The organism is Arthrobacter monumenti (assembly GCF_054511255.1).
The window spans coordinates 1-57,671 of record NZ_JBTNCY010000010.1 but is presented as its reverse complement, the minus strand read 5'-3'; the positions used below and the strand labels follow the sequence as shown (position 1 = coordinate 57,671).

Below are 57,671 nucleotides of genomic sequence, written 5' to 3'. Positions count from 1 at the left end.
ATTGATACTCTCCAGTGACGCTTCCACCTTCATTTGGGTTGCACGCCAGTCGACGATCAATCCCTGGAACGTCGTGGAGGCGGCACCGGTCCAGCTGCCCTGAAGTTCCTGCAGTCCGCGCTGCATCGTTTCCACTTCTGTCCGGATACGCTCCACCGATCCCCGGACCGCGGAACTCTTGAGCTGTAGTACTTCGCTGTCAACATTGAACTGTGCCACTTGGCTGCCTCCTGTTTGTGTTCGCCTGTGATTCAAGGCTAATTTCACAAAGGACGCGCCGCCAGGGGCAATGCTTCAACTGTGGATAACTATCAGCAGGCCGGTCAGCGACCGAAATCGACCGAGCGGGAGGTGGGCTCAATGACCTCGACAGAATCGGAGTCGGGGCCGGTACGTGCATCTGCTCCGCCGGTGTGGGACGCAGGGTGCACATAAGGCAGCCGGATCGACATCGTCGCTCCGCCACCTTCTGTTTCCTCCAGCCGGACGGTGCCGTCGTGCTGGGCGACGATCGCGGCAACAATGGCCAGTCCTAGACCGGTACCGCCGGTTTCGCGGGTTCGCGAGGTATCTGCACGGTAGAAACGTTCGAAGACCCGGGCCGCCTCCGCATCGGAAATGCCGTGACCGTGGTCGCGGACTTCGATGATCGAGTCTTTGCTGTCATCTATGACGCGTTGTACGCCCACGGCAATTTCGATCGGGGTGCCGGGAGGGGTGTAGCGGAGCGCATTCGTCACCAGGTTCGCCAGAACCTGGCGAAGACGGGCCTCGTCGCCGGCGGTTGGCGCACTGGCGGGCCTGCCGCCGTCGAGCGATATCACCCGGATGTTGCGGTCCTGGTCACTTGCCATGGCGTCCGTGGCGGAGTCATGGGCAAGATCGAGCAAATCCACCGGCTGCATTTCGAGGGGCCGCTGCTCATCGATGCGGGCGAGCATCAGCAGGTCCTCCACCATTTGGCCCATCCGCTTGGCTTCGTTCTCGATCCGGCCCATCGCCGTCGTAATGTCTTCATCGCTCTGAAGTGCACCATGCCGGTACAGCTCGGAGTAGCCACGGATTGTCACCAGCGGGGTGCGCAGTTCATGGGAAGCATCCGCCACAAAACGGCGCATCTTCTTCTCGGACGCGGTGCGGGAGGAAAACGCGGCCTCAATATGGGCCAGCATCGCATTGACGGATTTGCTGAGCCGGCCCACCTCAGTGGACGGGTTCTCCACCCGTACACGCTGCGAGAGGTCCCCTGCGGCAATGGCGGAGGCAGTTCTCTCCATTCTGGCGAGCGGCCGGAAGGAACGCGCAACGGCCATATACGCGATAGCGGCCGCGGCCGCCGTCGCGAGGAGGCCACCGGTCAGGATGCGCCGGGTGGCACCTGCGATAACGGCTTTGGTGTCATCGAGCGGCAGGGCAATTGCCACGCTGCCTTCCCCGCTCTCCAAGGGATACATCCGGACGCGCCAGCCGTCGCTGTCTTCGGCTGTGCCAGTGACACTGAAAGCATCTGTGCCGCGGGCTCTGACTTGTTCCAAGGATGGCGTGCCGATCTTGGGCTCATCTGCGCTCTCAAAGGCAATCAAATGTTCGCCGCTGGGGCTGAGCAGGATGCCATGGTAATTCGTCAGCGTCACCTGCGATGAGTCCGTCATGCCAAAGAGCCGGTCGGAGACGCCCTGCCGGTTGGCTTCCAGATCCTCGTCCAGCTGGTCGGTCAGAAAGTCCTGCAGGAACGTAATGGTCAAGATGCAGGTCACGCCTACGACGATCACCATCAAGGCGGACATGATGGTGATCAGCTGCGCTCGCAGCGACGAAGATCTCCAGAGCTTAACCAAGGCTTAGCGCTTCTCGGCCGTCCGCAACAGGTAACCCACCCCGCGTTTGGTCTGGATCAAAGCCGGCGCATCAGGATGGGCGTCGATTTTCCGCCGAAGGTAGGAAATATACGATTCGACAATGGATGCGTCTCCGTTGAAGTCGTACTCCCAAACGTGGTCGAGGATCTGCGCTTTCGAGAGCACCCGGTTGGGGTTCAGCATCAGGTAGCGGAGCAATTTGAACTCGGTGGGGGAGAGGTCGATGTTCTCGCCGGCACGGCGCACTTCGTGGGCATCGTCGTCGAGTTCAAGGTCATCGACGCGGATGATGGCGTCGTCTTCCTCCAGCGGTGCGGTCCGCCGCAGGACCGCTCGGATGCGGGCCACGACCTCGTCGAGGCTGAACGGTTTGGTTACGTAGTCGTCACCACCAACCGTCAGTCCGGTGACCTTGTCTTCGGTGTCATCCTTGGCTGTCAGGAACAGGACCGGGAAATGCCGGCCTGCTGCGCGGAGTTTGCGGGTGACGGTAAAGCCATCCATATCCGGAAGCATCACATCCATGACGGCGAGATCCGGGTTATGCTCCTCGACAGCGGTGAGGGCGTCGCGGCCATTGGCGGCAGCAACGACGTCGAAACCGGCGAAACGCAGCGAGGTGGCAAGCAGTTCACGAATGTTGGGCTCATCATCTACAACCAGCAGTTTTGCTTCAGTGTCAGTTCTCTTCACAATTCCATCCTGCACGGCGAGTCTGTGTGTTTGCTGGGAACACATTGGGAGCGGATGTGGTGGCTCGCCCCGATAATGCCAGGCGTTCCGGTGGCGATACAGTGAGGGAAAGCCTGCACGGCCCCCGTGCTTCCGGCCCGCTCTTGGAAAGGATGGCAGCGACATGCCCTTGCTTCCGGTCGATTCCCTACCGGTGCTCCGCCGCCGGCACAGCGCCAAATGGAGTACGTTCGACGACGACGTCCTGCCGCTGCCGGTGGCCGAGATGGACTTCGCGCTCGCCGAGCCGGTGGCGGCTGCACTGACCGCGGCTGTGCAACGGTCCGACACCGGATATGTTCCGCCTAATCCGGAGCTGCCGCTGGCACTGAGCGGGTTTGCCGACCGGCGCTGGGGCTGGCGGATCGACCCCGGACAGGTGGCGGTGGCACCCGACGTGGGCGTCGGCGTCGTCGAAGTGCTGCGTCTAATCGTCCGGCCCGGTGATCAGGTCGGTATCAGCTCGCCGGTCTATGCGCCGTTCTACGACTGGTTGAACGAAGTCGGCTCGCGAACGGTCGATGTACCGCTATCGAAGGACAACGGCGGTTGGCGGCTCGATTTTGAGGGTCTGGAAGCGGCATTTGCGGCCGGACTCAAGACCTACATACTGTGCAATCCACAGAATCCCGTCGGCCTGCAGCATGGACGGGAGGATCTGGAGTTGCTGGCTGAGCTGGCGCACCGCTACGGCGTCTACATCCTCAGTGACGAAATCCACGCGCCGTTGGTGCTGCCGGGAAGCAGTTTCGTGCCGTTCCTGACCGTGTCGGAGACGGCCCGGGAGCAAGGCTTTTCCTTTATCTCCGCGAGCAAGGGCTGGAATCTCGCGGGTCTCAAATGTGCCGCCGTCGTCACCGCCAACGCTTCCAACGCCGACGTCGTCCGCCGGCTTCCGGAAGCCATCCAGTACCGGACGGGCTTGTTTGGGATCCTGGCCAGCACCGCCGCTTTCGAACACGGCGGCCCGTGGCTGGACGACCTGATCTTCACACTTGATGCGAACCGCTCGCTCCTGCAACGCCTGATCAAGGAGCAATTGCCCGACGTCGGCTACGAACCTCCGCAGGCCAGTTACCTGGCGTGGCTGGACTTCCGACGGCTTGACTGGGGCCATGATCCGGCGGTGCACATCCTGGAAAACGCCCGGGTCGCCCTCGGTCCGGGGCCACGGTACGGTCCTGCGGGGGCAGGGCATGCGCGCTTGAACTTCGGGACCTCGCCGGAGATTCTCACGGAGGCCGTCGGGCGGATCGCAGCCGCAGCGGGCAGATAATTCAGTACGGTGCTGGGGGAAAATTTGGTGCGGTACAGCAGGGCCTGACGGCCGGACGTGCGAGTAGCATAAGAACGGGCGTCAGAGGTGTCTTTTGGTATCGAATCAGAGAATCCGTTTTGCCACCACCCCGGACGGCGCGCGGATTGCATACGCCGTTCACGGACATGGGCCTGCCTTGGTCAAGGTGGGGCACTGGCTGACGCACCTTGAGTATGAGTGGGACAGCCCCGTCTGGCACCACTGGCTGGAGGATCTGGGTCGATCGCACCGGATGATCCGCTATGACAGCAGGGAAACCGGGCTCTCTTCAGCGGGAAAGAACGATGTGTCCCTCGACGTCTGGGTCAATGATCTGGAAACGGTAATCAACGCGGCCGGGCTGGACCGCTTTCCACTGCTGGGGATATTGAACGCAGGCCCGGTCGCGATTGAATATACGCTTCGCCACCCAGAGAAGGTCACCGCTCTCGTGTTGTATGGGACGTTCCTCCTGGGACGAGCCCGCCGCGCGGATACTGTCAAGAGCCGGCAGGAGACGGAAGCCTTGCAGACCCTGATGGAAATATCCTGGGGCGAGGACAATCCGGCCATCCGGCAGCTCTGGACGGCGCGGTTCATGCCGGATGCGTCGCTGGAGCAGTACCAGTGGTTTAATGACCTGCAGCGCCATTCCGCCACGGCCGCGGCAGCAGTACGGTCGATGCGTGTAGGACACGATATCGACGTCACCGGCCAGGCTCAATGCCTTGATGTTCCAACGCTCGTGCTGCACAGCCGGTATGACGCCGTGGTGCCGATGGAGAATGGATACCAGGTGGCGGCACTGATCCCCGGTGCTTCGTTTGTGTCGCTGGACAGCCGGAACCATGTGCTGCTCTCCCACGAACCGGCATGGCCGCAGTTCCTGGCGGCGGTGGGCGACTTCCTTGGCACCGAGCCATCACACGTTCCGAGGGCGCTGGCCATGCTGACCACCCGGGAACGTCAGTTGCTGGAACTGGTGGCGGCCGGACTGGACAATGCGGACATCGCCCGCAAGCTGGTGATCAGTCCCAAAACGGTGCGGAACCACATCACGCATATCTTCGAAAAACTCGCAGTGACCAACCGGGCCCAGGCCGTCATCCTTGCCCGTGACGCCGGTCTGGGCGGGCGCTGAACAGCGACGGGACTCAAGTCCCATGGCTCGATCGGAGTGGGGCTGCTTCCGCTGAAAAATAGGGCACCGGTCTCATGATCACGCCAATGGTAAAGCCCCACAGTTGGTAGTGAATCCGTTTGCCATTTATGTCCCAGGAGGGCTGAATCATGGAGGACAACCAGTCTCCCGTCGTCGGGCTGAGCCAGCCCATTCCGGTGTCCGCCCCAGTGGAGACTCCGATCATTGACGTCCAGGACGTGATCGAAGCAGCAGACCAGGCACACCACAAAATCCGGCGGGCCATTCACGGCATTACCGGACGGTCCCATCGGCTGGTGGCGTTCGTCGCGCAGCATCAGGGATCGCCGGATATCGCCCGGTTGGAACGTGAGCGGGACCAGATTCAGCTGCAGATGTACCGGAACAGCGGCATGCGCTGACCAGCGCAGGACCGGCAACATTCCGCCTTGGCCGCCAGCTGGTCCTGCGCCCTCAGCTCCGCCCCCGCTTCACCTCAATCGCCTCGGGTGATGGCGGTTGTCAGCCGAGGCGCCTAAGCCGCGGCGATGTCTTTCGCGTCCATAATCGTGTACGCGTAGCCCTGCTCTGCGAGGAAACGCTGGCGCCGGGCGGCATACTCCTGATCCAGAGTGTCCCGGGCGACGACGGTGTAGAACCGGGCGGACCGGCCGTCGGCCTTGGGCCGAAGCAACCGGCCGAGACGCTGGGCCTCCTCCTGGCGTGAGCCGAAGGACCCCGAGACCTGGATCGCCACAGAGGCTTCGGGCAGGTCGATGGAGAAGTTCGCCACTTTCGAGACCACTAAAGTCTGGATTTCGCCGGCCCGGAAGGCGCTGAACAGCCGCTGGCGTTCCTTCACCGGAGTCTCGCCCTTGATCACCGGTGCGTCCAGTTTTTCGCCGATCTCGTCGAGCTGGTCGATGTATTGTCCGATCACGAGCAGCTGGTCCCCGGTGTGCGAGGCCACCAGCTGTTCCACTACGGAAGTCTTGGTTTCCGACGTCGAACATAATCTGTATTTGTCCGCGTCCTCCGCCATCGCGTAGGCGACCCGCTCATCCCGCGGCAGATCCACGCGCACCTCCACGCAGTCCGCCGGAGCAATGTAACCCTGCGCCTCGATGTCCTTCCATGGGGCGTCGTAGCGCTTGGGCCCGATCAGCGAGAACACCTCTCCTTCGCGGCCGTCTTCGCGCACCAGCGTGGCGGTCAGCCCGAGCCGCCGCCGCGCCTGCAGGTCCGCTGTCATCCGGAAAATCGGTGCCGGCAGCAGGTGGACCTCGTCATAAATGATCAGGCCCCAGTCGTTCGCGTCCAGCAGCTCGAGGTGCGGATAGAGCCCGCCGCGCTTCTTGGTCATCACCTGGTACGTGGCGATCGTCACCGGGCGGACTTCCTTCACCGTGCCGGAATATTCGCCGATCTCATCCTCGGTCAGGCTGGTGCGCTTGAGCAGCTCGTCTTTCCACTGCCGTGCCGAAACGGTGTTGGTGACCAGGATCAGCGTCGTCGTACCGCTGGTTGCCATGGCTCCCGCACCCACCAAGGTTTTGCCCGCGCCACAGGGGAGGACGACGACGCCGGAACCGCCGGCCCAGAAGTTCTCCACCGCGAGGTTCTGGTACGGGCGGAGCTGCCAGTCAGTCAGGTCCAGCTCGATCGGATGCGGCTGCCCGTCGACGTAGCCGGCGAAGTCCTCGGCTGGCCAGCCGACCTTGAGCAGCAGCTGCTTGAGTTGGCCGCGTTCGGAATTATGCACGACGACGGTGTTCGCGTCGATCCGCGGGCCCAGCAGCGGCTCGATCTTCTTGGCATGCATGACCTCTTCGAGGACGGGGTAGTCATTGGTGCGCATCACCAGACCGTGCTGTTCGTCCTTCTCCAGCCAGAGCCGCCCGTAGCGGGACATCGTTTCCTCAATGTCCAGCAGCAGCGAGTGCGGCACCGGGAAACGCGAGTACTTCAGCAGGGTGTCCAGCACCTGTTCGGCGTCGAGCCCCGCGGCCCGGGCGTTCCAGAGTCCGAGCGGAGTGAGCCGGTAACTGTGCATGTGCTCGGGCGCGCGTTCCAGCTCCGCGAAGGCGGCGATCGCGTGGCGGGCTTCGGTGGCCTGCTCGTGGTCGACCTCCAGCAGGATGGTCTTGTCGCTTTGGACGATCAGTGGTCCGTCGCTCATCGGGTCTCCGGTTCGGTTGCTAGTTCAACGTCCATGACGCGGTGAATGGAGATGACGCGCTCCATCTCGTGGGCCGGGTCGTATACCCGCACGCGGCCGCCCCCTGCCGAGAGTGGAACAAGCCGCTCCCGCTGGTGATTCCCTTGGCCGTCCACGATACCCATCGAGACTTCGCTCTTGAGCCGGATGGCCTTGTTCAGCGTTTCCATACTGATCAGCGGGCCGCTTTCCCCCGTCGAGGCCGACCGGCCGGGATCCGCCGTCCGCAGTCTGGTGATTTGCGCGTCCGCTTCTGCATTGCCCGCCTCACCGCTGGCCCCGCCCGCCGAGAACGGTCCTGACCCGCCAAAACGGTGGTGCTCAGCACCGGTCTGGCGGCCGGGCACCGTTCTCGGCGAGGCATCGTCGATGGCACCATGCGATTGGCGGCCGGGCCCAGTTCTCGCTGAGGTAGTCCCGCCGCTCACGCCACCAGCGGACCCAGTCCCTCGCCCACCCGAGGTCCGCCGCCCAGCAGGGGCGCCGCCGTCGTCGTGCTCTATCAAGGGGGCCAGCCCGAGCTCCTCCAGCACCACGGCAACTTCCCGGGCACTGGCACGGCTGACGACGACGGTGGGCGCGATCTGCCGCAACCCGAGCATGGCAGCGTGGTTGCTGGAGAGCAGCACAGCCAAGGTGTCTTCGTCCTCGCTGCGCAGGTAGCTTCCGGCCGCGCCGACCCGAAGCGTGCCGTGCCGGGAGGCCGTGTCCGTTACCAGGTAGACCAGCGGCTGCGGGACTTCCGTGGCTGAGTGCTTTTCCAGGAAGCGCAGGATGGCGGCACCGTCGCGGCCGGCGTCGAGGGCGCGGCGGATGGAGGCGGCGGAGAAGCGGTAGGTGGTGGCCGGACCCTGGCCCTCCGCGTCGGACAGCAGGGTCAGCTCGCGGGCGAGTGTGGGCTCCAGATAGCCGGGCGCGACGGCGGTGAGGTCGGCCTGGAGGAGGACGTAGTCCAGCGGTTTGGGCAGCGACGCGTCGAGCTGTTCGGCGGCTGCCCGGAGGTCGCCGCGGGCGGTGGCAAGGCCGACGTCGGTAAGCGCACCCGAGCCGGTCAGCCCCAGCAGCTCCGCCTCGCGCAGAATGCCGGGCACCAGGCGGCGGAACCGGCGCTGCAGCCTCGGTTGATGCCAGATCAGGCGGGTGAAGACGGCCGCCTCGTCGAGGACCGGGGGACTTCCACCGCTATCGGCTTCAGCCGTCAGTTCAGACAGTACCTCCAGCGTGCGACGGCGGACGATCGGCGCCTCGGCTCGGGCGGCTTCGGCGGCCAGTGGGTTGATCACGGCGCCGGTCGGCAGCGGCTCGCCGACTAATGATGGCGCCCGTCCGGCCACCAGCCAGCCGGTGAGCAGTTGCGTCCACTGTTCGGCCCGGGGGAGGCCCATCCACTCGGCCGCATGAGTGCCTGCCATCCACTGTGAGGTATCAGGATCCAGATCGATCAGTGCCGCCATCGAGGCCAGTTCCAGCGTCATGGCGGCCTCGCGCTCCTCGATCCGGAGCCGCTCGCTGAGCCGCCGGATCTCGCGGACGCCGATCCCGCCCGAACGGAGGGTTGCCAGCGGGTGGTCCTCCAGCTGCCCGAGCAGTTCCGCCACGACCCGAAGCACCTCGGCCGCTGACGCGAAGGCGGCGTTGTCCCGGCGGGCGGCGCTCACGGTGGACAGCTCGGCGGGGCGGGGTTGAAGCTGCAGATTATCCACCAGGACGTGTCCCCTCGCGGCTTGGCCGACCGGGCGGGGAAGTTCCACATGTTCGGCATCGAGAGGAACCAGCAGTCCACGGGCCAGCAACCATTGGAGGGGGCCGGCGTCGTCGGGCTGGGCCAGGACCGAAACCCGGCGCGATGCATCGGGGACGGCTCCGACGGCGGCGCGGCGGAACTTGGCGAGCAGGTCGGCCGTCTGCTCGGGAGCTTCGGCCATCAGAGAGTCCCAATGCGCCGGATTGCACACCCAATCCTGCAGGGCATCGGCAGCTTCGTTCGAGGTTGCCGCCGGCCCGACCGGGTAACCATATTGGCGCAGTTCGCCCGCGAGTTCGACGATGTGCTGGCCGAAGGATGGTTGGCTCGAGGCGAGGCCCTGAAAGCTGCGGCCCAGCCCGAGCGGATACGGGCCGACGACGTCCTTGAGACTGGAAACCGGCAGGTAGAAACGCTTGCGCGACTTGCCGTCTGGTTCGGCCCGGTGGATCAGGGCGAGGTCGTGAAGCTCACCGAGGATGCTTTCGAGGACCTTTTGGTTGGAACCGGCCATCACCGGCTTGAGCCCTGCCGCCGAGGTCGTGACACCGGTGTCCTCGTCGGTGACCAGATGGACGGCTTCCAGCACGCGGGTCTGGGGGAGTGTGAGATTCTCCAGAGCCCGCTGCACACTGACGCGGGTGGAGGCCCGGGCGGCCAAGGCGGCGAAATCCGGCACCGGCGGGGAGATCAGATCCGGCCGGGCGGCGAAAAGCGTCCGCAGCGAATCATCACTGCGGCCCGTCAAATCTGCGGCCAACGCACGGATAGAGGACATCAGATTAACGTTACCCCGATACGGGCGGCCCGTTCTGCCCGCTTGTGCAGAAGCTGCGGTGGATCAGCCCTGGCGGCGGTTCCGGACGGCGGAAATGATGAGAGCCAGCATCAGGATGAAGGCGATGGGCAGGCCGATCATCGGGATCCAGGAGAAAACCGCCCAGGCCGTACCACCGCTGAGATTGATAGCCACCACGATCGCAAGGCAAAGGACAGACACGGCGGCAAGGGCGACGGCGGTGAGCAGCGCGGGAGAGGAGCCGCCGGCGTTGTCTCCGGGCAGGTTCGGACTGGAAGCGGGCATCATGGTTAAAAAGTATCAAGACGGAACGTGGGAATGCGGCGCGGTCTTCGCTGTATGTGAAACAACACAGCCGATTGGACACGCCGGGATAACCTATAGGTACACAAACTTATGAGTAGCGAAGAGGTTTCAAGTGCCCATCGGCAAGGTTAAGTGGTACGACACGGAGAAAGGCTTCGGGTTCCTGCAGGCAGAAGACGGTGAAGAGGTCTTCCTTCACGCTTCGGCCCTGCCGGCAGGCGTGTCCGAGGTCAAAGCAGGCACCCGGATGGAGTTCGGTGTAGCCGCCGGCCGCAAGGGAGCCCAGGCGTTGTCGGCGCGGATTCTTGATACGCCGCCGTCGGTGGTGCGGGCTCACCGCAAGCCTGCCGACGACATGGCGCTCATTACCGAGGACTTGATCAAGTTGCTGGATGGCGTGTCCAACGGCCTCCGCAAGGGACGGTATCCGGAAAAGAAGGTGGCCAATAAGGTCGCCTCACTGCTGCGTGCTGTAGCGGATGATCTGGACGCTTAAGAAACTCGTGGCGAGAAGGTCAGCGAGGAAAGCAGCGGCGGAGGAAACCGGGCAGCCGGAATTGGCAGCGGTGGAGTTGGACACACCGGCCGATCCGGAAGCTGCCGAACGCGCCCGCGCCGTGCAGACTGCAGAAGACGCCGCGGCTGCTGAAGAGGCTGCCGCGGAAGAGAGTGCGGAAGCCGGCGTACCTGCAACGGGCGACGACGGTGCTGAAGGTGATGGCGTCGGTGGCACTGAAGCCCAAGACGGAACGGCAACAGCCAAGGAAGGCTCTGAGCAGCATTCGGATGCAGAAGCCGAAGCTGCCAAGCCGGCCAAACGCCGTCGTGCGCCAAAACTTGACGCGCTGCTGGCCGCCGACATCGACGTCGCACGTAAAGCATTGCTGGAAGTCGCGCCGGAAGACCAGATTGGTGAACACGCCGGGGTCAAGGCCGAAGACGATCGCGTCGTGACCCACCTGTTCGAGTCGTACCTGCCCGGTTATAACGGCTGGCAGTGGTTCGCCGTCTTGACCCGGGTGCCACGTGGCAAGGTCGCCACCGTTTCCGAAGTGGGCCTGCTGCCATCGGAACGTTCAGTGCTGGCGCCGGAATGGGTTCCGTGGGCCAAGCGGATCCGGCCCGAGGAAAAACAACAGGCAGAGGCGGACCAGGCCCAAGAGGACGCCAACAATAAACAAGAGAGCCAATCTGCAGATAAATAACTGACGCAGCACGCCGGTCCTTGAGGGCGGCACTGCCCCCGCCGGGGCGCTGCGGCTGACGGAAGAGGAGGGTACGGACAGCCATGTTCCGCTCCCTCCACATCCTCAATTACCGCATCTGGTTCATCGGCGCCCTGGTGTCGAACATCGGCACCTGGATGCAGCGCACAGCCCAGGACTGGCTGGTGTACGACATACTGACCGACCAGAACGCGTCGGCACTGGGAATCGTGATGGCACTACAGCTCGGCCCGCAGCTGTTGCTGGTTCCCTGGTCGGGCTTGATCGCCGACACGTTCAGCCGCAAGAAACTCGTCCTGATAACACAGTCCTCGATGGCCTTCCTGGCGCTGGCCCTCGGGCTGTTGGTAATCACCGGCGCCGCCGAACTGTGGCACGTCTACGGGTTTGCGCTGGCGCTCGGACTCGTTGCGGCGATCGATGCACCTGCCCGCACGACTTTCGTCTCTGAGTTGGTCCGCGACGACTACCTGTCCAACGCCGTCGCCCTGAACAGCGCCTCCTTTAACGGGGCGCGGATGTTCGGCCCGGCGATCGCAGGTCTGCTGACGGCGGCGGTTGGACCAGGCTGGGTGTTCATCATCAATGTGTTCACCTTCCTGGCCATGATTACGGCCCTGTTGAAGATCCGCTCGGCGTCCCTGCGGAAGCTGCCGAAGTCACCCAAAGGCAAAGGCCGCATCCGGGAGGGGTTCCGCTACATCCGCTACCGGCCCGACCTGATCGTGGTGCTGACCGCGATCTTCATCGTCGGCACGTTCGGCCTCAATTTCGCCCTGTTCATCGCCGCGATGGCGCGGACCGAATTCGGCGAAGGGGCGGACGCTTTCGGCCTGCTCTCCTCGGTCATGGCCGTCGGATCGGTCGTCGGTTCGCTGATGGCGGCACGGCGGGACAGGCCCCGGCTGCGGTTCATTTTCGGCGCTGCGGGAGCCTTCGGTCTGGCCTGCGGACTCGCGGCACTGGCCCCGAACTATTGGGTCTTTGCCATCGCCCTGATCCCCGTCGGCCTCTTCGCGCTGACCCTGATGACAAGCGCCAACGCCTACGTTCAGACGACGACGGATCCGGTCATGCGCGGCCGCGTGATGGCGGTGTACATGGCCATCTTCATGGGCGGCACACCGATCGGCGCTCCTATTGTTGGCGTCGTCGCCGATGTCCTCGGACCGAGATGGGCGCTCGGCGTTGCTGCGGCATCAGGACTGGTGGCAGCCGCCGTCGGGCTGGTCTGGATCACCCGCACCAAACACCTGCGGATCCATTTCGACCGCTCGGCATCCCGGAAACTGCATATTTCCTACGACGGCAGTTAGGTTCCTGCCGGTTTTCTGGGGCCGTTAGCGCAGGTTCTCGATCACATAGTCGATGCAGTTGATCAGCGCGGAGACGTCGTCGGGCTCGATCGCCACGAACGTGGCCACGCGCAGTTGGTTCCGCCCCAGCTTCCGGTACGGTTCAACATCGACGACGCCGTTGGCCCGAAGCACCTTGGCGACGGCGCCAGCGTCAACCGTGTCGTCGAAATCAATCGTGACGATCACATTGGACCGGTCGGCAGGGTCGGCCACGAATGGGCTGGCTGACGGTGAATTCTCCGCCCAGTTGTACAACCGCGCCGCCGAATCGGCCGTGCGCTCGGATGCGAAAGCCAGACCGCCATTGCCGTTCAGCCATTCCAGTTGCGCATCAAGCGTCACCAGCGTGCCAATCGAGGGCGTGTTGTAGGTCTGGTTCTTCAGTGAATTGTCGATGGCGGTGGACAGGTTCAGGAAGTCCGGAACCCATCGTCCATCCGCGGTAATTTTCGCAGCCCGGTCCAGCGCGGCGGGCGAGAACAGTCCGAGCCACAGGCCGCCGTCGGAGGCGAAATTCTTCTGCGGTGCGAAGTAATACACATCGGACTGGCTGACATCGACATCCAGCCCGCCGGCGGCGGACGTCGCGTCGATCAGCACCAGCGAGCCGTTGTCGGCGCCGTCGACGCGGTGCACCGGAGCGGCGACACCCGTCGAGGTTTCATTCTGCGGCCAGGCGTAGACGTCTACGCCGGCCCCGGCCTGCGGAACCGGACGGGTTCCCGGGGCGGACTCGATGATCGAGGAAGGATCGAGGAACGGGGCCTTGTCCGTCGCGGCGGCAAACTTGGACCCGAACTCGCCGAAGGACAGGTGCTGCGCCTTTTTCTCCACTAAACCGAAGCTGGCGGCATCCCAAAAAGCAGTTGAACCGCCGACGCCGAGAATCACCTCGTAGCCGTCCGGCGCCTGAAACAGTTGGCTGATGCCTTCGCGGACGCTGCCGACCAGATTCTTTACCGGAGCCTGCCGGTGCGAGGTTCCCAGCAGTGTGCTTCCGGCCTCTGACAGGGCCTGGATCTGCTCCGTGCGGACCTTCGACGGTCCCGCACCGAAGCGGCCGTCCTTAGGCAGCAAATCACGCGGGATGTTCAAGTTCGTGGTCTCGTTCACGTCGAAGACTCCAGGATGTTGGGGCACGGCGCAGACCTGCGCCTGGCGGTGATGTTGTCTGATTATTCTGCCCCACGGCGGCAACGGCGGCTAAACCGTGACAGTGTTATTGCGGCCGCCCCCGCCGCATCCACACTGTTCGCGCAATTATCTGTACTCTGTCCAAATAAGCTAATGTAGGGGGCAAGTCTTTTTTCTGGCAGCGTCCAAGGAGCCCTCTGTGACCGATCTGATCGATACTACCGAAATGTATCTGCGGACCATCCTTGAGCTGGAGGAAGAGGGCATCATCGCCTTGCGTGCCCGCATCGCCGAACGCCTCCGCCATTCCGGCCCCACTGTCTCCCAAACGATCGGCCGGATGGAACGCGACGGCCTGGTGGTCGTGACCGGCGACCGCCACCTTGAGCTAACCGAACAGGGCCGCGGCCGCGCCGTCGGCGTCATGCGCAAACACCGGCTCGCCGAACGACTTCTCTTTGACGTGATCGGTCTGGACTGGGCCTATGTCCACGATGAGGCCTGTCGCTGGGAGCACGTCATGAGTGAGCGGGTTGAACGGCGGCTCTACGACTTACTCGAGCGGCCCACCGAGTCTCCGTACGGCAATCCCATTCCGGGTCTCGAGGCCCTCGGCGGGCAAACGGCCGGCGCGTTTTCGGATGGTGTCATCACCCTGTTGGACGCCATGCCGCGCTATACGCCGGAGTCCAAGGTGGTCATCTGCCGGCTCTCCGAGCCCATCCAGGTGGAGCCGGAACTCTTGGGGCAACTCGACGACGGCGGCCTGCACCCGGGTGCCGAAATCACCCTGCAGCGGGCCGGCGACTACATCTCCGTGCGCGTGCCGGGAATCGAGGGTGCACTGGAACTCCCTCCTGAAGTCGCCGCGCACATTTTCGTCTCCATGTCCTGACGGATTGTTATCCACAACACTCAATAACGGAAGTGTCTCTTTCGGATTTGAAGCCCTATAGTTGATCACTGGCGCTGATCCGTAAAGCGTCAGCTGATCTGTATGCCGAACCCTGCCGGCGGATCAGCTTCCAATCATTACGGCAGGGGCGGGGGACCCACCAATCGGTGCAGAACTGCGGATTCCAGCTGGAATCAGCAGGTGCATCTTGGGGTGAAGCCCGGCAGAACGCGCATCCTGAACCGCAAGGCGGTACTGGGCTGTGCGTTTAGCGCGGGCCGAGTCGCTCTCAGACTCGAATCCGACAGCTAACTCCGCAGGCCGGTACGAGAGGAACAGCTTTGTCGAGGCATAAGCTACACGGGCGCCGCCGCGCGTCCGCTTCCGTTGTGGAGTCGCGCCCTAGGGATGCCCATCGCGCTGCACGGCGCAACCGGAACCAGCTGGGACAAATCTCTTTGGCGGCCACCCAGGCCATGGGTGGCGTGGGGCAGAAGGCGGCCATCGTCGTCGCCGCTTCCGGGCTGGCAATGGCAGTGGCGGTTCCGACGGCGACAGTGACCGCCGCCGGTGAGCCGGCAGAAGCGCAGAGAGCACAGAAGACACTGACGGCATCCGCTGCCGCAACCACATCGCCGGATTCGAATGGAGTATCCACGGTAAAGGCTTCCGACAACGCCACCGTTTCCTTCGTCCGTTCCGATGTCACCAGCAGTTTTGATCCCGAGAAAAAACTGGCCAGCGTGATGACCGCGGCCGCAGGCGAAGCCGAACCGGCCGCTTCCGAGGGAAGCCTCGACATGCCCGTACCAGCTTCGAATATGACCTCCAGTTTTGGTTACCGGACAAGTCCAATCACCGGTTTTGCCGGGGAAATGCATACCGGCCAGGACTTCGGCATTGCCTGCGGTACTGAGGTTGCCGCGGCAGCCGAGGGCGTCGTCAAGGAAGCGGGTTGGCACCCCTTCGGCGGCGGTAACCGCATCGTCGTCGACCACGGCGGTGGACTCGAAACCACCTATAACCATCTCTCCTCTATTGCTGTCTCCGCTGGCCAGTCCGTTTCCCGCGGGCAGACCGTCGGAGTGAGCGGTACCACCGGAGCGTCCACCGGGTGTCACCTGCATTTTGAAGTCGTGGTCAACGGGCAGACTGTCGACCCACTTGGATGGCTGTAACCGGGCGGAGCGCATAGCACCGCGGTGGGGCGAAACGCCGCGAATCGGCGTGTCGTGACCGAAGTGTGACAAGTTACCGTTCCGTGATGTAGGCTGATCCGCGTGCCGGCTTCCAGTAGCGTCGGCGCCCTTGGACAGATTGCCTAACCCTGTCACTGTCGCAAGGTCCGTTCGCAACAGCATCTGACAGGGGCGGGGGAACCAAATAGCGGGCTTCGTCAGAAGTCCTTGGGGTTAAGACGCATAGGTAGCGTGCACGTTGTAGTGCGCCTATACGTCCGGGTGGCTCCCATCCGAACCCGACAGCTAACTCCGTAGGCATTGGGAGAGGCAATCAACGTGTCCAAAAATCCTAACCTTGCTCGCCACCGCGCGACTCCGGTCAGCCCCATGAAGTCCGTTTCCAAAGCGGTCTCCTCCAATGCAGGCGCCATCGGCCGTCCGGTAGCAGTGGTTGCTGCCGCATCCGGCATGATGTTCGGCCTTGCCGTTCCGGCAAATGCCGCTGAGCACACCGTCAAGTCGGGCGACACGCTCAGCGAAATCGCCGCTCAGCATGACGTCAGCGTTGAGTCACTGTTCTCGCTGAACGGACTCGGTGCAAACTCGGTCATCTATCCCGGCGACAGCATTGAGTTCTCAGGTTCGGCAGTGGCTTCCACCAGCGCTTCCACCTCGGGCTCCTACACCGTGAAGTCCGGTGACACGCTGGGAAAGATCGCTGCAGCCAATAACGTCAGCCTGCAGACAGTCTTCTCGCTCAACGGCCTCGGATGGAACTCCGTCATTTACCCGGGCGATACTATTAAGCTGGCGGGCAACCCGGCTCCGGCACCTGCACCTGCTCCGGCACCCGCCCAGGCGGCTGCTCCGGCACCGGCACCTGCTCCCGCTCCGGCCCCTGCGCCGGCGCCGGCTCCGGCCGCACCGGATAACACCACCGGATTGAGCACGGCCTCCAGCGGAGGGGTTCAGGCGCTTGGAGCGTCCGTCTCCACCGCAGGAATCGCCGGCACCGCCCAGTCCATGGTTGGTTCGCCGTACGTCTACGGTGGCACCAGCCCGAGCGCCGGCTGGGACTGCTCAGGCTTCGTTCAGTGGGTCTACGCCCAGAACGGCATTGACCTGCCGCGTACCTACCAGTGGCACTCCATGACGCCGACCAGCAACCCGCAGCCGGGTGACGTTGTCGTCCAGAACGGTGGAAGCCACGTCGGCATCTACATCGGTGGCGGCAAGATGGTCAGCGCTTTGAACCCGAGCCAGGGCACTCTCGTCCATGACGTTAGCGCCATGTCGGTGATGGGCTTCTACACCATGTAAGACAGCCTTCACAGGCAGGAACCGGTCCGCCGGAACCTTCTCGAATGCACCGTCGGATTTGTCCGGCGGTGCATTCGGCTTTAAGGCGCAACATGCCCGGGATGCGCCGACACGGAGATAATGTCCGATTTATTTTTTTAGCCCACTCCTGCCACGGTATCCGCCCTCTGACCAGCGGTTACTCCCGGCCGACCTGAGGGCAGCCGTTACCGGGATGTATCGAAATGACACCTCCCCGTGACCTCAGCGTGACATCGATCTCGAACTGGGGTACCGTCTTACTCGTGCCAATTTCCAGAGGGGTTTGGCACCCTTGGACAGATTGCCTAACTCTGCCACTGTGCCAAGGTCCATTCGCAACTTATTCGTCTGGCAGAGGCGGGGGAACCATTATCGGGCTTCGCAAGAAGTCCTAGGGGTTAAGCCGTACCGGCGTCACGAGGAATTTTTCCCTTGATGCCGTGCGGCCGGGTGACTCCCATCCGAATCCGACAGCTCACCCCGCAGGCTATGGGAGAGGCTACAGACGTGTCTTCAAGCTCTACTTTGGGCCGCCATCGTGCTGCCCGGGTGCGCAGTAATCCGCTTGCGGTAATCTCGCAGGCAGTGTCATCCAACGCCGGATCCATGGGCCGCCAGGCAGCCGTTATCGCCGCAGCTTCGGGTCTGGTCCTGACCGTTGGAGTGCCGGCGCAGGCTTCCGGCGCCGAGCGCGAAGCGAACGCCTTCACCGCTGTCACCGCAGCCCAGCCGGAGACCGTGGACGTCAGCGTCCCGGCCGATGCCAGGATTTCCTTCGAGCGTGCCTCCGTCACTTCCGAAGCCGCTCCGGCAGCTCCCGCCGCCCCCGTCGAGGTGAGCGTCCAGTCCACCGAAACCGCAGAACCAGCCGCCGCCATCGACGTCGAAGCGCCTGCTCCTGTTGCGGAACCCGTGGTGGAAGAGGCTCCCAAGCCTGAGCCCAAGCCCGATCCCGCTGCAGCCGTTTCGGCCGGTAACTCGAGCGTTGCCGGCGCGGCCTACGCCGGAGTCGGCAACCCATACGTCTACGGCGGAACCAGCCCGAGCGCCGGCTGGGACTGCTCCGGTTTCGTGCAGTGGGCCTACGCCCAGGCAGGCCTGAGCATTCCCCGCACCAACCAGTGGTCGGTCATGACTCCCACCAGCAACCCGAAGCCGGGCGACCTGGTGGTGCAGAGTGGTGGCTCACATGTCGGTATCTACGTCGGCAATGGCCAGATGATCTCGGCCCTGAACCCCAGCGACGGCACCCAGCTCCACTCGGTCAGCGCCATGCCGGTCTCGGGTTTCTACACCCTCCCGTAGGGCCCCAAAAGCTTCGACGGGAACGGTGGCCCGCTGCAATTCCACCGCCATTAGTATCCGCAGGCTGTGACCAGCTAGAAATCGAAAGAGAGCGCATTCCACAATGTCGACCAGCGCAACCATTGCCCGCCACCGGGCACCGGCCCAACCCACCGCACTGAGCAGCATCGCCAAGGCGGTCAGCTCCAACGCCGGCAGCATGGGCCGCCAGGCCGCTGTCGTCGCTGCTGCATCCGGAATGGTCCTAGTCACCGGCGTTTCCGCGACCGCTGCCCAGGGAGACATCAACCGCGAGGCTTCGGCGGCTTCGGAACTGCAGATCCAGACCGCTTCCGCCATCCAGGTGAACGCTCCCGCTGCCGCGAAGATCTCCTTCGACCGTCCGGATGTCCGCTCGGCCCCCGCTCCGGTCGTGGAAGCACCGGAACCGGTTGTTGCCCCGCAGTCCAACGACGTCGAGCCCGTCGTCGCGGAACCCGTGGAGACCCCGGCGCCGGCTCCTGCACCAGCACCAGCACCTGCCCAGAGCGAGCCTGCGCCCGCTGCCACCGCAGACACGGCAAGCACCGCTTCCACGCAGCCCGCCGCCAAGTCGACGCCGGAGCCCGCGCAGCAGAAGGCTCCTTCCTCCAGCGGAGTTGCCGCGGGGATTGCCTCCGCTGCGTACGCGCAGCTCGGCGTGAGCCAGGACTGCACCATGCTGGTCACCAACGCCCTCGCCGCCGTCGGCATCAACCACCACGGCTGGCCGGACTCCTACTTCTCCCTCGGCACCCAGGTCAGCGCCTCGCAGGCCCAGCCGGGTGACCTGGTCTACTACGCGGACGGCGGCATGGGCATGGCCCACATCGCGGTCTACGTCGGGAACGGCCAGGCCGTCCATGGCGGCTGGGAAGGCGGCAAGACCGTTCTGGCTTCCGTCAATGTCGGCTCCGGCCCGGTTTACATTCACGTGAACGGCTAATTCCACCGGATCCCGTCCTGACCGGACAGTATTAAAGGCAAAGGCTCCCGCTGCGGCGGGGGCCTTTCGTCGTTTCTCCGATGGCTCGCGGCGGCCCCCGTCGCCGCTTCCGCCGGGCCTCGGTCGTGCCGCAGCGGTGAATAACTGGCACACCGGGTCAGATCTCGTTTACTCTTGGCTTGTTGATCCAAGACCCGCGGGCACTGAACCGGCACAACCGGTGCAGTGGCCGCAGGTCCGGCGCGAAGAGGTATGTGCATGCGCACACTCGTTCTCAATGCTGGATATGAGCCGCTGGCGGTTGTCACCTTCCGCCGGGCGATCGTTCTTGTGCTCGGCGGCAAGGCGAGCATTATTGCCGAGGCAGGCGATCCCGTTGTGGGGCCCAACGAAATCCTGGCCCGGCCTTCCGTCATCCTGCTCAATCGCTACGTGAAGGTTCCCTACCGCGAAGGTGCCCCGGTAACGCGCCGCGGAGTCCTCCGCCGGGACAACCACCTCTGCGGCTACTGCGGCAAGCCGGCCAGCACCATTGACCACATTGTTCCCAAGTCGCGCGGCGGAGCCGAAACCTGGGAGAACCTCGTCGCCTGCTGCCTGCGCTGCAATAATGCCAAAGACGATCACACTCTCCGCGAGATGGGATGGGAGCTGCGGGTGCTTCCGAAACCCCCGCGCGGATCCCGCTGGCGGATCAAGGAGCTCGAACGGCCGGCTCCACAATGGACGGAATTCCTTAATAATGCAGCGTAGCCCCAATGCCGCGTAACCCCGTCGACAGCGTCGACTTCGACGCCATCATCCTGGCCGGGGGCCGTTCGTCCCGCCTTGGCGGCGTGGACAAGGCGTCGTTGATGTTCGACGGCGGCACGCTCCTTGCGCGCACCCTGGCCGCCGTCGAGGGGGCCGGCACCGTCGTCGTCGTTGGTCCCTTTTCTGCTGATGAGCTGCCGGAGGGCGTGCGGTGTGCCCGGGAGGATCCACCGTTTTCCGGTCCTGCCTCCGCCATCGCCGCGGGAGTGGATGCACTGGCCGGCAGCACTGCTGAATATACCGCCGTTTTGGCCTGCGATATGCCCTACGCCCGCACCGCCATGCAGTATCTCCTGACGGCAACCGCGTCGCTGGCCCGGACCGAAAAGGGCGCGGCGACCTCCGGTGCGGACGGTGTGATGGCGCAGGACGAAATGGGCAAGCTGCAGCCGCTCGCTGCACTGTATAAGAGGTCCGCGCTGACGGAGGCTGTGCGGCAGCGGCGCGAAGGCGGCGGCGTCACAGGGATGTCAGTCTTCCGGCTGGTTGCTAGTCTGCAGGTAGTGCCGGTCACCGTTGCCGCGCCCGCTACCCGCGACGTCGACACCTGGGACGATGCGCGGACGTTCGGCATCGACGGTCCGGCATAAGCTGTCCAGCAACCGGCAGCGGCTGTGCAAGCAAAAGGAGATGGGCCTTGACTGACCAGAAACAGATTCTTGAACCGTGGTGCCGGAAATTGATAGAAGCACTGGAACTGCAGGGACTCGAGGTCGATATTGACGAGGTGCTGGCCCTTGCCGGCGAGGCGGCGCATGCGGTGGTGCGGCCCGCGGCTCCGCTGACCACCTTCATTGTCGGTTATGCCGCCGGCTGTGCATCGGCCACCGGACAGGCTTCGGACGACGTCGCGATCCGCTCCGCCAGTGAAGTTGCGCGCCGGCTGGTGCGTGAAGCAAAGCAGGACGACGACGGCGGCAGCGGGCCGGGTGCCGGAGGCGGTCCAAACGCTGGCGAACGTGGAAGTGGGGCCGACGCCGGGCGTGGAGAAGGCGCTGGAGACGGAAGCGGGCTCGATACAGCGGGAGAGGACGCCTCCGCTGCCCAGGCGCAGGAGGCAGTCCAGGCCACATTTGGCGGCGGCACGCCGGAAGGGAGGAAGCCCTGATGGCTGAACATTTGGTGCAACCGAACTGGACCGATGCCTTCAACTTTGCGTTCCAGTTGCCGGAGTCGAAGGTTCCGCAGACCCTCCCGCTTGCCGAGACGATCGGCCACACCCTCGCGGAGGACATGCTGGCGCTGATGGAGGTGCCGCATTACGACTCCGCGGCGATGGATGGTTGGGCCGTCTGCGGACGCGGTCCGTGGGAGCTGCGCGAGTATGCGCAGGAACTGGAATCCGGACAGGCCTGTTCGATCGTGACCGGTGGCCTGATCCCGGGTGGGACGACGTCGGTGTTGCGGGCTGAGCATGCCCGGATTGAAAACGCGAAGCTGTCCGTGAACGAGAAGGCCAGGCCCGGCGAACCTGAACCTGGCCAGCACATCCGCCCGGCCGGGGAAGAAGCTTACGAGGGGGAGACGGTGCTGACCGCCGGCACGGTGGTGTCACCGGCCCACGTTGCCCTCGCGGCCGTTTGCGGCCATGATGACCTGCCGGTCCTGCGGGCGCCACAGGTTGCGCTTGTTTTGACAGGTGATGAGGTGGTCGATTCAGGACGGCCTGAACCGGGCCAGGTCCGGGACACCTTCGGACCACAGCTGCCTTCCTTCATCAGCATGCTGGGCGGCCATGTGGTGGCCCAGCACCGGATCGCGGACAACCTGCATCATGTGGTCCAGGCCCTGGCGGGGCAGGCCAGTAACGTCGCCTCAATCCGCGAGGGGGGAGCCGACGTCGTCATCACCACCGGCGGAACGGGTATTTCGCATGCCGATCATCTGCGGGCGGCGTTGACGGAGCTGGAGGCGGAGATCCTGATTGACGGGCTCTCGATCCGTCCGGGCCATCCCGGGTTGCTTGCCAGGCTGCCGGACGGGCGCTACATCGTGGGATTGCCGGGTAATCCGCTCGCCGCGATGATGACCATCCTGACACTGGTCCGTCCGCTGTTGGCCGGCATCCAGGGTGCGCCGCAGCCGCTGCTCGGTGCCGTCGTCGCCGGCCAGGACATGCCGGGAATGCCGGGCCGCGACCGTTTGATCTCCTTCACGCTTGAGGATGGCATGGCCGTGCCTTCCAACTGGCAAGGCTCCGGGATGATGCGGGGGCTGGCCACGGCCGACGGCGTCATGGTGGTTCCGGCGGACGGGCTGACGGCGGGCGAGAGCGTGACAACGGTCCCGTTGCCGTGGAAGATCCCGACCGAGTAACCGACCGCGCCGGTGGCCGGTAGAGTTTCATTATTGGCCCGGACGGAGGAAACATGGGCAGAGTTACACAGCGCATAAAGGTCACGAAATTCACCGTCGGAGGCCCGGTGCGCACCCGTGAGGACACGACGGCGGCGGAGGAGCCGCTGGAGATCCGCGTCAACGGCACACCGTTCTCGGTAACCATGCGTACGCCGGGCGACGACTTCGATCTGGTGGCCGGTTTCCTGGTCTCCGAGGGGATCATATCCGAAGCGGAACAGCTCTCGACGATGCGTTTCTGCGCCGGGGAGGACGAGACCGGACGGCAAACGTTCAACGTCATCGAGGCCCAGCTTGCTCCAGGTGTGGCGCCGCCGGATACCAGTCTGGAGCGGCATGTCTACACCAGCAGCTCGTGCGGCATTTGCGGGACGGCGTCCATTGATGCTGTGCGGAAGACGTCCCGTTTTGCGATCGACACAGATCCGCTGCAGATCGGGGTGCAGGTGCTGGCCGGGCTGCCGGACAACCTGCGGAAGCGGCAGAAGGTTTTCGATCGGACGGGCGGCGTGCACGCGGCAGGTCTCTTCAACGCCGATGGCGAACTGCTCTGCCTGCGTGAAGACGTCGGCCGGCATAATGCGGTCGACAAGGTCGTGGGCTGGGCGTTGCGCGAGGGACGGCTGCCGCTTGCCCAAACGGTGCTGCAGGTCTCCGGCCGGGCTTCGTTCGAGCTGGTGCAGAAGGCGTACCTGGCGGGCATTCCGGCCCTGGCCGCCGTGAGCGCACCCTCCTCGTTGGCCGTCGAGCTCGCCGAATCGGTGGGGATGACCCTGGTGGGCTTCAGCCGCGGGACCTCCCTGAATGCGTACTCCCATCCGGAACGGATCGTCTGAGGGATTCGATAATGGTTCTTCGCCATCCTCGCGCTGCCGCCGTCGATGATTTCACCTCTCGCGCGGGCCCATCCTCTCGGGGATTCGAGAATGCTTCGAGTTGGGACATTTAACCCTGCGCGCGCATGTCGAAATGTCCCAAATGGAAGCGATCTAGACCGTTTGGAACTGCAGTTCCCTGTTGGAGGTTGCCGCACTGTCGAGTTTCAGTTCGAGCAAGTCGTCACAGACCGCCGCGTCCTCAGGACTGTGCGTCACCATCACGACGGACTTCCCGGCCAGGCCGCGGCGCAGATCGGTCATGAGCTGCCGAGCGGATCCGCGGTCCAGATGCGCCGTCGGTTCGTCAAGGAGTACGACGTCGGCCTCGGTCAACAGGGCGCGCGCCACGGCCAGGCGCTGCCTTTGACCACCGGACAGCCAGGCGCCGCCCGGTCCGATCGAGGTAGCGGTCCCGTCCGGCAGGCCGCGGACGAAGCCGCCTAAGCCGACGCTGTCCAGAGCGGAATGGATCTCCGCCTCCGAGGGAGGATCGCCTGCACTGCGGGCAAGGACGAGATTGGCCCGGATGCTCGAGTTGAACAGGTGCGCCTCCTGGGGGCACCACGCGACGCGCGGGATGGTGCCTGCTGAAACGGCTGAGTCTGCGGAGACGTTCGCCGTCAGATAGCTTCCACGGTCGAGCGGCAGGAATCCGAGCAGCACGCCGAGCAGGGTCGATTTTCCACTCCCGGAAGGACCTGTCACCGCCAACCACCGGCCACGCCCCACCTCGAGTGACAGGGACGAGAAAACCGGTGACTTCTGTCCGGGATAGCTGTAGCCGGCGTCGCGGAGTTCCAGGACCTTGTCCGAGGCCCGAAACGCGCAGACGTTGCGTGGGGCGTTATCGGACGGCACCCGGGCGGATCCGAGTTCGGGCAGCACACGTTCGCCTACGGCGCGCCAGGCTGCGAGTTGCTGTGCGGCGGTGTTGACTGCAGCGAACGGTTCTATCAGCGCCAGCTGCATCAGAACGACGACGGCGGCGACCCCGGCGGGAACGTCGTCCGCGGCGCCAAGCATGGCCAAGGCGCTCAGGGAACAGGCCAGGGCGGTTAGCGCGTTCGCCAGACCTTGTGCCCAGGCGCTGCGCTGCAGCCTTGCCGTGAGATCGGAGTCGAGCTTCCCGGCGTCGTCGCGCACGGTGTCCGCCACAGCGTTGGCGGTCAGATCTTCCGCTGCGGCCAGCATCCGGGACGAAGCGTTCAACATGCTCGCCTTCACCTCAACTGCGGCACGGCGGGCGGCACGGTCGGCGGCGAGAGCCAGCGCCGGCGCGGCGAACAGGCAGACGGCGGACAGCAACAGTTGCCACGGCAGCCCGGCTGGCAACCAGACAGCGGTAACGACGCACGAGACGGCCGCCGTCGCCAATCCGACCAACGGGGTGAATACCGCCCGCGGGGCCAGATCGCGGAGCTCATCGACATCGCCCACGAGCTTCTCCAGTACACCACCGCCGCGGGCCAGCTTCCGCCAGGCCGCCGGGCGCTCGAGCAGTCCGTTCCACAGCCGGAGCCGCAGGGCGTTCGTGCTCTGGAAAACCGCGTCGTGCAGGCGCAGGCGCTCGCAGTAGCGCAGTACCGAGCGGCCGATCCCGAAGAAACGGACTCCCACAATTGCGGTCAGAAGATACAGGATGGGCGGCTGTTCGCTGGCTCGTACGATCAACCAGCCGGACAGTGCGGTCAGCGCCACGGCGAACAGGGCAGCCCCGGTGCCGAACAGCAGGGCGGCGACGAATTGCCGGCTCCAGGGCCGCAGCATTGCCAGATTCCGCAGCACGGGTTGCTTCGCGGCGGGCGCTGGGGCCGGATCCGGCGTTTCCGGCAACGTCGACGAGGGTCCGACGGCGGCGGTCCCGTCGTAGCCGAGCTTGCGGGACTGCACGGTGTGCTCTGCGGCGCTCGTGGTTGATTCGGTCCACACCCCCACCGGAATCACTTGGTCTGCGAGCGCAGCGGTCTCCGGATTGTGCGCGATGAACACCATCGTGACCCGGCCACGCAACGCCGCCAGCGCGGACTCGATGGCGCGGGCACTGGGATCATCCAGGTGTGCCGTCGGCTCGTCCGCCAATAACAGGTCAGCATCAGTGTTCTCCAGCCGGGCCAGCGCCCTCGCCACAGCCACGCGCCGCAACTCACCCGGACTGAGTTCGCCGGTCGGAGTGTCGAGCAGGGCCGCCGAGTGGAGTTTGTCGAGGGCTCGGACGGCGGCGTCTCGTCGTTCCTGGTCATCCGCCAGGCCTGAGTAGAGTCCAATCTCTTCGGCGACAGTGGCAGCGGTCAGCACAGGATGCTGGGGGATCCAGGCGATCGAGCCGCGGTCCGCTCCAGTGATGGTGCCGGAGACCCGGGAGCCAGGACCGTCACCCCGCAGTCCGGCCAATACCTCCAGAACGGACGTTTTGCCGCTGCCGCTGGGGCCGGACAATGCTGTGATCGAACCTGATGGCACCGTGAAGTCCAGGTTCTCGACCACATTGCCGTCCCGGCCTTCATACCCGATGGACAATCCACGAACCGTCAGGTCACGGCCCCGCTGATGCCCGCCTGAACCGTCCGGAACCAGCCGCCGGACAGGCGGCGCCTCCGTTACCTGCCGGGTTCGTTCCAGCGCGTCCAGTCCATCCTCGCTGGCATGGTGCGCGGCACCGAGGTCGCGGAGCGGTTGGTAGCATTCCGGCGCGAGAATCAGCGCGAGCAGGCCAAATTCCAGGCTCATATCCCCGTGCAGGAGCCGAATGCCAATGAACACCGCCACCACCGCAACGGAGATAGTCGCAATCAGCTCCAGCGCCAGCGAGGACAGGAACGCGACCTTGAGCGTCTCCATCGTGCGGGAGCGGTATTGGTCGGCTACGTCGCGCAGTGCCCTGGTCTGCGCGCCGGCACGGCCAAGCCCCACCAGCACCGGCAGCCCGCGTGCGAGCTCGAGCAGGTGGTCGGAGAGACGGTCCAGTGACGACGACGCCTCCCGGACCTTGTCCTGTGTGTGCAGCCCAATCAGGACCATGAACACCGGCACCAGCGGCACGGTCAGCACGACGACGACGGCGCTGATCCAGTCGGCGAACAAGATACGCGCACCGATCAGCAGCGGAACAACCGCACACGTGACCAGCGCCGGAAGGTACTTGGTGTAGTAGTTATCCAGCCCATCCAGTCCCCGGGTGAGCAGCACACTCAAGGCGCCGGTGCCCAATCCAGCCGCCCTGCCGCCGTCGTCCATCACCCTGGTGGTCAACGCGGAGCGGAGCTCTTCCTTCACCCCGGCGGCGGCCCGTTGCGCGGTGGATTCCTGGCCCCAGACGGCGACCGAGCGGATGATGGCCCCGAGGATGCCTTCGGCGAGGAGTCCGGTCCAATCGACCGCACCCGCGGCCAGCGACGCGATTCCGGTGGCGACGGCCTGGGCGATCAGGACCAGACCGGCGGCCTTGAGGGCGGCTAGCAGGCCAAGCAGGTAAAGCGCGCGCCGGCTGGTGGCGCTGACCGTCAGGACGGGTTTCATTGTGCGGTCACCGAGTGCGCCTGCGGAATGCTGCCGCTGCTGACCCGGCGGCGGAACACCCAGTAGGTCCAGCCCTGGTAGACGAGCACCGCCGGCAGCCCGATCAGCCCGACCACGCTCATCACCGTTAACGTATAGTCCGACGACGACGCGTTGGTGACCGTGAGATCGAACGCGCTGCTGATGGTCGAGGGCAGGACGACGGGGAAGGCGGCGGTGAAGATGGTCGCGGTGCCGCCGGCAAGGAAAACCGCCATACCGGTGAAGCTCAAACCGTCCCGCTGCCGCGACGCCATCCGCCAGGCGAAAACCGCGCCGGCCACCGCGACGCCGAGAGTCAGCCAGGTGGCGACCTTGCCGCCGTCGAGATGGACCACGATCGCCCACGCCGCCATCGGCAACAGCCCCACCGGCATCCACCTCAGCAATAACCGGCGGGCACGGACGCGGATATCGCCGTCGGTCTTCAGGACCAGGAAGGCCGCGGCGTGGACCAGGCAGAAGAGGACGACGCCGAAGCCGCCCAGCAGGGCGTAGCCGCTGAACCAGGAGAAGGGGCCGCCCTCGCGGTCGCCGTTCGCGTTAATCGGCAGACCGGTGGTGGTCAGCGCCAAGGCGGCACCTACGCCGAAGGACGACACGAACGAACCGAGGGCGATCGCCCAGTCCCAGCGGTTCCGCCAGGCGGCCGAATCGACTTTGCCCCGGTACTCGAACGCGACGGCGCGGAAAATGAGCCCGATCAGCACGGCCAGCAGCGGCAGGTACAGGGTGGAGAACAGCGAGGCGTACCAGAGCGGGAAGGCCGCGAAGGTGGCGGCGCCGGCAGTGATCAGCCAAACCTCGTTCCCGTCCCAGACCGGACCGACCGTGTTCAGCAGCACGCGGCGTTCGCTATTGTTCCGGGCGAACAGCTTCATCAGCATCCCGACGCCCAGGTCGAAGCCCTCCAGCAGGAGGTAGCCGGTCCACAGGTAGGCGATGATGACAAACCAGAGGGTTGGCAGGAATTCCATCTCAGTTCTCCAGTAGATTCGGCAATGGTGAAGAGCAGGGGGCAGGCGGAAACGCCGAAGACGGTCCTGCGCGTCGAAAACGGTGGCGCCAACCACCGTCGTCGGCGAGGAGGTCCGTTCTCGACGTGGCCGGGTCAGTAGGCGAAGGCGAGCACATCGTCTTTGTCCTTGCCGTGGTCGCCGGAGCCATCGCCGCCGGTGCCGTCGCCGCCGTCGGGCGGGTGCTTTGCGTCGGCGAGCAGTTCCGGCATGGCAGAGGGGACGCCGCCGCGGACGTAGGTGAAGAGCATCTTGACCTCCACAACCAGCAGGACGCCGTAGACAGTGGTGAAGGCGATCAGCGAGGTCAGCAGCTCGCCCGCGGATACGCCGGGCGAGACGGCCGCCGCCGTGAACATGAAGACGTTGTCGATACCGTTCGGGTCCGGATTCGGGGCGACGACGAAAGGTTGGCGGCCCATCTCGGTGAAGATCCAGCCGGCCGAGTTGGCGCCGAAGGGTGCGAGGATCCCGAATACGGCCAGGCGCATCAGCCACTTCGACTGCGGCACGGTTCCCTTGCGCGTGACATACAGGGCTGCGGCGGCAGCGGCGGCGGCGATGGCTCCGAACCCGATCATGATGCGGAAGCCCCAGTACGTGACCTCCATGACCGGGACGTAATCGATTTTCGTCCCCGCGCGCTCGCCGTAGATCGGGTTGTTCGGAAGGTGCGTGCCGAACTTCTCCTGGTACTCGGGCAGTAGCGAATTCACGCCCTGGATCTCGGTGTCGAAGTCGCCGTTGGCCATGAAGGAGAGCATGCCGGGGATCTCGACGACGGCGACAATGTCGTCACAGTTCTGCGAACCGAGATTGCCCACCGACAGGACGGAGAAGCCGGTTCCATCGTGGCAGGCGGCCTCCGCGGCGGCCATTTTCATCGGCTGCTGCTCGAACATGAGCTTCGCTTGCAGATCGCCTGTGACGGCGACACCGGCAAAGGATACGACGGCGACGACGGCACCTATCCGCAGCGAACGGAGCCAGACGTGATGGTCGGCGGCGTCGCGTCCGGTGGCCTTGACGTCCCCGACGAGTACCTTGCCGCCGTCGTCCACCACGTCGATGCCGTCCTTGCGGCGCTTCCACAGGTGGTACCAGCTGATGCCGAGCAGGAAGCCGCCCGCCACGGAGAAGGCACCGAATATGGTGTGCGGGAAGGCGACGAGGAGGGTGCTGTTGGTCAGGACAGCCCAGATGTCGTTCAAGACCGGACGGCCGTCGACCATTTCCACGCCGACCGGGTGCTGCATCCACGAGTTCGCGGCGAGGATGAAATACGCGGACATGATGGAGGCCAGCGCCGCAGACCAGATTGTTGCGAGGTGGAGCTTTTTGGGTAGCCGGTCCCAGCCGAATATCCACAGGCCGAGGAACGTCGACTCCACGAAGAACGCCAGCAGGGACTCCATCGCCAGCGGGGCTCCGAAGACATCACCGACGAAGCGCGAGTATTCGCTCCACGCCATGCCGAACTGGAACTCCTGGACCAGGCCGGTGGCTACGCCCATGATGAAGTTGATCAGGAAGAGCTTGCCCCAGAACTTCGTCATCCGCAGATATTGCGCCTTGCCGGTGCGGACCCACATGGTCTGCATGACGGCGACGACCAGGCCAAGGCCGATCGTCAGCGGCACCATCAGAAAGTGGTACACCGTGGTGATACCAAATTGCCAGCGGGCCAGTTCCAGAGCTTCCATCAGCCGTCCTCACAACCGAAGAGCCGGACGGGGAAATGCGGTGTCCGACGCGAGTTCCTAAGTCTTCTACAGGTCGTAGAAACAGTAACTTCTACACATCGTAGAACATTCTCGGAAGCGCCGGTAATCGACGTCGAATCGTGTCTGGCAGGTTGTCGAATGCCCGGAAGAGCCGCCGATCTACGGAGAGCATCACCATGGGGTGCAGAATTGCAGAATGAACGTACCGCTCCCGAAGCGCACGCCGCCGCAACGCACGCCGCCGAATCCTGATGACCTGCTGGTTCTCCTCGCCGTTTCCCGGTCCGGACGGTTTACCGCCGCGGCCGAAGACCTTGGTCTGAACCACACCACCGTTTCGCGCCGGATCGCGGCACTGGAGAAGAATCTGGGTGCGCGGGTTCTCTCCCGCGCGTCGGGCGGCTGGGAGTTGACCGAACTCGGCCGGCGGGCGGTTCTGGCCGCCGAAAACGTCGAACTGGCCGTCGGCCGGTTGAACGGCAGCGACGAAGAGGCAGACCGTCTTACGGGAGTGGTCCGGATGTCCGCCACGGACGGTTTCAGCGCCTACATCGCGGCGCCGGCCGTTGCGTCTCTGCGCCGGCAGCATCCGGGACTCAGTGTGGAGATCGAAACGGTCACCAGGCGGGCTCTCCAGCAGCGGTCCGGGCTCGATATCGAGGTCGTGGTGGGGGAGCCGCAAGTCCACCGGGCGGAAGCCATCCGCCTGGGTCCTTACATGCTGGGAATGTATGCCTCCCGCAGCTATCTGGCAGAGCATGGAACGCCTTCGACGCCGGAGGAGCTGAAGGAGCACCCGCTGGTCTACTTCGTCGACTCGATGCTTCAGGTGGACGACCTGGACGCACCGCGCCGGCTGGTGCCCTCGATGCGGGACTCGCTGACGTCCACCAACGTGTTCGTCCACGTGGAGGCCACCCGGGCCGGCGCCGGAGTGGGGTTCCTGCCCTGCTTCATGGCCGACCGGCACCCGGATCTGGTCAGGCTCCTGCCCGACGACTTCAAGGAGGAGCTGCCCTATTGGATGGTGCTGCGGGCGGACTCACTGCGCCAGCCCGCGGTGGCCGCCGTCGCCGAGGCGCTGTGGAAACAGACGACGTCGTACGAGGCCGTCTTGCTGGGCCGGAAATAGAAGCGATTCGCGGGTAGTTGCGGCCAGTATGGAACTCGGAATCTTCAGCTTTGGCGACATCCACCCAAATCCACTCACTGGGGAGAGGACATCGCCTCAGCAGCGGATGGCGGATCTGCTGGAACGCGCCAGACTCGCCGATGAGGTCGGGCTGCAGTACTTCGGGATCGGCGAGCACCACCGGCCCGATTACGCCGTTTCCGCGCCGGCGATGGTGTTGGCCGCGGCCGCCGCGCAGACCAGGAATATCCGCATCGGCAGCGCTGTCACCGTGCTGAGCACCGAGGATCCGGTCCGCGTCTACCAGCAGTTCGCCACACTGGACCTGCTCTCCGGCGGCCGGGCGGAGCTGACCGCGGGCCGGGGTTCCTTCATCGAGTCCTACCCGCTGTTCGGCGCCAATCTTTCCGACTATGACGAGCTTTACAACGAGAAAATCCAACTCCTGCTCGAATTGGACGAAAACGAGTACATCACTTGGAACGGCAAGTTCCGCCCGGCGCTGGAGAATGCGCGCATCCTGCCCCGGCCGGTGCAGGAGCACCTCGATATCTGGATCGCCACCGGCGGAACTCCCGAGTCGACGGTCCGGGCGGCGGTTCTGGGCAAGCCGGTGATCTACGCGATGCTCGGCGGCGCCATCAACAGCTTCGCCCAACACCAACAGCTCTACCGCCGCACCGCCACAGAAAACGGGCACGACGCCGGCAGCCTCAAGGTTGGCGTCAGTTCAGTTGGGCTGATTCTGCGCGGGAAGGCGCACGAAACCTACTTCCCGCACTGGATGGATTCGATGAGCCGGATCTCAGCCGAGCGTGGCTTCCCGGCGCCGAGCCGCCAGTCCTTCGATATGCAGGCCTCGGAACGCGGCGCCCTGTTTGTCGGCAATGCGGAGCAGATCACGGAAAAGATCCTCCGCACGCACGAATTCATGCAACATGACCGGCAGATCTTCCAACTGGACTTCTCTTCCGTGCCGCAGGCGCAGGTCCTCGAGTCGATCGAGCTGCTGGGAACCGAGATCCTGCCCGCGGTCAATAAGGAACTCGGCACCGGGACGAACAACACCGGATGACGCACCCCATTCCGTGAGCATCAGGTCTGTGGCTGTCCGGAATGGAATGACCTCCGCTGCTGTTGTGGCTTTAGGCTCTTAGCAGCGCCTTTCCGGCGCAGGCACCCGCCGGCGCAGATTGCCGGGCGGCGATAACAAGGTATGGAGGTCCGTGCAGATGAGCATGGAAGGGGCGGCATGGCATTCGCTTTACAGCATCACCCATGCCAAGAAGGACGCAAAGCCATTCAATAAGGCCACGCTGAAGCGGATCATGGGTTTTGCCGCTCCGCACCGGAAGAAGCTGGTGTGGTTCCTGATACTTTCGGTCGTCACCGCGGTTTTGGCCGTCGCCACGCCGCTGCTCGCCGGTCAGGTAGTCAATGCGATCACCAGTTCCGAATCGGTGGAAACCGTCGTCCGGCTTGCGGTGCTGATCGCGTTGATCGCCATCGCCGACGCCGGTCTCGGGCTCCTCAGCCGGTGGCTCTCCTCGCGGATCGGCGAAGCCCTGATCCTGGACCTGCGCACCGCCGTCTTCGACCATGTGCTGAAAATGCCAATCGCGTTCTTCACACGGACGCGCACCGGGGCTCTGGTCAGCCGCCTGAACAATGACGTCATCGGCGCCCAGCGTGCCTTCAGCGGAACCCTGTCCGGCGTCGTGAGCAATATCGTGGCGCTGGTGCTGACCTTCGTCGTCATGCTGGGACTGTCCTGGCAGGTGACGCTGCTGGCGCTGATCATGCTTCCGGTCTTCGTCATCCCCGCACGCCGCATGGGCAAGCGGCTCGCGGCCCTGCAGCGCGAATCTGCCAACCACAATGCGGCGATGGGCACCCAGATGACCGAGCGGTTCTCGGCACCCGGAGCCACCCTGATCAAACTCTTCGGCCGGCCGCACGAGGAATCAGCAGAGTTCGAAACCCGCGCCCGCCGCGTGCAGGATATCGGCGTCAAGACGGCCATGGTGCAATTCACCTTCGTCACGGCGCTGACACTGGTCTCAGCGCTGGCGCTCGCCTTGGTCTACGGTCTCGGCGGTTTCTACGCCATCATCGGTCAGCTCAACGCCGGCGACGTCGTCGCGTTGGCTCTGCTGCTGACCCGCCTTTACGCGCCGTTGACTGCATTGGCCAGCGCCCGGGTCGAGGTCATGAGCGCGCTGGTCAGCTTCGAGCGCGTCTTCGAGGTCCTTGACCTCGACCCGCTGATCAAAGAGAAGGACGACGCCGTCGAGGTTCCGGCCGGACCCGTGGCAGTGGAGTTCGACGACGTCACCTTCGCCTACCCCTCGGCGGAGAAAGTATCGCTCGCCTCATTGGAGGAGGTGGCCGTATTGGACACCCGCGGCGGCGAAGAGGTCCTGCATGGGATCAATTTCCGGGTCGAACCCGGCCAGACGGTGGCCCTGGTCGGGTCTTCCGGCGCCGGTAAGTCGACTATCGCCAACCTGCTGGCGCGGCTTTACGACGTCGACGGCGGCGCTGTCCGGATGGCGGGCACGGACCTGCGGGACGTGACATTCGAATCGCTGCGGAACACGCTCGGGATGGTTACCCAGGATGGGCACCTGTTCCATGACACCATCCGTGCCAACCTCACACTTGCCGCCCCCGACGCCACCGATGAGCAGGTCTGGAGCGTGATCGAACGGGCCCGGCTGGAACCTGTTATCCGATCCATGCCGGACGGGCTCGATACCGTGGTCGGGGAGCGCGGATACCGGCTCTCGGGCGGTGAACGCCAGCGGATGACCATCGCCCGGCTGTTGCTCGCCCAACCCCGCGTCGTGATCCTCGATGAAGCCACCGCCGCGCTCGATTCCACCTCCGAAGCAGCGGTGCAGGCAGCACTCGCCGAGGCACTTGCCGGACGTACAGCCGTCGTCATCGCCCACCGGCTCTCCACCATCCGGGCCGCAGACGCGATCCTGGTGGTGGAGGCCGGGCAGATCATCGAGCGCGGTACACATTCGCAGCTGCTGGCAGCCGATGGGCGCTACGCCGAGCTGTACCGGACGCAGTTTGCGGTGGACAAGGCGGAGACGGACAAGGCCGAGGCCGATGTCGCTGCCACCGAGAAAGCCGAAGCCGAGGTCTAAATACCTGCGCGGACGGCGTCAGCGACGGGGGTTTCGCCTCCGACAAGTTCCCACACGTGGCCCTGCGATCCGGGCTGGTCCAGCACCGCGATGACAGTGGCCGCAACGTCCTCGCGGGGGATCTGTCCGCGCTCAAGCTTTTCCGCCAGCTGGACCTTTCCGGTGCCGGGATCATCGGTCAGGCCGCCCGGACGGAGGATCGTCCACTGCAGCGAGGTGGACTTGAGGCTGTCATCGGCGTCCTTCTTGGCCTTGACGTATGCCGTCCACTGCTCGTTCGCATCGTCGCCCACCGGCTCATCGACGCTGATTGCGGATATTTGTACAAAGCGGTCGACGCCGGCAAGTTCGGCTGCTTTGGCCGACAGCACTGAACCGTCCCGGTCCACGGTCTGCTTGCGTTCAACGCCGGAGTTTGGTCCTCCGCCGGCCGCGAAGACGACGGCGTCGAAACCGTCCAGGTTTTTGGCCAGGTTGTCTGCGTCCGACTGTTCCAGGTCAAAGACCAGTGGCGTTCCTCCGGCCGCAATGACGTCGGAGGTGTGGTCCGGGTTGCGGAAAATACTGAGGACTTCATCGCCGCGGTCCGCGAGCTGGCGGGTCAGGGACATGGCGATCTTTCCGTGGCCGCCGACAATTGCAATCTTCATCATGCATTCCCTTCAGATTGGTCCATAGGAAGTTGCCTACGGGGGAGGAACCACAACCTGGACAGCGTTTATTCCGCTCCCGTTTGCTTCGGGTCCACGTCGCGTCGGAGATCGCTGGTCAGCAACAGATCCTTGGCAGGCCCGGTCACGCTCCATGCGTAACTCCATGAGTCGGCGTCCGCTACCAGGAAGGAGCCGCGGTAGATATCGGGGGAGCAAGGGTGAGCAGGGTGGTCCGTTCCGGTGGCTAGGTCCAGCCGGTGGAACGGACGGCCATCGTCGAAGAATACGTCCAGGGCGGAAGGAGAACCTGTCGGTCTCAAAATCAAACGGCGGGTGGTTGGCGCCGCTGCCTGACCAGGCCAGACCAGCGTGCCTGCTTCGTCATGGGTCAAGCCGCCGGCACCGTCGTTGTGAAAGACCGCGGTGCCGGTAAATGTTCCGCAGTTGCCGGACGCGCGGTCAAGCAACCGGCGCTCGATCCGCCAAGTGCCAAGCAGGAACGCTTTGAGGTCAGCAACGCCACTATCCGTCTTAAGGTCCTCCGAACAATCCATGTAACGCCTGGTTCAGCTCGACAAGTGCGCGAGGCGGGATTCGAACCCGCGACCTTCCCTTTAGGAGAGGGATGCTCTATCCAGCTGAGCTACTCACGCAGAAATCCACCAGCAGCGCCGGTGCGCAATCCAGCTTACAGCCTGGAAGACCCGGACTGCCCGCAGATCAATCCAGCGAGCCGAAACTGCGCACTCCTGTAAGGTGGAAAGTGGAGAGCCGGGAAGTCTGGTCGGCGCGATTATTGCCGCGCCAAACCTGAGGATACTCCCATGAATGACCGCTTCCCAACGCCATCAACTTCCCCACCTCGTGCTTTCCGCCGGAGCACTTACCCTGAGCATCTGCGACTATCGGCGATTCTGCGAAAAGAAACCGTCGGAGGCGTTCTACTACTGGTCGCGACCGTCGTCGCACTTGTCCTGGCCAATTCGCCAGCTTCAGAATCATACTTCGCTTTGCGGGACTTCGAGATCGGCTACGAGCCGTGGCATCTGAAACTGAGCCTGGGCGCGTGGGCAGCGGACGGCTTGCTGGCGATCTTTTTCTTCCTCGCCGGACTTGAGCTCAAGCGCGAATTCGTAGCAGGAGATCTTCGGAAATTCGAGCGGGCCATCGTGCCGGTCGCTGCGGCCGTCGGGGGAGTGGTTGTGCCGGCAGCCATCTACGTGGCAATCAACCTGGGCGGCGGCCGTGACGCGTTGCAGGGTTGGGCAATTCCAACGGCTACCGATATTGCGTTTGCAGTTGCCGTGCTCGCCGTCATTGGGTCCCACCTGCCCAGCGCCCTGCGGATTTTCCTGCTCACGCTCGCAGTCGTGGACGACCTGCTCGCCATCGCAATCATTGCTTTCTTCTACTCCAGCGACATCAGCTTCACGCCACTCATGCTGGCGGTTATTCCGCTGGGGGTATACGGCCTGCTGGCGCATAAGCACGCTCAGTTCTTCGGCGCGAAGACGTCGGGAGCGTGGTTCATCCTGCTGCCTCTGGCCGTGCTGGTTTGGGTATTGGTCCATGCTTCGGGAGTCCACGCCACTGTTGCCGGAGTCTTGCTGGGCTTCGCCGTTCCGGTGATGCGCAGCCGCCAGGGTGGAGGGCCGGAAGCTGGTCCCGGTCTCGCGGAGACGTTTGAACACCGCTTTCGTCCAATTTCGGCTGGGGTAGCCGTCCCTCTGTTCGCCTTCTTCTCAGCTGGTGTCGCCATTGGAGGCATTGCAGGACTCGTTGAAGCGCTGACCGATCCTGTGGCCGTGGGAATCGTTGTCGCGCTGGTTGTCGGAAAGCCGGTCGGAATCCTGCTCGCCACGCTGCTCGTTATCAAGTTGACCAAAGCGACCCTTGATCCGGATTTATCGTGGGTCGATATATCCGGTGTAGCGATTCTTGCAGGTGTTGGATTCACTGTTTCACTGTTGATCAGTGAGCTCGCATTTGGGTCCGGAACGGTTCAGGACGACTATGCCAAAGTGGCCATTCTAACCGGATCCCTACTGGCGGCCCTGTTGGCAGCCATGGTTCTTCGTGCAAGGAACCGGCAGTACCGGAAGGTCGAGGCGAAGGAACGCGTCGATGCGGACCGTGACGGAGTCCCCGATGTCTTTGAAAATTAGGCATCCCCGGTCTGTTGCAAAATTGTTATAACCGTGCAGGAACCCCCGAACTCGGCAACGCGTTCTTCACTTCGGTTGAAATGGTTGCCGGAGTGCCTCATTTCCCAGCGTTGGCGCCATCGCGGTATGTTTGAACCGTTACGAAGGACGGCTGGCAAGCGGCGGAATGGGTTGCCAAATTGACCAATTTGAGATGTGTGGTATCAATCACAATCTGATCTCATTGTGAGAGAATCGACTCACTCAGTTTGAGATTCGTCACAATTTACGATTGGTTATTGAACCATGGCAACAAACGTAATCGCACCCCTCGCCCAGTCCGAGTGGCTTACATCTATTGAAGAATCAATCAACACAGTTTTCGAGCCTGTGGCGTTCTGGTTTGGGAAGATTGTATTTTTCCCCATCTCGATCGGCGGCTTTGAATTCCCGTTCGTCGTCGCGTGGCTGATCGCCGCCGGCATCATCTTCACTATCTATTTAGGCTTTATCCAATTCCGTGGCCTCAAGGTTTCCGCAGAGGTCGTCCGCGGACACTACTCCACTCCCAGCGACCCCGGAGAAGTGCCGCACTTTCAAGCTCTAACCTCGGCCCTGTCCGGAACTGTCGGTCTCGGCAATATCGCCGGTGTCGGTGCCGCTATGGCCATCGGTGGTCCAGGCGCCACATTCTGGATGATCCTCGCCGGTCTTCTGGGTATGTGCACCAAGTTCGCCGAGTGTACCCTCGGTGTGAAATACCGCGAAGTACATCCGGACGGCACCGTTTCCGGCGGGCCGTTCAAGTACCTGATGGTCGCCTACGGCAAGATCGGCAAAGTCCCGGCGAAGATCATGACCGGCATCTTCGCGGTCGCCATCCTGATCTTCGGCGTTGCGGGCGGCAACATGTTCCAGGCCAACCAGACCTTCGCGCAGATCCGCAATGTGACCGGTGGAGCAGACGGATTCATGGGCAGCGATGGCGCCGCCCTGATCTTCGGTCTGATCCTGGCCGGCCTCGTCGCGGCAGTCATCCTTGGTGGTATCAAGTCCATTGGTGCCACTACGAGCCGGTTGGTTCCCGCGATGGGCATCGTCTACGTGATTGCCTGTTTGATCGTGATCTTCCGCAACTTTGGCCAGGTGCCGGAAGCGTTCGCTTCCATCATCGAGGGTGCGTTTGTGGCAGAGGGCATCGCCGGTGGTGTTATCGGTGTGATGATCACCGGATTCACGCGTGCGGCGTTCTCGAATGAGGCAGGTCTGGGCTCGGCCCCGATTGCGCACTCTGCGGTAAAGACCCGTCGTCCGGTCAGTGAGGGTTTCGTCGCACTGTTCGAGCCGCTGATCGACACCGTGGTTATTTGTACGATGACGGCCCTCGCCATCATCATCGCCGGGGCCCCGAGCTTCCAAGCCGGTATCGATCAGGTACAGGCTGGCGAGGGAACGCCGGATGGCGTGATCCTCACATCCGACGCCTTCGAAACGGTTCTGCCTTGGTTCCCGATTGTGCTGGCCATCGCCGTAGCGCTGTTCGCCTTCTCCACCCTGATCACCTGGTCCTACTACGGGCTGAAGGCCTGGGAGTTCCTGTTTGGGCGTAGCAACGTCTCGGAAGTAATTTACAAGGTCGTCTTCCTGATGTTCACCGTCATTGGAACCGTGCTGACCTTCGGGCAAGTCCTGGCGTTCTCGGATGCAGCACTGTTTGTCTGCGGCTTCGTCAACCTCCTTGGTGTCTACCTGCTGCTGCCGGTCATCAAGAAGGAAATGAAGCAGTACTTGGCCGACCGCCGCGCTGGCACCTTGAAGGAGCTCGGCGAGGAATCGGATGATCGTACCGCAGCAGGTCGCTAACAACTGAACTGTTCAAGCCGAGGAGCGGTTTGAACGCAATCTCCAAAGCAATGTGTCCGCTGGCTTCCAGAGCCGGCGGACACAATGCTTTAAGCGTGGAGCATTCACCAGAGCCGCCGTCGTTCCTGTCTGTGCCAGCGCCTAGACTTAAAGCACCATGAATTCTCTTTACTCGGAACTGGCAGACACGGACAACCGCCCCGCCGCCCCCGCGCTCCCCGGAGAGCAGGACTTACTAGCCGGGTTGAATCCGCAACAGGAGGAGGCGGTCAAGCACGCGGGCAGCCCGTTGCTGATTGTCGCCGGAGCCGGTTCCGGTAAAACGCGGGTGCTGAGTCACCGGATCGCGTTCCTGCTCGCCACCCGCAGGGCCAGGCCGGGACAGATCCTCGCCATCACGTTCACCAACAAGGCGGCGGCCGAAATGCGGGAACGCATTGGCTCGCTGGTCGGTGATTCGGCGCGGAACATGTGGATCTCCACCTTCCACTCCTCGTGTGTGCGGATCCTGCGCCGTGAGGCCAAAACCGTCGGAATGAACTCGAATTTTTCCATCTACGATGCGGCGGATTCGCTGCGCCTGATCACGCAGGTGGCCAAACAGCACGAACTGGACCCCAAGCGCTTCACGCCGAGGTCGATCCAGCACAAAATTTCCGCGCTAAAGAACGAACTCATCGATGACGACTCTTTCGCCTCCTCCGCAAACCTCTCGGATCCGTTCGAGCAGGCGGTTGCCGAAGTCTACAAGGGCTACACGCAACGGCTCCGGGCGGCGAACGCCATGGACTTCGACGACCTGATCGCCCAAACCGTTTTCCTGCTCCGGGCCTTTCCCGCGGTAGCCGATTCCTACCGGCGGCGCTTCCGCCATGTACTCGTCGACGAGTACCAGGACACCAACCACGCGCAGTACGCACTGGTTCATGAGCTGGTTGGCGCGTCTGATTCGGACGGTCGTGCCGAGTTGACCGTCGTCGGGGACTCGGACCAATCGATTTACGCATTCCGCGGTGCCGACGTCCGCAACATCGTCGAATTCGAGAAAGATTATCCGGATGCGCGGACAATTCTGCTGGAGCAGAACTACCGCTCCAGCCAGACCATCCTTTCGGCCGCGAACGCCGTCATTTCTAGAAACCCGGACCGCCCGGTAAAGCGGCTCTGGACCGCCGAAGGCGACGGCGAAAAGATCATTGGCTACGTCGCCGAAAACGAGCACGAGGAAGCCCGCTTCATCGCCGAGGAAATCGACCGGTTGCAGGACGACCACGGATTGCGCCCGGGCGATATCGCGATCTTCTACCGCACAAACGCCCAATCCCGCTCGCTGGAGGAAATCCTGATGCGCGTCGGTTTGCCCTACAAGGTTGTCGGCGGCACACGGTTCTATGAGCGCAAGGAAATCAAAGACGCACTGGCATATCTTCGCGTGCTGGTGAACCCCGACGACGTGGTGAACCTGCGGAGGATCCTCAACGAACCGAAGCGCGGCATCGGTGATCGGGCAGAGGGCGCGCTGGCAGCCTTGTCCGATCGGGATCGCGTCAGTTTCATGGAAGCGATGCGCCGGGCGGAAGAGGCACCCGGCATGGCAACCCGGTCGGTCAACGCTGTCACCGGCTTCGTGAAACTCCTTGATGACCTTCGCGACGTTGCCGACGGTTCCGGTGCGGCCGCGGCGTTGGAAGCCGTGCTTGAGCAGACTGGATATCTTGCGGGACTGAGGCAGAGCTCCGATCCACAGGATGAATCCCGGGTGGAGAACCTTGCGGAATTGGTTGCCGTCGTCCGGGAGTATGAGCGCGATAATCCGGACGGCTCACTGGGCGCGTTCCTGGAGCAGGTTTCGTTGGTAGCCGACGCCGACCAGATTCCGGATCAGCCGGATGAAGGCGCATCGGAAGAGGATATTGCAGCCCAGGCCAAGGCGGCGCGCGAACAAGGCGTTGTCACGCTAATGACGCTGCACACGGCCAAGGGACTGGAATTTCCGGTCGTTTTCCTGACCGGCCTCGAGCACGGAATCTTCCCGCATCAGCGTTCGATGGCTGATCCGGCCGAACTGGCTGAGGAGCGGAGGCTGGCATACGTAGGCCTGACCCGCGCCCGCAAACGCCTGTATCTAACGCGTTCGGAGCAGCGGAGCATGTGGGGGCAGAGCCAATACAACCCGGCCAGCCAGTTCATTGAGGAGGTCCCCCGTGAATTGGTCGACTGGAAGCGTGAAGGCAGGACGCGGAGCTTTGCCGCGGACGGCTGGGGCTCGACCAACAGTGGCGGGACGAGCAGGTACGGCGGATCCTACTGGGGCGCCGCCGGCGGAGGCCAGTTGCCACCCAGCACGGTATCCCGGCCTGCCGCTGCAGGGAGGGTCCAACCAAATAAAGAGGTTCTTTCTTTGGAAATTGGAGATAAAGTTAGTCACACAAGTTTTGGAAATGGTACAGTTCTCTCGCTTGAGGGGTCTGGAGACAAGACCGTTGCCAAGGTACAGTTCAATGTAGGGGAAAAGCGTCTACTGCTCAGGTATGCACCACTGAGCAAGGCGTAGGGGTCGAAAACCACCGACAACTCAATATTCAGCACCAACTTTCTTATTACTCGCATCAAGGGAAACACTCGCTCGGGGGAGACCGGAATGAACCGCTCGGCGGACCGCATACGTTTGGTGTATGCGCTGTTGCTGTCACTCATAGTGGCCGCCATGAGCCTTGCCTTCGTTGCGCCCTCCCAGGCCGCCGCTCCGATCATTTACCTCACGGCCACGTCCACCACATCGCCGCAGCCCGGACCGACGCCGACTTTGGACGGTGGCCCTACCTTGGTGAATGAATCCCCAATTGTTATCCCGAAGCTGAAGACTGCCCCAGGGGCGGACAGCCTGACGGGGGGCAGCACGTTGACGGAGCCGCCGTCGACAGAGAGCCCCACAACGGGCGATACGCCGTCCGGGGAGACGCCGTCCGAGGCGCCGGCGCCGGCCCCGGAGCCGGAACCGGTGCCGGCACCTGAACCGGAGCCCGAACCGAAGCCGCAGCCCGACCCGGTTGAGAGTTCTCCAGGCGACGGCGCTTCCAGCGGGGGAACCGATAACGGTGGGACCACACAGGAACCGCCTCCCTCTGGGAAACCCAGCACCGATACTCCCACCACTCATCCGGCACCTGGTGGCCAGGTGGAGCAACCCACCGTCCCGGTGGAGGGCCCGTCGACCGGCACGACAGACCCCGGTACGACCGGCCCCGGCACGACTGACCCCGGGACACCAAAGCCCGATGCTTCGGCGCCGTCCGGGCCGAAGGATCCTGCGGTCCCGCCGAGCGAGCCGGCTCCCGGTGATCCGGAACCACCGCTGTCACTTGATCCCGACGTCGACTCCGGCATTGTGGCCGGAGAAGAAGTCAAGCTGAACCTGGATGTCCCCGGCAGAACCGGTGATGTCACCTACCGCGTGGTCTCTGGGGCGCTGCCTCCGGGATTGACCCTGGATCCGGATACCGGTCTCATCACAGGCACCGTGAAGCACGTTGGGAAGCATTCGTTCACCGTCGAAGTCATCTCCGGGAACGGCCGCGACACCCACAAGTACACGATTGTGGTCAAGGAACGCCCGCTCGATATTGAAGCGCCGCCTCTTGAGCCGGCCCGCGCCGGTGAGCCTTACGAGCCGGTCGTGCTCCACACCGAGGGCGGCAAAGGCCCCTTCACCTACAGCCTCAAAGGCTCCCAGCTGGCAGGCACCGAAGCGGATTCAGCGCCGGTGCAGAGCTCACGCTGGATTGGAACAGCTCCCACTACCTTGACGGGTTCCTCGAAGCTGCTTGACTCCGGGCCAACCCTCCAAGGCGTCGCCGACAGCAAGAGTGGCGGAATTGTTACGGGAAGCTCTAACAGGGTCGGTAATCTTCCGGCCGGTATGCGGCTGGAAGGCGGCGTACTGACGGGCCAGCCGGAGTCCCACGCAGCGGGAACCTACACTTTCACGGTTGTCAGCACCGACCGGTTCGGGTCAACAGCCGAACAGGAAATGACCATAACGGTCCTGAGCGATGGCGATCCCGTGCCGATTCCAGCCGGTGAAGTATCTGAAACCGGTTCACCTGCAGAGCTGGCCGGCAACGACGTCGATGATGGCAACAGGGCCGTGGCGACCATGCCGGAAGCACAGATGGGCCCGGCGCCGCTGTTGCTCGGGGCTGCCGTCCTCGGCGGGGGAGCGCTGTTCCTGTTCCTGCGGCGCAGGATCACCACCGGCACGCATCAGTAAACGCTGGATTTCCGCCATCCGGGCACTAGCGCAGACGCCGCATTTTCTACAAGTTATAGAACTGTGTGCTTACTCACGAAAGCGGTAGTGTGGGACGGGCAGCCGCCCAAACTGAACTATTGTTCCCTTTGGAACTTAACCATCGACTTCGACGTAGAAGGACAGTAACTGACGTGGACCTGTTTGAATATCAGGCTCGCGATCTATTCGAAGCACACGGCGTCCCCGTGCTTGCTGGGATCGTGGCCCATACACCCGAAGAAGCAAAGGCGGCAGCCGAGAAAATTGGCGGCGTCGTTGTCGTAAAAGCCCAGGTAAAAGTTGGCGGCCGAGGCAAGGCCGGCGGCGTCAAGGTAGCCAAGAATGCAGACGAAGCGTTCCAGTACGCCACTGACATCCTCGGGATGGACATAAAGGGCCACACCGTCCACAAGGTCATGATTGCCCAGGGCGCGGACATCGCTGAGGAGTACTACTTCTCGATCCTGCTGGACCGGGCGAACCGAAACTACCTCGCCATGTGCTCCGTCGAAGGCGGCATGGAAATCGAGCAGCTTGCAGTTGAGCGTCCCGACGCTCTGGCGAGGATCGCCATTGATCCAGGCACCGGCCTCGATCAGGCCAAGGCAGAGGAGATTGTCGACGCGGCAGGCTTCCCGGCCGAGGTCCGTGACGGCGTCATCGCAGCCATCCTCAAGCTCTGGGTCGTCTTCACCAAGGAAGACACCACGCTGGTCGAGGTCAACCCGCTGGTGAAAACCGGAGACGGCGCCATCATCGCCCTCGACGGCAAGGTCACCATTGACGAGAACGCCGCGTTCCGGCACGAGGATCACGCTGCACTCGAGGACAAAGAGTCGGCCGATCCGCTGGAGGCGAAGGCCAAGGCCGCGGACCTGAATTACGTGAAGCTCGACGGCGAAGTCGGCATCATCGGTAACGGCGCCGGTCTCGTCATGTCCACGCTGGACGTCGTCGCTTACGCCGGCGAGAAGCACGGCGACGTGAAGCCCGCTAACTTCCTCGACATCGGTGGCGGAGCGTCCGCCGCTGTCATGGCAGCCGGCCTGGACGTCATCCTCAACGACGAGCAGGTTCAGAGCGTTTTCGTGAACGTCTTCGGCGGCATCACCGCCTGCGACGCAGTCGCCAACGGCATCGTCGACGCATTGAAAATCCTTGGCGACAAGGAGAATAAGCCCCTGGTCGTCCGCCTGGACGGCAACAACGTGGAGGAAGGCCGCCGGATTCTGTCCGAGGCCAACCACCCGATGGTCACGCTGGCTTCAACCATGGACGAGGGCGCCGATAAGGCGGCCGAGCTCGCCTTCTCCGCTCGCTGATCGAGCTTTTTTACGGCTCGCTGATCGAGCTAGTCGAGATCTAAGGAACTTCACATATGTCTATCTTTTTGAACAAAGACTCCAAGGTCATCGTCCAAGGCATTACCGGCGGCGAAGGCTCCAAGCACACGGCCCTGATGCTCAAGGCCGGATCCAACATCGTCGGCGGCGTCAACGCCCGCAAGGCCGGAACCACCGTGACCCACGGCGGGAACGAACTGCCTGTTTTCGGCAAGGTCTCCGAAGCGATGGAGAAGACTGGCGCTGATGTGTCCGTCGTCTTCGTCCCGCCGGCGTTTACCAAGGATGCCGTTGTTGAGGCCATCGAGGCTGGTATCGGTCTCGTCGTCATCATCACCGAGGGCGTTCCGGTTCAGGATACGGCCGAATTCTGGGCGCTTGCCCAGTCGAAGGTCGACGCCGACGGCAACCAGATCACGCGGATCATCGGACCCAACTGCCCCGGCATCATCACTCCGGAGGAGTCGCTGGCGGGTATCACCCCGGCGAACATCACCGGCAAGGGACCGATCGGCCTCGTCTCGAAGTCCGGTACCTTGACCTACCAGATGATGTACGAACTGCGGGATCTCGGATTCTCCACCGCCATCGGCATTGGCGGCGACCCCGTTGTCGGCACCACCCACATCGATGCGCTGGCAGCTTTTGAAGCAGACCCGGATACCAAGGCCGTCGTCATGATCGGTGAAATCGGTGGCGACGCAGAGGAGCGCGCGGCCGACTACATCAAGGCGAACATGTCCAAGCCGGTTGTCGGCTATGTCGCAGGATTCACTGCGCCGGAAGGCAAAACGATGGGCCACGCAGGCGCCATTGTTTCCGGCTCCGCCGGAACCGCCTCGGCCAAGAAAGAAGCCCTCGAGGCGGCCGGTGTGAAGGTCGGCAAGACTCCTTCCGAGACTGCCGGGTTGTTGCGCGAAATCGCAAAAAGCCTCTAAAGCAATACCTGAATCCCCGGGCTCATGGTCGCTGACTATGGACCCGGGGTTTTTGCTGTCCGGGCATAGTTGCGCAGGACAACGACCATTAGACTGTTCTTTCAGGCGGATCACGAGCCAACGAATCTTCAGGAGGACCTGCGGGAAGTCCCATGAGCACAGCCACCAAGCCCACCGATACCGCTGCGGGCGGTAAAGAACCGGGTATCGTCCTGCTCTTCGTCGGGCTCATGCTTTCCATGCTGTTGGCGGCACTGAACCAGATGATCCTGAGCACGGCATTGCCGACCATGGTTGGCGAGCTCAACGGGGTCGACCAGATGCTGTGGGTCATCACCGCCTATATCCTGGCGGCAACAGTTGTGATGCCGGTATACGGCAAACTCGGCGACCTGATGGGACGCAAGAACCTGCTCCTGCTGGCGATCGCCATCTTCATGGCTGGTTCCATCGTGGGCGGGCTGGCTCCGGGAATGAACTGGCTGATCTTCGGCCGCGCCATCCAAGGACTCGGGGGCGGCGGCCTGATGATCCTCTCGCAGGCGATCATTGCCGACGTCGTTCCCGCCCGGGAGCGCGGCAAGTACATGGGATTCATGGGCGCGGTGTTTGCGCTCGCGTCGGTGGCCGGACCCCTGCTGGGCGGCTGGTTCACGGAAGGTCCGGGCTGGCGCTGGATGTTCTGGATCAACATGCCGCTCGGGGTTACCGCCATGGTCGTCGTGTTGCTGTTCCTGCACCTGCCGCAACGCCCGCGCAGGCGGGCCAGGCTCGATATCACCGGAATGATGCTGTTGGCCGCTGGTACCACGTCGCTGGTCCTGGTCGGGACCTGGGGCGGAACGGAATTCGGCTGGAGCTCGCCTCAAATCCTTGGACTGCTCGGCTTGACGGCTGCCAGTGCCGTGGCGTTTGTGCTGGTGGAACGAAGTGCGGAAGAGCCGGTCCTGCCGATGTATCTGTTCCGGGAACGGAATTTCGTGTTGACCACCAGCGGCGGCCTGCTGATCGGCGTCACCATGTTCGGCGCCATCGGTTACATGCCCACGTACTTGCAGATGGTGACCGGCGCCAGCGCCACGAATGCGGGACTGTTGATGGTCCCGATGATGGGCGGCATGCTGCTGACATCGATTATTGCCGGGCAACTGGTGAGCAAAACCGGCAGGTATAAATGGATGCCGATTGCCGGTGCCTCCTCCGTGGCCGGGGGCTTGCTGCTGCTGTCCCTGATCACGCCGTCGACGCCGGTAGTGCTCATCTGCCTGTTCCTGTCCCTGATGGGCATTGGGCTTGGATTGAGTATGCAAATCCTCGTGCTGATCGTGCAGAACTCCTTTCCCAACAGCGTCGTCGGAACCGCGACGGCGTCGAACAACTTTTTCCGACAGATCGGCGCCTCGCTGGGATCGGCCATTGTGGGAAGTTTGTTCACCGCACGGCTGGCGTCCCTGTTGACCGAACGCTTGCCGGCCAATGGTGTGCGCACACAGGGCGGCATCAATTCGCTTACGCCGGAACTCGTCTACACTCTCCCCGAAGCCGTGCGGAATCCGATCATCCAGTCCTATAACGACGCCCTGACACCGTTGTTCCTGTACATGGTGCCACTCGCCATTGCCGCAGCGGTGCTGTTGTCCTTCGTGCGGGAGATACCGCTGGCGACCGTCATTGAGCGGGACGCCGTGCCGGACCCGTCCGTGGAACCGGAGCTGGCCCCGGAGCTGGCCCTGGAGCTGGCCCCAGCCTCGAAACCGGAACCGGAGCCGGATCACGATCCCGCGCCGCAGCCCGAACCAGGCGGCTCGGCGGCAGCAACCTCCCGTAACGCCCGCGCCTGAGCAGGTCGCCGCGAGCCTGCCGGTCCACCTTGCTAGGGTTCAAGTATGAATCCCGCGCCCAACCTTGGTCCCCGGGTCAACGCCGTCGATGTCGAGTCGCTGGAGCAGTTCGACTCGCTCGTAGCGCAGGGATCGGCGTCGATGCAGGGCTGGCACGTCCAGTCGGTCGACCTGACCGGGCGGGCGGAGGCGTTGCGGCGGCTTGAGCCGTCCGGGTCCATTTTCCTTGGCTGCGATTTTTCCGACGGCGTCGAGGAGCATCTGCGCTCCGGCGGCGCCTTGGTCTTTCCCGACCTGCCCGATACTCCGTTCGACGCCTACCGGGGAGGCCTTTACACCGCGGCTGAACTCTACTCCGGACTCGAGTCCGAACCCTATGAGCAGACGCTGGATGCGCGGGTCTACGCCTGGAGCACCCGTCCCGGTACGGCCCGGAATCTGAATGCCACGCTGGCCAGCGCTCTCCATGATCATGCGATCGGCGACGCCCTGGATGACCTCTTCGACTCCGGCGGACCGGCGGCAGGACGCGACGTCGTCGGGGTAATGGGTGGCCATGGCGTGGTCCGCGGCACCCCGGAGTACGACGACGGCGCCAGGCTTGGGCGGCTGCTGGCCCAAAGTGGCGTAATGGTGGCAACCGGAGGTGGTCCGGGCGCGATGGAGGCCGCCAATCTTGGCGCCTACCTGTCTTCGGCCAGCGGGGAGGACCATACGGCCGCGGTTGCAGCCCTGGCCGGGACGCCGGGATTCCAGCCCTCGATTACGGACTGGGCCAGGAGCGCCAACGCAGTCCTGGCCCGCCATCCGCAGGGCACCGCCAACATCGGCATCCCGACCTGGTTTTATGGCCACGAACCGCCTAACCTCTTCGCCACCCATATCGCGAAATACTTCACGAATTCTGTCCGCGAAGCGGTGCTGCTGCAGAGGTGCAGCGGCGGCATCGTCTTCCTGCCCGGCGCGGCGGGAACGGTGCAGGAGATCTTCCAGGATGCCTGCGAAAATTACTATGCGGCGGATACAGCAGTCACCCCGATGATCCTCGTCGGGCGGGATTACTGGACCAACGTGCTGCCGGCCTGGCCGGTGCTCCAGGCGCTCGCCAGGAACAGGGCCATGGCACGATCCATCCAATGCGTCGACACGGTGGATGAGGTTCTGCAGATCCTGGCGCAGACGACCGGGGCCCTGGACGGAGGGAATTAACGTGCGGCTTACCACCATCGCCGTCCTGTTTGATCCACAATTACATATATACGACCGAGGAGTTTTGCGATGAGATATCCATCCCTGCGGGCCGGGCGCGTGCTGGCCGTTGCCGCCGTCGCGGCCCTGAGCATCAGCGCGTGCACGCCCGGTTCCAATCTGGAATCGACCGAAGAATCGAGTGCCCCGGCAGGGGAAGTCACGAAGGATATCGCCAGCCTCGGTGACATCACCCTGACGGTGTGGGACCAGGAGGTCCGCGGCGGCCAGAACGAGCAGATGACGCAACTCAATGCCGCCTTCGAGGAAAAGTACCCGAACGTCACCATCGACCGGAACTCGCAGTCCTTCGATGATCTGGCAACCACCCTGCGCCTGGCCCTCACCGGCGAGGACGCTCCGGACGTGGTGCAGGCCAACAACGGCCGCTCCGACATGGGAGCGTTCGTTTCGACCGACCAGATCGTTAGCCTCGAGCGGTATGCCGAGGCCTATGGCTGGAGGGACCGGTACCCGGAATCAGTGCTGCAGTACTCAACGTACAGCGAGGACGGCAAGACCTTCGGCGAAGGCAACCTTTACGGTCTACCGCAGGTCGGCGAGGTCGTGGGGGTCTATTACTCCCAGAGCAAGCTCGAAAAACTCGGGATGGAAGTGCCAGAGACCTGGGCGGAATTTGAAGAGGCGTTGGCCACGGCCAGCGAGGCGGGCGAAGTGCCGATAAACCTTGGCAATCTCGAGCAGTGGCCCGCGCTGCACGTTTTCGGACCGATCCAGGGCGCCCATGTGCCCGTTGACGAAATCACCTCGCTCGCACTGGGCAACGAGGGCGCTTCGTGGACGACGCCGGAAAACGAGGCCGCCGCGTCGCAGTTCGGTGAATGGGCCGAACGGGGCTACCTTGGCAAGGCTCCGAATGGAACCGCGTACGACGACGCCTGGAACGCCTTTGCCGGTGGCGAGGGTGTCTTCCTGGTTGCCGGCTCGTGGCTCGCCGCAGGCCTCGAGGAAGAGATGGGCGACGACGTCGGCTTCATGGCTCCGCCGCCGGTCGAAGCAGGGGATCCGCCGGTCACCACTGGTGGAACCGGATTGCCGTTCGCCGTCACCAGCGGCAGTGAGCATCCGGACGCGGCGGCAGCGTATATCGACTTCATCACCTCCGAGGAAGCCATGCAGGTATTGGCCGACACCGGAAACGTTCCGGTGTTGAACACGGCTTCCTACGCACCCGAATCGGGTGTGCTCAAGGACGTCTACGAGGTGTACGGAGAGGTCACCAGTGAGGGAAGCCTGCTGCCCTACCTCGACTACGCCACACCGACCATGGGCGAAACTCTCGGAGCGGCCTTGCAAGGGCTGATTGCGGGACGGTTGACGACGGAAGAATTCCTCCAGGAGGCACAAGCCGACTATGAAGAGTTCACCAGCTCAGGCAGCTGAGCTGGGACCGGGGGCCGGCACGCGGCGCCGGCCCTCGGTTGCGGCACACTCACGGCTTACCCCGTACCTCTACCTGCTGCCGGCCTTTGTGGTCTACGGCGCCTTCATGATCTACCCGCTGATCCGCGCCGTCCAGTTGTCGCTCTATGAATGGGACGGGCTGAGCCTGGCCACTTTCGTGGGGTTCGCGAACTACCAGGAAGTGCTGACCGACCCGGAGCTGCGTGCCTCCTTCATGCATGCGCTGGTGCTGATTTTCTTCTACGCCGTGCTGCCCGTCGTCATCGGCCTGATGCTCGGAGCCGTCCTGCACCGCGCCCGGGTACGTGGCCTGGGCGCCTTCCGTACGATCGTTTTCCTCCCGCAGGTGATTGCGCTGGTCGTTGTGGCGATCGCCTGGCGCCAGATCTACGCGCCGGACGGCACCCTGAACTCCGTACTGGAGGCTATCGGGCTGGACGAGCTGGCACGTCCGTGGCTGGGCGATTTCGTGCTGGCACTACCCGCCGTCGGACTGATTGGAACCTGGGTGCAGACCGGACTGGTGACGGTATTGCTGCTCGCCGGCATGAGCCGGATTCCGGGGGAGCTGTACGAATCCGCCCGCCTCGATGGCGCCGGCCCGGTCCGCGAATTCTTCGCCGTGACGCTCCCGGCGGTCCGGGGCGAGATTGTCGTGGCTCTGACGCTGACGATTATCGCCGCGCTGAAGACGTTCGACCTGATCTACGTCACCACCGGGGGAGGCCCCGGCAATTCGACGTCGGTGCCTTCCTATGAAGTGTTCCGCAGGGCTTTTGAACTCGGACAAGTCGGATCCGCGGCAGCCATCGCCATTGTGCTGACCGTCATGATCTTCGCGATCAACCTGATTGTGAACCGGATCGGCGAGAGGGAAAGTGCATGATCGCCCGCTCCGAACGGTTGATGAATTACCTCCTTCTCTTCTTCTTCGCCGCCATGGCGCTGGGTCCAATCCTGATCATCCTTGGCAACGCACTTGGCCCACAGGGGTCCGACGCCGGTTCCGGATTCCTGGGGCTGCATCCCGGCAACTTCGTGGACGCCTGGCAGCAGGGAAACTTCTCCAGCTACATGCTGACCTCGGTGACCGTCGCGATGATCGTCGTCTCGGCGTCGGCGGTCTTGTCGATTCTGGCAGGTTACGCCTTCGGGACGATGACCTTCCCGGGTTCGCAGGTCCTGTTCTATGTGTTCCTGCTCGGCATCATGGTTCCCAGCGAGGCTATTGTGGTGCCGCTGTTTTTCGACCTCCGTGCGGTTGGACTCACCAACACGCTGTGGGCGATCGCGTTGCCGCAGATAGCCCAGTCCGTGGCTTTTGGCACGTTCTGGATGCGGGCCAGCTTCCGTTCCTCCAGCAAGGCGCTGCTGGAGGCGGCGACTCTGGATGGTGCCAGCTCCTTCCGGACGCTTTTTTCCATCCTGCTGCCCGTGGCCCGGCCCGCCGTCGTAACCCTGGTCGTGCTGACTTTCATGTGGACGTGGAACGAATTCCTGATTCCGCTGGTGATGTCGCCCAACGGTGACCTCCGTACGGCACCGCTCGCGTTGGCCTTCTTCCAGGGTCAGCATGTCCAGGAAACCGCGTTGCTGGCGGCGGCCGCCGTGCTGGTGGCCCTTCCTGTCGTCATCGTCTACTTATTCCTCCAGCGGCACTTCATCCGCGGCATGCTGGAAGGTTCCGTCCGCGAGTAGTCCATGGAAAGATAGGTTGTCAGGACAAATCGATAATCCATCTAAAATGGAGGAACCATGAAGGAACTCACCCTTGGCCTGGTCGGCGTCGGCCGCATCGGCGTGATGCATGCCCGCAACATTGCTGCCCTTGAGGGCACCATGCCGGACCTCAAAATAAACCTCCGGCTGACCGACGTGGCGGCCGACCATGCCCGGGAGGTCGCAGCCGACCTCGGCGCCGGGTTTGTTCCCAGTGTCGAGGAACTGCTCGCTTCCGGGGTGGATGGGTTGGTGATCGCCGCCGGAACAGCCGTGCACCCCGAGTTGATTATGGCCGGAGTCGATGCAGGAATTCCGGTCTTCTGCGAAAAGCCGGTCGCCGTCAACGTTGCCGAATCGCTCCCTGTCCTCGACTATGTGGAGGCGCACAACGGCGTCGTCCAAATTGGTCACCAGCGCCGCTTCGACGCAGGCTATCTGGAGGCCAAACGCGCTTTTGGTGCCGGCGAACTGGGATGGGTCCACTCCCTGCGCGCGGTCACCTGCGACATGACTCCGCCGCCCGTCTCGTTCCTGGCAACCTCCGGCGGACTGTTCCGCGACTGCTCGGTCCATGATTTCGACATCCTGCGCTGGCTTACCGGCCGCGAAATCGTCGAGGTCTACGCCAAGGGCAGCAACAACGGCGACCCGGAGATTGGAGCCGTGGGCGACGTCGACACCGCTTTGGCTGTGGTGACGTTCGACGACGGCACGGTGGCCACCGTTTCCGCCACCCGTTACAACGGGGCCGGACACGACGTGCGGTTGGAGATTCAGGGTTCACAGGCTTCGTTGCTGGTCGGACTCGATGAACAATTGGCGATGAAATCGGCGGAGACAGGCGTTGACTTCCCCTCCGGCACGCCGCATCAGACCTTTATCGAGCGGTTTGAACAGGCCTACAGGGAAGAAATGGCCGCTTTCGTGGACTTGATCCTGGGGAACCGCCCGAATCCCTGCCCACCCCAGGATGCTGTCGCCGCCTCCCGGGTTGCCGATGCCGCCCAGGAATCTCTGGAGACGGGACTGCCGGTACGCGTCAAACTTTGATAGTATGACAGGACAAACTATCAAGGGAGTGGAAATGCCGCTGGTGCGTATCGATGTCAATGCCGGCCGGGACGCCGTCGAACTGGAAGCGATCAGTGACCGGATCCATGCCGCCATCGTTGACGAATACGGCATCCCGCCCCGGGACCTTTTCCATATTTTCTCCGAGCACCCGGCCGGCCAGATCCGGGCACAGGATGCCGGTTTGGGGTTTGACCGCAGTCCGGAGGTGGTGATGATCCAGATCTTCACACAGTCGGGGCGCAGCCAGGAATCCAAGACGGCACTGTTTGCCCGGATCGCGGATGAGCTCAATGAGGTGGGCATTTCCGGCGAAGATGTCTTCGTTGGCTATGTCGAAAATTCGCCCGGCGATTGGTCGTTCGGATTCGGCCGTGCACAGTATGTCACCGGGGAGCTTGGCGTACCCGCGTTTTAGCTTGTCCATATGTCAGTACAAACATTTGACAGGACAATGGAATCTATTGCAGAGTAGTTCTGTGCTTCGAATCACAAGCGCTTCGGTGCTGCTGCACCTTTAGAAGTCACAGCGGAAACAGGAGAGGCGGGCGAGCAGCGTGACCCACGACGTATTGACCATCGGTCGGATCAGCGTTGACATTTATCCCGAAGACATTGGCGTTGGGCTTGAGGATGTATCGACGTTCCGGAAGTATCTGGGCGGATCACCCACCAACGTAGCGGTGGCGGCCGCCCGGCACGGACGTGCATCGGCTGTCATCACCCGTACCGGCATTGATCCATTTGCCACCTACCTTCACCAGGAACTGCGGAAGTTCGGCGTGGATGACCGGTTCGTCTCCGAGGTCGAAATCTGGCCGACGCCGGTCACGTTTTGTGCCATTCGTCCGCCGGAGGATTTCCCGCTCTACTTCTACCGCACGCCCACGGCGCCGGACTGGCAGATCCGCGAGGAGGAGCTTGATCTCGATGCCATCCGCTCGGCGGGAATCTTCTGGTCAACCGTCACCGGTCTTGCCCAGGAAACGAGCCGCCAGGCCCACATCGCGGCGCACGCGGCCCGGCCGCGCAAGGACCTGCGGCCAGGACAGTTCACCGTCCTCGATCTCGACTACCGGCCGATGTTCTGGGACTCGGAACAGGACGCACGCGACGCCGTCGCCCATGTTCTTCCCGAGGTGACCGTAGCGATCGGCAACGACAAAGAATGCGCAGTCGCCGTCGGCGAAGGAACCCCCGACGAGCAGGCGGACCGGTTGCTGGCGGCCGGCGTCGAAATTGCCGTCGTCAAGCTTGGTTCCGAAGGCGTAATGGCCGCCACCAAGGACGAGCGGGTGGTTTCCGCTCCGGTTCCGGTCGAGACCCTCAACGGACTCGGCGCCGGCGATGCCTTCGGCGGCGCGTTCTGCCATGGGCTGCTGGCCGGCTGGCCATTGGAGCAGGTGCTCGACTATGCGAACGCCTCCGGCGCCATTGTCGCCTCCCGGCTCTCCTGCGCCGATGCAATGCCGACACCGGACGAGGTCAAGTCGCTGCTGGCCGAGCGTGGACGCAAGGTGCTGGCATGACAACGAACCCGGTCTTGAGCAAGACTTCCGGCGCGCACCGCTACCGGGACCTCACCGACATCCGGTTGGAAGACCCGGACGCGGTGAGCCGCGCCGCCTCGAACCGGCGGCCGCATCCCGGCCCACGCTCCGGCAGCCAGAACTTCATCGTTGCGGCCGACCACCCCGCCCGTGGAGCCCTCGCAGTAGGGGACAACCCGACGGCGATGGCCGACCGGCACGATTTGCTGGACCGGTTGCTGGTCGCCTTGGAGAATCCGGCCGTCGATGGCGTCCTCGCCTCCCCGGACATCCTCGACGACCTGCTCCTGCTCGGCGCACTCGACGGCAAACTCATCTTCGGCTCGATGAACCGCGGCGGACTCACCGGCCTGGTCAACGAGATTGACGACCGTTTCACCGGCCATACCGCAAAGGCGCTCGCGGAAATCGGTGCCACCGGCGGCAAGATGCTCACCCGGATCTGCCTGCAGGACCCGGCGACGGTTTCGGCGCTGGAAGCGACGGCACGCGCCGTCGACAGTCTCGCAGAGCGCAAACTCGTCGCCATGGTGGAGCCGTTCCTCTCAGTCCGGGACAACGGCCGGATCCGCAATGACCTCAGCACCGACGCCGTCATTAAATCGGTCGCGATCGCCTCGGCCCTGGGCTCCACGAGCGCCTATACCTGGTTGAAATTGCCCGTGGTGGCGGACATGGAGCGGGTGATGGCTGCGACCACGATGCCGACCGTGCTCCTCGGTGGCGATCCCAATGGAGCGCCCGACGACGTCTTCGCCAGCTGGGAAGCGGCGCTGGCACTGCCCGGTGTGCAGGGCCTGACCGTTGGACGCACGCTGCTCTATCCGCGGGACGGCGATGTGGCTGCGGCGGTGGCCACGGCCGCGTCACTGCTCCGTCAAAACCAACACGACAATCAAAACAATCAAGACACATTCGGCAGCGGCATCGAGGCAGAGGGAGTAACGGAGTAACTCATGGCAAACCGCACAATGTCAGTGGGCCAGGCCCTGGTCGAATTCCTCTCCCGCCAATACACCGTAGACCAGGTCGGGAACGAGGAGTTCCGCGAGCGGCTCATTCCGGGAATGTTCGGAATTTTCGGTCACGGAAACGTGGCCGGCGTGGGCCAGGCCCTCAAGCAGTACCAGGTGACCGATCCGGCGGCCATGCCGTACTACCAGGGCCGCAACGAACAGGGGCTGGTGCATCAGGCTGTCGGGTTCACGCGGATGAAGCGCCGGCGGTCAACCTACGCCGTCACCGCGTCGGTGGGACCGGGCTCGACCAACATGCTGACCGGCGCGGCACTGGCAACGATTAACCGGCTGCCGGTACTGCTGCTGCCCAGCGACACCTTCGCCACGCGTGCCCCGGATCCGGTACTGCAGCAGCTGGAACGCCCGGACGCGTACGACATTTCGGTCAACGACGCCTTCCGGCCGCTGTCGAAATACTTCGACCGGGTTTCCCGTCCGGAGCAGCTTTTCTCCGCCATGTTGAATGGGCTGCGGGTGCTGACGGATCCGGCGGAAACCGGAACCGTCACGATTTCCCTGCCGCAGGACGTGCAGGCCGAAACCATGCAGGTTCCGGAGGAATTCCTCGCCGAACGGGACTGGCGCATCCGCCGCCCGGAACCGGAGGAAGCCGACCTGCGCGCCGCAGCCGAGGCCATCCGCAACGCTAAACGACCGCTGATCGTAGCGGGCGGTGGCGTGTTGTACGCCTACGCCACCGACGAGCTGGCCGCCTTTGCGGAAGCGACTGGAATCCCGGTGGGCAATACCCAGGCAGGCGTCGGGGTCCTCCCGTGGGACCACCAGTTCTCGCTGGGCGCCATTGGTTCAACCGGTACGACGGCGGCCAATAAGCTGGCAGCCGAAGCGGACCTGATCATCGGAATCGGCACCCGCTACGAGGATTTCACCACCGCCTCGCGGACTGCCTTCGCCAACCCGGATGTCCGGTTCGTCAATATCAACGTCGCCCCGCTGGATGCCTACAAGCACGGCACGTCCATCCCTGTGGTGGCGGACGCCCGCAAGGCACTGGTGAAGCTGACCGGTATGCTTGGCGGCTACCGCACCGGCGCCGATCTCGAGCAGGCCATCGCCGCGGAGAAGAAGAACTGGGACGGCATTGTCGACGCCGCGCACAGCAAGCGCCACACGCCGCTTCCCGCCCAGGCCGAAATCATCGGCGCGGTCAACAGCATCTCGGAAGCACGCGACGTCGTCGTCTGTGCAGCCGGCTCCCTCCCCGGAGACCTACACAAAATGTGGCGGGTGCGGGACTCTTCCGGCTACCACGTTGAGTACGGCTTCTCCTGCATGGGGTACGAAATCGCCGGCGGCATCGGCGTTCGCCGGGCAGCACCGGACCGGGACGTGTTCATTATGGTCGGCGACGGCTCCTATCTGATGATGCACACCGAACTTGTCACCGCCGTCGCAGAGAAGATCAAGGTCATTGTGGTGCTGATCCAAAACCACGGTTACGCCTCCATCGGCTCGCTGTCGGAGGAACTGGGCTCGGAGCGTTTCGGCACAAAATACCGCTACCTCGACGAGGAGCAGCACAGCTTCGACGCCGGTGACACGTTGCCGATCGACCTGGCAACCAACGCCGAATCGCTCGGCGTGAAGGTGCTCCGCGTCGAACCTGGCGAGAACACCATCAGCGACTTGGAAGAGGCTCTCCGCCGGGCCAAGGCCTCGGATCCTGCCGATGGGCCGGTGCTGGTGCACGTCAATTCAGATCCGCTGATTCCCGCACCCGATTCAGAATCCTGGTGGGACGTTCCCGTCTCGGAGACATCGGAGCTGGAATCAACCCAAGAGGCCTACAAAATCTACAAAGACCACAAGGCAGAACAGCGCCCGCTTCTGGGCCAAGGACGTAAGGAGTTCTCATGACCAACACGATTGCGCATTTCATTAATGGGGAGTCGACTTCGGGTACGGGCGACCGTACGCAGGATGTCTTCAACCCGGCGACCGGGAAGGTCACTGGCCAGCTGCGGTTGGCGAACCAGGACGATATTAAGAGTGTCGTCGCGTCGGCGCGGAACGCGGCCGATTCCTGGTCGCAGGTGTCGCTGTCGAAGCGGACGTCGATCCTGTTCAAGTTCCGTGAACTGCTGTCGGCGAATGTGGATGAGCTGGCCGCGATTGTCACCTCCGAACATGGCAAGGTCCTCGCCGACGCGAAGGGCGAGATCGGACGCGGCCTGGAGGTCGTGGAGTTCGCCTGCGGAATCATTGAACAGCTCAAGGGCGAGTACTCGGACCAGGTTTCGACCGGCATTGATGTGTATTCGTTCCGGGAGCCGATCGGTGTGGTGGCGGGGATTACTCCGTTCAACTTCCCGGTGATGGTGCCGTTGTGGATGGCACCGGTCGCGATTGCCACCGGTAACGCGTTCATCCTCAAGCCCTCCGAGCGGGACCCGTCGGCGTCGATCCTG

Annotated in this window: 48 protein-coding genes, 1 tRNA gene and 3 riboswitches (1 of these 52 running past the window's edge); of the genes, 36 read left to right on the top strand and 13 right to left on the bottom strand. The window is 63.7% G+C overall.

Translation table 11 applies throughout. The features are described from left to right. The 3 genes from ACX80B_RS15335 to ACX80B_RS15325 form a co-directional block, all read right to left on the bottom strand. Positions 1 to 219 carry the 5' portion of a WXG100 family type VII secretion target gene (locus ACX80B_RS15335; protein WP_459297701.1) on the bottom strand. Its footprint begins 75 nt before the window's first position, so the window shows 219 of its 294 coding nt (coding positions 1–219); it begins with the start codon at positions 217 to 219; its stop codon lies beyond the left edge, outside the window. 104 nt (positions 220 to 323) lie between these two features. Next, positions 324 to 1,838 (bottom strand): sensor histidine kinase, encoded by a 1,515-nt coding sequence (locus ACX80B_RS15330; RefSeq protein WP_459297699.1) that lies wholly within the window; start codon positions 1,836 to 1,838, stop codon positions 324 to 326. 3 nt (positions 1,839 to 1,841) lie between these two features. Further along, a complete protein-coding gene (locus tag ACX80B_RS15325; RefSeq protein ID WP_459297697.1) occupies positions 1,842 to 2,597 on the bottom strand; it encodes a response regulator transcription factor in 756 nt (251 codons plus the stop codon). A gap of 118 nt (positions 2,598 to 2,715) precedes the next feature. Here ACX80B_RS15325 and ACX80B_RS15320 point away from each other — a divergent pair, with 118 nt between their 5' ends. The 3 genes from ACX80B_RS15320 to ACX80B_RS15310 all read left to right on the top strand — a co-directional run bounded on the left by ACX80B_RS15320 (position 2,716) and on the right by ACX80B_RS15310 (position 5,451). Continuing rightward, on the top strand, positions 2,716 to 3,867 hold the full coding sequence (locus tag ACX80B_RS15320; protein WP_459297695.1) for a MalY/PatB family protein: 1,152 nt from the start codon (positions 2,716 to 2,718) through the stop codon (positions 3,865 to 3,867). A gap of 94 nt (positions 3,868 to 3,961) precedes the next feature. After that, positions 3,962 to 5,029: an alpha/beta fold hydrolase gene (locus ACX80B_RS15315; protein ID WP_459297693.1), complete on the top strand. Its 1,068-nt coding sequence runs from the start codon at positions 3,962 to 3,964 to the stop codon at positions 5,027 to 5,029. 149 nt (positions 5,030 to 5,178) lie between these two features. Beyond that, positions 5,179 to 5,451, top strand: a complete 273-nt coding sequence (locus ACX80B_RS15310) for a hypothetical protein (protein ID WP_459297691.1) — start codon at positions 5,179 to 5,181, stop codon at positions 5,449 to 5,451. A 113-nt stretch (positions 5,452 to 5,564) separates the two neighbouring features. Here ACX80B_RS15310 and ACX80B_RS15305 read toward each other — a convergent pair whose 3' ends face one another. The 3 genes from ACX80B_RS15305 to ACX80B_RS15295 all read right to left on the bottom strand — a co-directional run bounded on the left by ACX80B_RS15305 (position 5,565) and on the right by ACX80B_RS15295 (position 10,078). Next, complete coding sequence (locus tag ACX80B_RS15305) at positions 5,565 to 7,208, bottom strand: DNA repair helicase XPB (protein WP_459297689.1); 1,644 nt, start codon at positions 7,206 to 7,208, stop codon at positions 5,565 to 5,567. Then, positions 7,205 to 9,769 carry a helicase-associated domain-containing protein gene (locus tag ACX80B_RS15300; RefSeq protein ID WP_459297687.1) on the bottom strand — a complete coding sequence of 855 codons (2,565 nt, stop codon included), beginning with the start codon at positions 9,767 to 9,769 and terminating at the stop codon, positions 7,205 to 7,207. The genes ACX80B_RS15305 and ACX80B_RS15300 overlap by 4 nt, the downstream gene beginning before the upstream one ends. Before the next feature lie 63 nt (positions 9,770 to 9,832). After that, positions 9,833 to 10,078, bottom strand: a complete 246-nt coding sequence (locus ACX80B_RS15295; protein ID WP_459297685.1) for a hypothetical protein — start codon at positions 10,076 to 10,078, stop codon at positions 9,833 to 9,835. A 130-nt stretch (positions 10,079 to 10,208) separates the two neighbouring features. On the opposite strand from ACX80B_RS15295, the gene ACX80B_RS15290 reads away from it, so the two are divergent. From ACX80B_RS15290 to ACX80B_RS15280, 3 genes are all read left to right on the top strand, one after another. Continuing rightward, entirely contained in the window at positions 10,209 to 10,592 is a 384-nt protein-coding gene (locus tag ACX80B_RS15290; protein WP_459297683.1) for a cold-shock protein, read from the top strand. Between the two features lie 7 nt (positions 10,593 to 10,599). Further along, positions 10,600 to 11,301, top strand: a complete 702-nt coding sequence (locus ACX80B_RS15285) for a DUF3027 domain-containing protein (protein WP_459297681.1) — start codon at positions 10,600 to 10,602, stop codon at positions 11,299 to 11,301. Between the two features lie 83 nt (positions 11,302 to 11,384). Beyond that, positions 11,385 to 12,638 carry an MFS transporter gene (locus ACX80B_RS15280; RefSeq protein ID WP_459297679.1) on the top strand — a complete coding sequence of 418 codons (1,254 nt, stop codon included), beginning with the start codon at positions 11,385 to 11,387 and terminating at the stop codon, positions 12,636 to 12,638. A 24-nt stretch (positions 12,639 to 12,662) separates the two neighbouring features. Here ACX80B_RS15280 and serC read toward each other — a convergent pair whose 3' ends face one another. Next, entirely contained in the window at positions 12,663 to 13,793 is a 1,131-nt protein-coding gene (serC, locus tag ACX80B_RS15275; protein ID WP_459297785.1) for a phosphoserine transaminase, read from the bottom strand. Between the two features lie 220 nt (positions 13,794 to 14,013). Between serC and ACX80B_RS15270 the strand changes: the two genes are divergently transcribed. The 10 genes from ACX80B_RS15270 (at position 14,014) to fdhD (ending at position 23,507) form a co-directional block, all read left to right on the top strand. Next, positions 14,014 to 14,709, top strand: coding sequence for a metal-dependent transcriptional regulator (locus tag ACX80B_RS15270; RefSeq protein ID WP_459297677.1), 696 nt, complete (start codon positions 14,014 to 14,016; stop codon positions 14,707 to 14,709). Positions 14,710 to 14,802: 93 nt separating this feature from the next. After that, positions 14,803 to 15,047, top strand: a riboswitch (cyclic di-AMP (ydaO/yuaA leader). 51 nt (positions 15,048 to 15,098) lie between these two features. After that, positions 15,099 to 15,887 (top strand): M23 family metallopeptidase, encoded by a 789-nt coding sequence (locus ACX80B_RS15265; RefSeq protein WP_459297675.1) that lies wholly within the window; start codon positions 15,099 to 15,101, stop codon positions 15,885 to 15,887. Between the two features lie 140 nt (positions 15,888 to 16,027). After that, positions 16,028 to 16,218: riboswitch (cyclic di-AMP (ydaO/yuaA leader) on the top strand. Positions 16,219 to 16,277: 59 nt separating this feature from the next. Further along, the gene (locus tag ACX80B_RS15260) at positions 16,278 to 17,210 is read left to right on the top strand and encodes a C40 family peptidase (RefSeq protein WP_459297673.1); all 933 of its coding nucleotides are present in this window, start codon (positions 16,278 to 16,280) and stop codon (positions 17,208 to 17,210) included. Between the two features lie 331 nt (positions 17,211 to 17,541). Further along, positions 17,542 to 17,734: riboswitch (cyclic di-AMP (ydaO/yuaA leader) on the top strand. 4 nt (positions 17,735 to 17,738) lie between these two features. Continuing rightward, entirely contained in the window at positions 17,739 to 18,536 is a 798-nt protein-coding gene (locus ACX80B_RS15255) for a C40 family peptidase (RefSeq protein ID WP_459297671.1), read from the top strand. A gap of 103 nt (positions 18,537 to 18,639) precedes the next feature. Then, a complete protein-coding gene (locus tag ACX80B_RS15250) occupies positions 18,640 to 19,500 on the top strand; it encodes an NlpC/P60 family protein (protein ID WP_459297669.1) in 861 nt (286 codons plus the stop codon). A 258-nt stretch (positions 19,501 to 19,758) separates the two neighbouring features. Then, positions 19,759 to 20,253, top strand: coding sequence for an HNH endonuclease (locus tag ACX80B_RS15245; RefSeq protein ID WP_459297667.1), 495 nt, complete (start codon positions 19,759 to 19,761; stop codon positions 20,251 to 20,253). Between the two features lie 5 nt (positions 20,254 to 20,258). Beyond that, positions 20,259 to 20,903 (top strand): molybdenum cofactor guanylyltransferase, encoded by a 645-nt coding sequence (mobA, locus tag ACX80B_RS15240; protein WP_459297665.1) that lies wholly within the window; start codon positions 20,259 to 20,261, stop codon positions 20,901 to 20,903. 47 nt (positions 20,904 to 20,950) lie between these two features. Then, positions 20,951 to 21,421, top strand: a complete 471-nt coding sequence (locus tag ACX80B_RS15235; RefSeq protein WP_459297663.1) for a DUF6457 domain-containing protein — start codon at positions 20,951 to 20,953, stop codon at positions 21,419 to 21,421. Next, entirely contained in the window at positions 21,421 to 22,629 is a 1,209-nt protein-coding gene (locus ACX80B_RS15230) for a molybdopterin molybdotransferase MoeA (protein WP_459297661.1), read from the top strand. Before ACX80B_RS15235 ends, ACX80B_RS15230 begins: the two co-directional genes overlap by 1 nt. A 53-nt stretch (positions 22,630 to 22,682) precedes the next feature. Continuing rightward, complete coding sequence (gene fdhD / locus ACX80B_RS15225) at positions 22,683 to 23,507, top strand: formate dehydrogenase accessory sulfurtransferase FdhD (RefSeq protein ID WP_459297659.1); 825 nt, start codon at positions 22,683 to 22,685, stop codon at positions 23,505 to 23,507. 153 nt (positions 23,508 to 23,660) lie between these two features. Here fdhD and cydD read toward each other — a convergent pair whose 3' ends face one another. The 3 genes from cydD to ACX80B_RS15210 all read right to left on the bottom strand — a co-directional run bounded on the left by cydD (position 23,661) and on the right by ACX80B_RS15210 (position 29,823). Continuing rightward, positions 23,661 to 27,065 (bottom strand): thiol reductant ABC exporter subunit CydD, encoded by a 3,405-nt coding sequence (gene cydD / locus ACX80B_RS15220; protein ID WP_459297657.1) that lies wholly within the window; start codon positions 27,063 to 27,065, stop codon positions 23,661 to 23,663. Further along, positions 27,062 to 28,081, bottom strand: coding sequence for a cytochrome d ubiquinol oxidase subunit II (gene cydB / locus ACX80B_RS15215; protein ID WP_459297655.1), 1,020 nt, complete (start codon positions 28,079 to 28,081; stop codon positions 27,062 to 27,064). The genes cydD and cydB overlap by 4 nt, the downstream gene beginning before the upstream one ends. A gap of 134 nt (positions 28,082 to 28,215) precedes the next feature. Beyond that, a complete protein-coding gene (locus tag ACX80B_RS15210; protein ID WP_459297653.1) occupies positions 28,216 to 29,823 on the bottom strand; it encodes a cytochrome ubiquinol oxidase subunit I in 1,608 nt (535 codons plus the stop codon). A 217-nt stretch (positions 29,824 to 30,040) separates the two neighbouring features. Between ACX80B_RS15210 and ACX80B_RS15205 the strand changes: the two genes are divergently transcribed. From ACX80B_RS15205 to ACX80B_RS15195, 3 genes are all read left to right on the top strand, one after another. Next, positions 30,041 to 30,976: a LysR family transcriptional regulator gene (locus ACX80B_RS15205; RefSeq protein ID WP_459297651.1), complete on the top strand. Its 936-nt coding sequence runs from the start codon at positions 30,041 to 30,043 to the stop codon at positions 30,974 to 30,976. Between the two features lie 28 nt (positions 30,977 to 31,004). Beyond that, positions 31,005 to 32,051, top strand: a complete 1,047-nt coding sequence (locus tag ACX80B_RS15200) for an LLM class flavin-dependent oxidoreductase (RefSeq protein WP_459297649.1) — start codon at positions 31,005 to 31,007, stop codon at positions 32,049 to 32,051. Between the two features lie 157 nt (positions 32,052 to 32,208). Further along, positions 32,209 to 34,134 (top strand): ABC transporter ATP-binding protein, encoded by a 1,926-nt coding sequence (locus ACX80B_RS15195; RefSeq protein ID WP_459297647.1) that lies wholly within the window; start codon positions 32,209 to 32,211, stop codon positions 34,132 to 34,134. On the opposite strand, the gene ACX80B_RS15190 is transcribed toward ACX80B_RS15195, so the two are convergent. The 3 genes from ACX80B_RS15190 to ACX80B_RS15180 all read right to left on the bottom strand — a co-directional run bounded on the left by ACX80B_RS15190 (position 34,131) and on the right by ACX80B_RS15180 (position 35,440). Further along, on the bottom strand, positions 34,131 to 34,787 hold the full coding sequence (locus ACX80B_RS15190; protein WP_459297645.1) for an SDR family oxidoreductase: 657 nt from the start codon (positions 34,785 to 34,787) through the stop codon (positions 34,131 to 34,133). The two genes, ACX80B_RS15195 and ACX80B_RS15190, sit on opposite strands and share 4 nt — an antisense overlap. Positions 34,788 to 34,852: 65 nt before the next feature. After that, entirely contained in the window at positions 34,853 to 35,341 is a 489-nt protein-coding gene (locus ACX80B_RS15185; RefSeq protein ID WP_459297643.1) for a DUF6314 family protein, read from the bottom strand. Between the two features lie 25 nt (positions 35,342 to 35,366). Next, positions 35,367 to 35,440 (bottom strand) — tRNA-Arg (locus tag ACX80B_RS15180). 171 nt (positions 35,441 to 35,611) lie between these two features. On the opposite strand from ACX80B_RS15180, the gene nhaA reads away from it, so the two are divergent. The 17 genes from nhaA to ACX80B_RS15095 form a co-directional block, all read left to right on the top strand. Beyond that, positions 35,612 to 36,952, top strand: a complete 1,341-nt coding sequence (nhaA, locus tag ACX80B_RS15175; protein ID WP_459297641.1) for a Na+/H+ antiporter NhaA — start codon at positions 35,612 to 35,614, stop codon at positions 36,950 to 36,952. Between the two features lie 285 nt (positions 36,953 to 37,237). Further along, positions 37,238 to 38,794, top strand: coding sequence for an alanine/glycine:cation symporter family protein (locus tag ACX80B_RS15170; protein WP_459297639.1), 1,557 nt, complete (start codon positions 37,238 to 37,240; stop codon positions 38,792 to 38,794). A gap of 157 nt (positions 38,795 to 38,951) precedes the next feature. Further along, entirely contained in the window at positions 38,952 to 41,348 is a 2,397-nt protein-coding gene (gene pcrA / locus ACX80B_RS15165; RefSeq protein ID WP_459297637.1) for a DNA helicase PcrA, read from the top strand. 87 nt (positions 41,349 to 41,435) lie between these two features. Continuing rightward, positions 41,436 to 43,064 carry an Ig domain-containing protein gene (locus ACX80B_RS15160; RefSeq protein ID WP_459297635.1) on the top strand — a complete coding sequence of 543 codons (1,629 nt, stop codon included), beginning with the start codon at positions 41,436 to 41,438 and terminating at the stop codon, positions 43,062 to 43,064. A gap of 173 nt (positions 43,065 to 43,237) precedes the next feature. After that, positions 43,238 to 44,407, top strand: a complete 1,170-nt coding sequence (gene sucC / locus ACX80B_RS15155) for an ADP-forming succinate--CoA ligase subunit beta (RefSeq protein ID WP_459297633.1) — start codon at positions 43,238 to 43,240, stop codon at positions 44,405 to 44,407. Between the two features lie 56 nt (positions 44,408 to 44,463). Further along, positions 44,464 to 45,366 carry a succinate--CoA ligase subunit alpha gene (sucD, locus tag ACX80B_RS15150; RefSeq protein WP_459297631.1) on the top strand — a complete coding sequence of 301 codons (903 nt, stop codon included), beginning with the start codon at positions 44,464 to 44,466 and terminating at the stop codon, positions 45,364 to 45,366. A 152-nt stretch (positions 45,367 to 45,518) separates the two neighbouring features. Next, positions 45,519 to 47,207 (top strand): DHA2 family efflux MFS transporter permease subunit, encoded by a 1,689-nt coding sequence (locus tag ACX80B_RS15145; protein ID WP_459297629.1) that lies wholly within the window; start codon positions 45,519 to 45,521, stop codon positions 47,205 to 47,207. 45 nt (positions 47,208 to 47,252) lie between these two features. After that, on the top strand, positions 47,253 to 48,416 hold the full coding sequence (locus ACX80B_RS15140) for an LOG family protein (protein WP_459297627.1): 1,164 nt from the start codon (positions 47,253 to 47,255) through the stop codon (positions 48,414 to 48,416). A gap of 69 nt (positions 48,417 to 48,485) precedes the next feature. Beyond that, entirely contained in the window at positions 48,486 to 49,859 is a 1,374-nt protein-coding gene (locus ACX80B_RS15135) for an ABC transporter substrate-binding protein (RefSeq protein ID WP_459297625.1), read from the top strand. Then, entirely contained in the window at positions 49,831 to 50,766 is a 936-nt protein-coding gene (locus ACX80B_RS15130) for a carbohydrate ABC transporter permease (protein WP_459297623.1), read from the top strand. The genes ACX80B_RS15135 and ACX80B_RS15130 overlap by 29 nt, the downstream gene beginning before the upstream one ends. Then, positions 50,763 to 51,578, top strand: a complete 816-nt coding sequence (locus ACX80B_RS15125) for a carbohydrate ABC transporter permease (RefSeq protein ID WP_459297621.1) — start codon at positions 50,763 to 50,765, stop codon at positions 51,576 to 51,578. The genes ACX80B_RS15130 and ACX80B_RS15125 overlap by 4 nt, the downstream gene beginning before the upstream one ends. A gap of 57 nt (positions 51,579 to 51,635) precedes the next feature. Further along, positions 51,636 to 52,652, top strand: a complete 1,017-nt coding sequence (locus ACX80B_RS15120) for a Gfo/Idh/MocA family oxidoreductase (RefSeq protein ID WP_459297619.1) — start codon at positions 51,636 to 51,638, stop codon at positions 52,650 to 52,652. 34 nt (positions 52,653 to 52,686) lie between these two features. Next, entirely contained in the window at positions 52,687 to 53,091 is a 405-nt protein-coding gene (locus ACX80B_RS15115; RefSeq protein WP_459297784.1) for a tautomerase family protein, read from the top strand. A 139-nt stretch (positions 53,092 to 53,230) separates the two neighbouring features. Further along, entirely contained in the window at positions 53,231 to 54,202 is a 972-nt protein-coding gene (iolC, locus tag ACX80B_RS15110; protein WP_459297617.1) for a 5-dehydro-2-deoxygluconokinase, read from the top strand. Beyond that, on the top strand, positions 54,199 to 55,176 hold the full coding sequence (locus tag ACX80B_RS15105) for a Cgl0159 family (beta/alpha)8-fold protein (RefSeq protein ID WP_459297615.1): 978 nt from the start codon (positions 54,199 to 54,201) through the stop codon (positions 55,174 to 55,176). Before iolC ends, ACX80B_RS15105 begins: the two co-directional genes overlap by 4 nt. Positions 55,177 to 55,194: 18 nt before the next feature. Further along, entirely contained in the window at positions 55,195 to 57,120 is a 1,926-nt protein-coding gene (gene iolD, locus ACX80B_RS15100; protein WP_459297782.1) for a 3D-(3,5/4)-trihydroxycyclohexane-1,2-dione acylhydrolase (decyclizing), read from the top strand. Then, positions 57,117 to 57,671, top strand: a 555-nt coding sequence (locus ACX80B_RS15095; RefSeq protein WP_459294950.1) for an aldehyde dehydrogenase family protein, incomplete at its 3' end; no start/stop codon positions are given. The genes iolD and ACX80B_RS15095, both read left to right, overlap by 4 nt.

Coding starts and splice junctions, on each gene's coding strand:
- ACX80B_RS15305 (WP_459297689.1), bottom strand. CDS start 7,208: ATGAGCGACGGACCACTGATCGTCCAAAGCGACAAGACCATCCTGCTG.
- ACX80B_RS15120 (WP_459297619.1), top strand. CDS start 51,636: ATGAAGGAACTCACCCTTGGCCTGGTCGGCGTCGGCCGCATCGGCGTG.
- cydD (WP_459297657.1), bottom strand. CDS start 27,065: ATGAAACCCGTCCTGACGGTCAGCGCCACCAGCCGGCGCGCGCTTTAC.
- ACX80B_RS15280 (WP_459297679.1), top strand. CDS start 11,385: ATGTTCCGCTCCCTCCACATCCTCAATTACCGCATCTGGTTCATCGGC.
- ACX80B_RS15320 (WP_459297695.1), top strand. CDS start 2,716: ATGCCCTTGCTTCCGGTCGATTCCCTACCGGTGCTCCGCCGCCGGCAC.
- cydB (WP_459297655.1), bottom strand. CDS start 28,081: ATGGAATTCCTGCCAACCCTCTGGTTTGTCATCATCGCCTACCTGTGG.
- ACX80B_RS15105 (WP_459297615.1), top strand. CDS start 54,199: ATGACAACGAACCCGGTCTTGAGCAAGACTTCCGGCGCGCACCGCTAC.
- ACX80B_RS15115 (WP_459297784.1), top strand. CDS start 52,687: ATGCCGCTGGTGCGTATCGATGTCAATGCCGGCCGGGACGCCGTCGAA.
- ACX80B_RS15185 (WP_459297643.1), bottom strand. CDS start 35,341: ATGGATTGTTCGGAGGACCTTAAGACGGATAGTGGCGTTGCTGACCTC.
- mobA (WP_459297665.1), top strand. CDS start 20,259: ATGCCGCGTAACCCCGTCGACAGCGTCGACTTCGACGCCATCATCCTG.
- ACX80B_RS15295 (WP_459297685.1), bottom strand. CDS start 10,078: ATGATGCCCGCTTCCAGTCCGAACCTGCCCGGAGACAACGCCGGCGGC.
- ACX80B_RS15250 (WP_459297669.1), top strand. CDS start 18,640: ATGTCGACCAGCGCAACCATTGCCCGCCACCGGGCACCGGCCCAACCC.
- ACX80B_RS15135 (WP_459297625.1), top strand. CDS start 48,486: ATGAGATATCCATCCCTGCGGGCCGGGCGCGTGCTGGCCGTTGCCGCC.
- ACX80B_RS15190 (WP_459297645.1), bottom strand. CDS start 34,787: ATGATGAAGATTGCAATTGTCGGCGGCCACGGAAAGATCGCCATGTCC.
- ACX80B_RS15160 (WP_459297635.1), top strand. CDS start 41,436: ATGAACCGCTCGGCGGACCGCATACGTTTGGTGTATGCGCTGTTGCTG.
- ACX80B_RS15145 (WP_459297629.1), top strand. CDS start 45,519: ATGAGCACAGCCACCAAGCCCACCGATACCGCTGCGGGCGGTAAAGAA.
- ACX80B_RS15245 (WP_459297667.1), top strand. CDS start 19,759: ATGCGCACACTCGTTCTCAATGCTGGATATGAGCCGCTGGCGGTTGTC.
- nhaA (WP_459297641.1), top strand. CDS start 35,612: ATGAATGACCGCTTCCCAACGCCATCAACTTCCCCACCTCGTGCTTTC.
- iolD (WP_459297782.1), top strand. CDS start 55,195: ATGTCAGTGGGCCAGGCCCTGGTCGAATTCCTCTCCCGCCAATACACC.
- pcrA (WP_459297637.1), top strand. CDS start 38,952: ATGAATTCTCTTTACTCGGAACTGGCAGACACGGACAACCGCCCCGCC.
- ACX80B_RS15325 (WP_459297697.1), bottom strand. CDS start 2,597: ATGTGTTCCCAGCAAACACACAGACTCGCCGTGCAGGATGGAATTGTG.
- ACX80B_RS15260 (WP_459297673.1), top strand. CDS start 16,278: ATGAAGTCCGTTTCCAAAGCGGTCTCCTCCAATGCAGGCGCCATCGGC.
- sucD (WP_459297631.1), top strand. CDS start 44,464: ATGTCTATCTTTTTGAACAAAGACTCCAAGGTCATCGTCCAAGGCATT.
- ACX80B_RS15300 (WP_459297687.1), bottom strand. CDS start 9,769: ATGTCCTCTATCCGTGCGTTGGCCGCAGATTTGACGGGCCGCAGTGAT.
- ACX80B_RS15200 (WP_459297649.1), top strand. CDS start 31,005: ATGGAACTCGGAATCTTCAGCTTTGGCGACATCCACCCAAATCCACTC.
- ACX80B_RS15140 (WP_459297627.1), top strand. CDS start 47,253: ATGAATCCCGCGCCCAACCTTGGTCCCCGGGTCAACGCCGTCGATGTC.
- ACX80B_RS15205 (WP_459297651.1), top strand. CDS start 30,041: ATGAACGTACCGCTCCCGAAGCGCACGCCGCCGCAACGCACGCCGCCG.
- fdhD (WP_459297659.1), top strand. CDS start 22,683: ATGGGCAGAGTTACACAGCGCATAAAGGTCACGAAATTCACCGTCGGA.
- ACX80B_RS15210 (WP_459297653.1), bottom strand. CDS start 29,823: ATGGAAGCTCTGGAACTGGCCCGCTGGCAATTTGGTATCACCACGGTG.
- ACX80B_RS15310 (WP_459297691.1), top strand. CDS start 5,179: ATGGAGGACAACCAGTCTCCCGTCGTCGGGCTGAGCCAGCCCATTCCG.
- ACX80B_RS15170 (WP_459297639.1), top strand. CDS start 37,238: ATGGCAACAAACGTAATCGCACCCCTCGCCCAGTCCGAGTGGCTTACA.
- ACX80B_RS15195 (WP_459297647.1), top strand. CDS start 32,209: ATGAGCATGGAAGGGGCGGCATGGCATTCGCTTTACAGCATCACCCAT.
- ACX80B_RS15125 (WP_459297621.1), top strand. CDS start 50,763: ATGATCGCCCGCTCCGAACGGTTGATGAATTACCTCCTTCTCTTCTTC.
- ACX80B_RS15130 (WP_459297623.1), top strand. CDS start 49,831: ATGAAGAGTTCACCAGCTCAGGCAGCTGAGCTGGGACCGGGGGCCGGC.
- ACX80B_RS15230 (WP_459297661.1), top strand. CDS start 21,421: ATGGCTGAACATTTGGTGCAACCGAACTGGACCGATGCCTTCAACTTT.